The sequence below is a fragment of the Pseudonocardia sp. Ae505_Ps2 genome, from assembly GCF_001932425.1.
GTDB lineage: Bacteria > Actinomycetota > Actinomycetes > Mycobacteriales > Pseudonocardiaceae > Pseudonocardia.
Map to the genome: position 1 here is coordinate 4,924,438 of NZ_MCIP01000001.1, position 56,856 is coordinate 4,981,293.

The following is a 56,856-nucleotide window of genomic DNA, read 5'->3' on the forward strand; positions in this document are numbered from 1 at the left end:
CACGAGGTCGGCAGGTAGAGCTCCCGGTCGATCAACGCCCGCCCCCGCTTCGAGGCGTAGGCCAGGAACACACCGAGCTGACAGTTGTCGATCTTCCCGCTGGTGCCGGTGTACTGGCGCTGCACCCCGGCCGAACGCAGGCCCTTCTTGATGAACCCGGTCTCGTCCACGATGAACACCCCCGACGCGGTGTCGGTGAGATGTTGCAGGACGTAGCCGCGCAGGTCGTCGCGGACCCCGTCGACGTCCCAGTCCGCGGTGCGCAGCAGCCGCTGCATCCCGTCCGGCGACATCGCCCCGGCGTGTTCGGCGAGGGTCCAGCCGTTCTTCCGCTCGAGCCCCGCGAGCAGGCCTCGCAGGTAGGTTCCGACCCGCCGGCGCGGCTCGACCCTGCGGAAACGGCCAGAGATCAGCTCCACCACCGCGTCCAACGAGGCCACCCACCCGGCAAGATCAACCACGCGGTGATCATCACCGCCGAACGGCCGTCAGCCTCTCACCACACGCCGAACTGCCGTTGCAGTACTAGGTCATGACTCTCGTGGTGGCCCGGTCGGGCCACCACCAGGTGCCGGTCGGGCACCCGGGTCCAGTCGGGGAACGCATGGGTCGGTTCGGAGGCGACGGTCACGCAGCCCGGTCCGACCCGGACGGCGAGTGCGTGCCGCCAGGCCGTCGCCCAGATCGTCGTGCCGTCGGTCAGCAGCAGGTTCAGCCGCGAGCCGGGCGCGGTCCGTTCGGTGTCGGCGCAGACCCTGGCCAGCAGGTCGGCCGGGTCGGCGCCGTCGGCGAGACCCCGCCGGACCACCGCCCAGAGCAGTGCCGCGTCGGTGGGGGCGTCGAGGGTCATCAGGTCGGTGACGGGCAGTGCCGCCGCGGCGTCCGCGAGGGACTCTGGCCAGCCGCGGACGACGCCGTTGTGGCTGAACAGCCACCGCCCGTCGGTGAAGGGGGCGGCGGCCGTCGCGGTGACCGGCATGCCGACCGTCGCCGAGCGGACGGCGGCGAGCACCGCACCCGACGTCGTCGTCCCGGCCAGCGCGGCGTAGGACGTGTCGGACCACAGCGGCGACGCCGAGCGGACCCGCACCGGCGTCGTGCTCCCGGGCGGGTACCAGCCGGTGCCGTGGCCGTCGGCGTTGATCGTGCCGCCACCGCGCATGTCGGCCGGGGCGTAGGACTGCGCGAGCAGCCCGTGCTCCGGTTCCAGGACCAGCGACGCCAGTGTGGCCGGTTCCCCCAGGTACGCGAGGTGCCTACACACCGGCGGCGCGGACCAGCCGGAACCCGGCGAAGATCTGTCGGCGGATCGGGTGGTCCCAGTTGCGGAACGTCGCCCGGATCGCCGCCGGATCGGTGCCGAACGACCCGCCGCGCAGGACGGCGTAGTCCCCGCCGAAGAAGACCTCCGAGTACTCGGGGTACGGGAACACGGTGAACCCCGGGTAGGGGTGCCAGCCGGAGTCGCACCACTCCCAGACGTCGCCGACCATCTGCTGCACCCCGAGCGCGGACGCCCCCGCCGGGTAGGCCCCGATCGGGGCCGGCTGCAGGTGCCGCTGACCGAGGTTGGCGTGCTCGGCGCGCGGCTCGTCGTCGCCCCAGGGGAAGCGCCGCGAGCGGCCGGTCGCCGGGTCGAAGCGGGCGGCCTTCTCCCACTCCGCCTCGGTGGGCAGCCGCTTGCCGACCCAGCGGGCGTAGGCCTGGGCCTCGTGGAAGGACACGTGCACGACGGGCTCGTCGTCGGGCACCCGCTCGATGATCCCGAACCGGCGCCGCCACCAGGTGCCGTCGGCGTCGCGGGACCAGAACCGCGGCGCGGCCAACCCTTCCTCCGTGCGGTGCGCCCAGCCGGCGTCGGTCCACAGCCGCGGGTCGTCGTAGCCACCCGCGTCGACGAACGCCGCGAACGCGCCGTTGGTGACCGGGTGCACGTCGATCCGGAACGCGGGCAGGTCGACGACGTGCGCGGGCCGCTCGTTGTCCAGCGCCCACGGCTCGGCCGAGGTGCCCATCTCGAACGGGCCCGCCGGGACGAGGACCTCCGCCGCCGGGTCCACCGCACCGGCCGGGCGGGGCGGCGGGGCGGCGTCGAGCACCGGCGCCCCGGAGCGCAGCTGGTGGGTGGCGAGCATGGTCTCGTCGTGCTGCTGCTCGTGCTGCACGATCATCCCGAACGCGAAGCCCTCCGCCTCCAACCGGCGACCGCGCAGCGGGCTGCGGTGCAGCGCGTCGAGCGCCTTGTCCCGGACCTCGGCGACGTAGCCGCGGGCCTCGGCCGGGGTGAGCAGCGGCAGCGTGACCCGCGAGGAGCGGGAGTGCTGGAACGCGTCGTAGAGGCCGTCGATCTCCGGGCGCAGCGGCTCGCGGCCGCCCACGTCACGGACGAGCCACAGCTCCTCCATCGACCCGATGTGCGCGAGGTCCCAGACCAGCGGTGACATCAGCGGCGAGTGCTGGGCCTGCAGCTCGCCGTCGTCGAGATCGGTCAGCGCGGTGCTGCGGCCCCGCGAGCGCTCCAGCAGCGCCGCGACCCGGGTGCGCATGGTCTCCGGGCGCTCCCCGGGCGTCGCGGGCCCGGTCAGGGGTCCGGTGGGAACGGTGGGGTCGGCGGTCATGCCACGTCCTCCTCGGCGGCTCGGGTGGTCGGACTGGCGGTGTCACCGGGTCTGGCGGGGCCTCGACCGGCCTGGGGCAGGTACAGCCCCGGCGGGAACGGGGCGGTGGTCGGCCCCGCGCCGTGCTCGGCCGGGTCGGCCTCGTCGGCGGGGCAGCGCCCGCGCAGCACACGCTGCTCGGTGACCTCCCGCAGCCGGTCCAGCAGCGGTGCGGGGGCGGTGGTCAGCGGGTGGTCCGCAGCGGCGAGCACGTCGCAGGCCAGCGGGAACAGCGCGGCCGCCGCGGCGGCGAGCCCGGGGTGGTCCAGCCCGTCGCGGGCGGCGGCGACCCACTCGTCGCGGACCGGCTCGCACAGCTCCCGCACCCGGTCGACGACGGTGTCGGTGGTCAGCGCGAGCAGGACCGCGGCGGGCAGCGCCCAGTCCGCGCCGGCCTGGCCGTCGACGTAGCGCACCTCGAGGTAGCCCTGCGGACGGACCGGCGGGAACAGGGTCGAGACGTGGTAGTCGAGGTCGGCCAGTGTCGGCGGCCGGTCGAGGACCCCGCCACGGACGCGGCCGGACACCCAGTCGGCGAAGGTGACCCCGGGTGGCACCGACCAGGTCCCGGTGCCGCGCACGCACAGCAGCGGGGTGGTGACCACCCGGCGCGCCCACGCCGCGGCCGGGTCGGTACCGGACGCCGCGATGGACGGCGGCGCGGTCCGCGAGGGGTCCAGGCTCAGCCAGCACGCCTGGCGGGAGGACTTCCAGCCGGTGCGGCGGCCGTGCTGCACCGGCGAGTTCGCGAACGCCGCGAGCAGCACCGGGCCGAGCTCGTGCAGGACCGCCCAGCGGTCGGCGATCCCGGCGGCCGGGCCGGCGTCCACGCTGACCTGCACCGCGGCCGTGGAGCACATGCCGCTGCGGCCGTGCGGGCCGACGCCGTCGAACACGCACTCCATGGCCGCGTAGCGCGGCAGGTCCAGCAGCCGCCGGGCGGGCCGGACCGGGTCGGCGGCGCGGTCGTGCGGGCGCAGGCCGTACTCGGCGAGCAGTCCGTGGAGGTGGGCGGAGTCGGCGGTGAGGGCGCCGAGGAGGGCCTCGAGCGAGCCGGCGGGAGCGCTGGAGATCTCGATCTGGCCGCCCGGCTCGACGGTCACGGTGCCGCCCGCGGGGAGCGGGGCCGCGTGCGAGGCGGGGTCCAGGGAGGCCGGGCAGTGCGGGCCGAGCGCGGCACGCACGGCGCCGAGGTCGACCGGGTCGGCCGGGTGACCGGGTCGGTGGAGCATCCATTCGATCTCGACACCGGCCAGGGTCGGGGGGCCGTGTTTGAAGCAGACCGACGCCACGTAGGCCTCGGCCTCCCCCACGCTGCGGAGCACACCGTCGGTGCTCTGGTGGTCCAGGGTCACCAGGTCGACGCTACCCCCGACGTGTGACACCCGCACGCGATGCAACCGTGATCCCGCGCGATCGCGGGTGACCGGCGGCACGACCGTCCCCCCATGCAGGACAAGCGTACGGAATACTGGGGCCATGCCCCGTGTCAGCACCGACCAGCTCGCCGCGCGCCGGCAGCAGATCCTCTCCGGTGCCCGGACCTGCTTCGCCGATCACGGCTACGAGGGCGCCACCGTGCGGCGGCTCGAGGAGTACACCGGGCTGTCCCGTGGCGCGATCTTCCACTACTTCCGGGACAAGGAGGCGCTGTTCCTGGCCCTGGCCGAGCAGGACGCCACCCGGATGGCCGACGTCGTCGCCGAGCAGGGCCTGGTGCAGGTCATGCGCGACCTGCTGCGCGACGGATCGGACCGCAGCTGGCTGGGCACCCGCCTGGAGGTTTCGCGACGGCTGCGCACCGAGCCGGAGTTCCGGGCCCGCTGGCAGCAGCACTCCGGTGCGCTGACGGCCGCGACCCGGGCGCGGCTGGAACGCCAGGCCGCGGCCGGCGCCCTGCGCGACGACGTGCCGGTCCCGGTGCTCGCCCAGTACCTGGAGCTGGTGCTGGAGGGGCTCGTGTCGCACCTGGCGATGGGCCTGCCCGCCGACGACCTCGGCCCGGTGCTCGACCTCGTGGAGAACGCCGTCCGCGCGCCGTTGATGCGCTGACCGCCCGCGGCCAGCATGATCGGCGCCATGCCGTTCCCCTTCCACCCCGCGGGCGACGACCCCGTGCCGGCCGCCGTCCGCGGGTTCGCCCGGGCCCACGCCGACCTCGTCGTCCTGCACGAGGACCCGATCCACCTGGTCGCCCGCGATCGGGCACCCGGCAGGCGGGTCGGGCTGGTCTCCGGTGGGGGGTCCGGCCACGAGCCGCTGCACGCCGGGTTCCTCGGCCGCGGGATGCTCGACGCCGTCGCCCCCGGCCCGGTGTTCACCTCCCCGCACAACAAGGCCGTGCTGCACGCCTCCCGGGCTGCCGCCGGCCCGGACGGGGTCCTGCACGTCGTGAAGAACTACACGGGCGACCGGATCAACTTCGGCATCGCCGCGGAGCGGCTGCGGATGGAGGGCGTCGACGTCGCCCGGGTCCTCGTCGACGACGACCTGGCAACCGACGGGCTCGACACCGCGACCGGGCGGCGCGGGACCGGGGCGACCGTCGTCGTCGAGAAGATCCTCGGGGCCGCCGCGGACACCGGCGCCGGGCTCACCGAGCTCGCGACGCTGGGCGCGGACGTCGCCGCCGCCTCGCGCAGCCTCGCCGTCGCCTCCCGCGCGCAGACCTCGGCCCGCACCGGGGAGCCCGCGTTCGCCCTCGACGGGCAGCTCGACTACGGCGTCGGCATCCACGGCGAGCGGGCACGGCGTTCGGTCGACCGGCCGCCCACCGAGGAGCTCGTCGACCGGATGCTCGACGAGATCGTCGCCGGCCTGCCCGCGGGCCCCGACCAGGTCGTCCTGGTCGTGAACGGCATGGGGGGCACGGCGCTGCTGGAGCTGTACGTGCTCGCCGAGCTGGCCGCCGTCGCGCTGGAGGCACGCGGGCTGGAGCGGGTGGGTCTGCTCGTCGGCACCTTCGTGCCCGCCCTGGACATGGCCGGCTTCTCCCTGACCCTGACCCGGATGCGCCCGGAGTGGACGGACCTGTGGTCCGCCCCCGCCCGGACGGCCGCCTTCCCCCGGACGGAGACCTCATGACGGGCCAGCGGATCGACCAGGACGCCGTGCTGGCCCGGTTCGCCCGGGCCGTCGAGGACGGCCACGGCGCGCTCACCGACCTCGACCAGCACTCGGGCGACGGCGACTACGGCGACAACCTGCGTGCCGGGGTCCGGCTGGCCGTCGCGCTCGCGGAGCGCGGTCCGCAGCGCGGTTTCGGCGCGCTCGGCGAGGTCTTCCTCGACGAGGTCGGCGGCACCAGCGGCCCGCTGCTGGGCCTGCTGTTCTCCGAGATCGCCCGCGCGCTGTCCTACGGCTCGGCCGACGCGGCCGCGTTCGCCGCGGGCGCCCGGGCCGGGCTGACCGCGATCCAGCGGGTCGGCGAGGCCGAGGTGGGCGACCGGACGATGGTCGACGCGCTCGCCCCCGCCGTGACCGCGCTGGACCGTGCGGGGTTCGCCGCGGCGGCGGCCGCGGCCCTCGACGGCGCCGAACGGACCGCGGAGCTCGCGGCCCGGCACGGCCGCGCGTCCTACGTCGGGGAGCGCGCGAAGGGCGCACCGGACCCCGGCGCGGTCGGCGTCGCGCTGCTGTTCGCCGCGGTCGCCGCGGTCGCCGAGCCCGACGCCGAGGTGGCGGACCCGCTGGCCGGGCGGACCTGAGTCCCGTCCCCGCGGGCCGTTCAGCTCGCGGTCGCGGCCGGGAGGAACTGGGTGCGGTAGAGGGTGGCGTAGCGGCCGTCGGCGGCCAGCAGCTCGTCGTGGGTGCCGGACTCGACGACCCGACCGCCCTCCAGCACCGCGATCCGGTCCGCCGCCCGCACGGTGGACAGCCGGTGCGCGATGATGATCGCGGTCCGCCCGACCAGCGCCTCGGCCAGTGCCTCCTGCACCGCGGCCTCGGACTCGGAGTCGAGGTGGGCGGTGGCCTCGTCGAGGATCACCACCCGCGGGCGGGCCAGCAGCAGCCGGGCGATGGTCAGGCGCTGGCGCTCGCCGCCGGAGAGCCGGTAGCCGCGCTCCCCCACCACCGTGTCGAGGCCGTCGGGCAGCGTGTCGAGCAGGTCGCCGAGCCGGGCGCGCCGCAACGCGTCGACCATCTCGTCGTCGGTGGCGGCGGGTGCGGCGTAGCGCAGGTTCCCGGCGATGGTGTCGTGGAACAGGTGCCCGTCCTGGGTGACCATGCCGACGGCACCGCGCAGCGTGGCGAACGACAGGTCCCGCACGTCCACCCCGGACAGCTCCACCGAGCCGGAGTCGACGTCGTAGAGCCGGGGGACCAGCGAGGCCAGCGTCGACTTCCCGGCCCCGGACGACCCGACCAGGGCCAGCAGGCCACCACCGTGGACCTGCAGGTCGACGCCGTGCAGCACCTCGGCATTGACCCGCTGGTCGAGCACCGCGACCTCCTCCAGCGAGGCCAGGGAGACGTCCGTGGCGCTGGGGTAGGTGAACCGGACCCCGCGCAGGGCCACGTCGACGGGGCCGTCGGGCAGCGGGGCCGGATCGGGCCGCTCGGTCAGCATCGGGCGCAGGTCCAGCACCTCGAAGACCCGCTCGAAGGCGACCAACGCGGTCATGACGTCGACGCGGGCGTTGGCCAGCGCCGTCATCGGGGTGTAGAGCCTGCTCAGCAGCAGCCCGAGCGCGACGACCGTGCCCGCCGGAATCGACCCGGTCACCGCGAGGTAGCCGCCGAGACCGTAGATCATGGCCTGGGCCAGCGCGGACACCAGCTGGAGCGCGGTGACGAACAGCCGCGACACCATCGCCGACCGGACACCGATGTCGCGCACCCGCGACACCTGGCCGCGGAAGACGGCGGCCTCGGAGTCGGGGTCGCCGAACAGCTTCACCAGCGTGGCGCCGGGTGCGGAGAACCGCTCGGTCATCTGGTTGCCCATGGTGGCGTTGAGCTCGGCGGCCTCGCGGCGCAGCTCGGCGAGCCAGGTCCCCATCCGCCGGGCCGGGAGCACGAACACCGGCAGCAGCAGCATCGCCAGGACGGTGACCTGCCAGGCCAGCCCGATCATGACCGCGACGGCCAGCACGAGCTGGATGCTGTTGGACAGCACGGTGGACAGGGTGCCGGTGATGGCGGTCTGGGCGCCGATCACGTCGTTGTTGAGCCTGCTGACCAGCGCCCCGGTCCGGGTGCGGGAGAAGAACGCCAGCGGCATCGACTGGACGTGGCGGAACACCGCCACCCGCAGGTCCTCGATCAGGCCCTCACCGAGCCGCGCGGAGAACCAGCGTCCGGTGAGCCCGACCACCGCCTCCAGGACGGCCATCCCGGCGATCGCCCCGGCGATCACCATCACGACGCGGGCGGCGTCGGGCAGGTCGTTCGCCGCGACGATCGTGTTGACCACGCGGCCGGCCAGCACCGGCGTGGCGACCCCGATCACCGCGGTGACGGTGGTCAGGGCCAGGTAGGACAACAGCCAGCGGCGGTAGGGCCGGACGAAGCCCCAGATCCGGGGCCAGGTGCCCCGCGCGATGGAGCCACGGCGGATGGACGTCGAGTCCGCCCCCCGGATGACCCCGCGCATCAGGGTGAGCGGGCGATCCAACGGTGTTCCCCTTCGCCGGTGGTGGACGGCGAGGGTTCACGTTACGGCGCGCACGGCGGGCGGGCGCGGCGATCACGCGCCCGGCGGCCCGGGGCCCGGGCACACGACCGACCCCGGACACACGACGACGCCGCCCCGGGCCCGTTCCTCGACCCGGTCGGCGGCGCCGACGAGAGAGCTACTTCTTCTTGGTGCGGGTGGCGCCGCCGCGCCCGCGCAGCGTCACACCCGTCTCGGACAGGACCCGGTGGACGAATCCGTACGACCGCCCGGTCTGCTCGGCCAGCGAACGGATGCTGGCGCCCTTCTCGTACTTCTTCTTCAGGTCGGCGGCGAGTTTGCCCCGCTGCGTCCCGGTGATCCGGGCGCCCTTCTTCAGCTCGGCCATCGGCCCTCCTCATCCCCTCCGCGGATGCCCCCGCGGATCGCCGCATCAGCCGCGACGATCAGGTCATGATGATCCAGTTGACGATTTATGACCAGATCGCGGAAAACGCGATCGGCGAACGGTTACCCCGAACGGCTCAGCACCGCGAGCACCGTTCGACGGCGCCGTCCGTCGGGTGGCGCAACGAACCACCCGTCGGGACCGGCCGAGGAGGTCGCCGCGGCCGCCCGCGACACGTGCCGGACACGTCCGATGATCGTGGTGGTCCGGTCGGGTGATCACCGCGGCGTGCGGTGACCGGTCAGGCGAGCTGGACCAGTTCCAGGTAGTCGGCCGACCAGTGGTCCTCGGTGCCGTCGGGCAGCACGATCACCCGGTCCGGCTCCAGCGCCTCGACCGCGCCCGGGTCGTGGGTGACGAGCACGACGGCCCCCTCGAAGCGGCGCAGCGCGTCGAGCACCTGCTCGCGGCTGGCCGGATCCAGGTTGTTGGTCGGCTCGTCGAGCAGCAGCACGTTCGCCGCCGAGGACACCAGCCCGGCCAGGGCGAGCCGGGTCCGCTCACCGCCGGACAGCGTCCCGGCGGGCTGCTCGAGCTGCTCCCCGGAGAACATGAACGACCCGAGCAGGGTCCGCAGCTGCTGCTCGGGGGCGTCCGGGCTGGCGTGGCGGATGTTGTCCCAGACCGAGGCGTCCATGTCGAGTGTGTCGTGCTCCTGGGCGAAGTAGCCCCGGCGCAGCCCGTGGCCGGGGACGACACCGCCCGAGTCGGACTCCTCGGTGCCGGCCAGGATCCGCAGCAGCGTCGTCTTCCCGGCGCCGTTGAAGCCCAGCACCACGACCTTCGACCCGCGGTCCACCGCGAGATCCACCCCGGTGAAGACCTCCAGCGACCCGTAGGCCTTGGACAGGTTCTCCGCGGTGAGCGGGGTCCGCCCGCAGGGCGCCGGGGTCGGGAACCGGATGTGCGCGACGCGGTCGGCCTGACGCTCGTCGTCCAGGCCGGCGAGCAGTGCGTCGGCGCGGCGGGCCATGTTCTTCGCCGCGACGGCCTTGGTGGCCTTCGCACCCATCTTCGCGGCCTGCACGTGCAGTGCGGACGCCTTCTTCTCGGCGTTGGCCCGCTCGCGGCGACGACGCTTCTCGTCGGTGGCGCGCGCCTCCAGGTACCGCTTCCAGTCCATGTTGTACTGGTCCGCCTCGCCGCGGGTGGCGTCGAGGAACCACACCTTGTTCACGACCGCGGCCAGCAGCTCGGTGTCGTGGCTGATCACGACGAGCCCGCCCTCGTGCGACTGCAGGAACCCGCGCAGCCAGGTGATCGAGTCGGCGTCGAGGTGGTTGGTGGGCTCGTCGAGCAGCAGCGTGGTCGCCGACTGCGACCCGCCGTCGGAGGCCGCGAACAGGATCCGGGCAAGCTCCACGCGCCGACGCTGACCGCCCGACAGCGTCCGCATCGGCTGGGCGAGCACCCGCTCGGGCAGTCCCAGGTGGGTGCAGATCCGCGCGGCCTCGGACTCCGCGGCGTAGCCGCCGAGGGCGGAGAACCGCTCCTCGAGCCGGCCGTACTCGCGGATCGCCTTGTCGTTCGCGGCCGGGTCGGCCAGCTCGGCCATCGCCGTCTGCGCCTTCTCCATCTTCGCGAGCAGCACGTCCAGGCCGCGGGCCGAGAGCACCCGGTCCTTCGCCGTCACCGACAGGTCGCCCTCGCGCGGGTCCTGCGGCAGGTAGCCGACCGGGGAGTTCGCGGTCCGCTGCCCTGAGTACGGCTCGCCCTCACCGGCCAGCACCCGCATCGAGGTGGTCTTGCCCGCGCCGTTGCGCCCGACCAGACCGATCCGGTCGCCGGGCTGCACGCGCAGGGTCGCACCGGAGAGCAGGATGCGGGACCCGGCACGCAGTTCGAGGTCGGTCGTGGTGATCACGTGAAAGGGCTCCAGACGGAGGACGAGGAGTGACGCTGAGAGGACCGGATGCGGGCACACCTGTGCCCGGGAGCCGGTCTACTCGATCAGGATCACGCGGCCAGCCTACCGGCCGGGTCCACGGTGTTTCCCACGTAGGGTCGTTCCCCATGACCGATCTCACCTCCCTGGCCGGTCGGGCGGCACTGGTCACCGGCGCCTCACGGGGCATCGGCCACGGCGTCGCGGCCGCGCTGCTGGCGCGCGGCGCGTCGGTGACGATCACCGGGCGGCACGCCCCCGAGCTCGACGCGGCGGCGGCCGGTCTCGCGGCAGCCGCGGGTGTCGACGCCGGCCGGGTGCTGGCCGTCGCCGGCAACGCCGGGGACGCGGCGCACCGGGCCGCCGCGGCGGAGGCCACGGTGGCGGCGTTCGGCTCGCTGGACGTGCTGGTCAACAACGCCGGGATCAACCCCCAGCACGGGCCGCTGGTCGAGGCCGACCTCGATGCCGTCCGCAAGATCCTCGACGTCAACGTCGTCGCCGCGCTCGGGTTCGTCCAGCAGGCGCACCGGGTCTGGATGGGCGCGCACGGCGGCGCGGTCGTCAACGTCGCCTCGGTCGCGGCGCTGCGCGCCACCGGCGTCATCGGCGCCTACGGGGCGTCGAAGGCGGCGCTGCTCACCCTGACCGAGGAGCTGGCGGGCCAGCTCGGCCCCGACATCCGGGTCAACGCCGTCGCCCCCGCCGTGGTGCGGACGCGGTTCGCCGAGGCGCTCTACGCCCGGGACGAGGCGTCGGTCGTGGCGGGTTACCCGCTGGGGCGCATCGGGGAGCCGGCGGACGTCGCCGAGGCGGTCGCGTTCCTCGTCTCCGACGCCGCGTCCTGGGTCACCGGCGCCACCCTGCGGATCGACGGCGGCAGCCTGTCCGCCGGGCGGCACCGGCAGGACCCGCGGTGACCGGGACGGCCGGCGGGGCCGCGGCGCCGCAGCCCTCGGGCACGACAGCGCAGCCCTCGGGTGCCTCCGGGCCGACGGTGGCCGACGTGCTGGTGCTCGGCGGCGGGCCGGCCGGGCGTGCACTCGCCGCGGCGTGCGCGGAGGCCGGGCTGCGCACCGTGCTCGCCGATCCCGCCCCGGAGCGGGCGTGGACGGCGACCTACTGCGCGTGGCCCGAGGAGCTGCCGCCGCACCTGCCGGCCACGACGGTCGCGGCCCGGCCGGCGGCGGTGGCCGTGCTGCCCGGCGGCGGCAGGCGCGCGCTGGGCCCGTACGCGGTGCTGGACACCGCCGGGCTGCGCGCCCACCTCGACGCCCGGCTCGCCGGGGTCACGGTGCTGCCCGGCCGCGCCGCCGCCGACGACGTCCGGCCCGACGGCCACCGGTACCGGGTGCGGCTGCACGTCCCGGGCGACCGGGGCGGTGACGGCGGGAGCAGCGGCACCGACGCCGACGGCACCAGCGGCGACGGCAGCGGCAGCGGCAGCAGCAGCGGCAGCGGAGGCGGAGGCAGCGACACAGCACCGGGGGACGACGCGACGCAGGTCGTCGACGCGGCACTGGTCGTCGACGCGACGGGGGCGCCGTCGCGGCTGCGCCCCGGCCCGGCGGGCGGGACCGAGCAGACCGCCTGGGGGGTCGTCGTCGACGAGCGGGCGGCCGCACCGGTGGTGCGGCCCGGCGAGGCCGTCTTCATGGACTGGCGCTCCCCCGGCCCGCACCGGCCCGGGTGGACGGACTGGCCGACGTTCCTCTACGCCGTCCCCTACGGCGACGGCACCGTCCTGCTGGAGGAGACCTCCCTCGCGCGACGGCCGGGGCTGCCGCTGCCCGAGCTGCGCGACCGGCTCGCGGCCCGGCTCGCGGGGGCCGGCGTCACCGTGCCCGACGGCGCCCCCGTCGAGCGGGTGCGCTTCCCGGTCGACACCCCGCGCGGTCCGCGGCACCCCGTCGGGTTCGGGGCGGCGACCCCGCTGGTGCACCCGGCCACCGGGTTCAGCGTCGCCCCCGCGCTCGGGCTGGCCCCCCGGCTGGCCGCGGAGCTGGCCCGGCACCTGCCGCACGATCCCGCCGCCGCGACGACGGCGGCCCGGCGGCTGCTCTGGCCCCGGTCGGCCCGCGCGGTGCACCGGCTGCGCCGGCACGGGCTGCGCACCGTGCTGGAGATGCCGCCGCACCTCGTGCCGGACTTCTTCGACGCGTTCTTCGCCGGGCGCAGCGGACGCGCGTTCCTCACCGGCCGCGACGACCTGACCGGCACCCTCGCCGGAATGGCCGGGGTGTTCCGGGCCGCTCCGCCGGCCGTGCGTACGCGCATGCTGCGATCAGCTGCAGCATTCCACCCGAACGGGCGATGACGGGAGGGACTCGGGACAAGTTGATCGGATACAACGTAGTAACGTCGTCGCACGCGGTGACGCCGGCCGCATGCCCGGCGACGCGCGACCGTTCCCCCGGGAGGCACCTGTGTCCGCATACCAGACCATCGTCGTCGGCACCGACGGCTCGGCGACGTCGTTCCTGGCCGTCGAGCGCGCCGCCGGGGTGGCCGCCGACAGCGGCGCGAAGCTGGTCATCGTCTCCGCCTACACCCCGGCCAGCCGCGAGGACACCTCGGCCGCGGAGGACGCGCTGAAGGACGAGGCCTTCCTCGTCACCGGCTGGACCCCCGCCGAGGAGGCGCTGCGCGAGGCCGCCGACCGGGCCGCCGCCGTCGGCGCGAAGGACGTCTCGACCTTCGCCGAGGACGGCGCCCCGGTGGACGTGCTCCGCAAGGCCGTCAAGGAGCACCGCGCCGACCTCCTCGTGGTCGGCAACCGCGGTCTGAACACGTTCTCCGGGCGGCTGCTCGGCTCGGTGCCCGCCGACGCGACCCGCCGTGCCGGCGTGGACGTGCTCGTCGTGCACACCACGTGATCGCGTGAGGTCCGAGCCCGGGTCGTCCCGCCCCCTGCCCGATCCCGCCTCGATCGACTGGAGCGAGGTCGACGACGGGGCGCTGGACGAGCTCATCCTGGGCGTGCCCCGCGAGTTCACCCGCGACGAGCTGGTGGAGGCCGCGGGGCTCGACCCGGAGGAGTCGGGGCGGCTCTGGCGGGCGCTGGGGTTCACCGACTCCGAGCCGGGTGACCGCGTCTACACCCGGGCCGACCTCGAGGCCGCCCGGATGGTCACCCGGCTGAGCCGGGAGTGGCTGCCCGAGACGGTCGCCCGCGAGGCCGTCGCCCGGGCGCTCGCGCAGTCGATGTCCCGGCTCGCCGAGTGGCAGATCGGGATGCTCGCCCAGGTCGCCGCCGCGCACCTCGGGGAGCTGACCCCGCGCGACGCGGCGCGGCTCGCCGCCGAGGTGATCCCCGACCTGGAGGCGCTGCAGTCCTACGTGTGGCGGCGCCACCTCGCGGCGACGGCGTCGCGCTGGGTCGCCGGGGTGCAGCGCCGCGACGTCGCCGACATCGTCGCCGACACCTGGCCGCTGTCGGTCGGGTTCGCCGACATGGTCGGGTTCACCCGCACCACCCGCCGTCGCAGCATGGACGAGCTCAGCGAGATGATCGAACGTTTCGGGGCCGTGACCAACGAGGTCATCGCGAACGGCCGGGGCCGGGTGATCAAGACCGTCGGCGACGAGGTGCTCTTCGTGACCGAGCACCCCGCCGACGCGGCGGCCATCGCGCTCGGCCTGCGGGACCGGGTCCGGACCGAGCCGTCGCTGCCCCTGCTGCGGATCGGGCTCGCGCACGGCATGGTGCTCGCCCGCTACGGCGACGTCTACGGCGAGGTCGTCAACGTCGCGGCCCGGCTCACCTCCGAGGCGCGCCCGGACACGGTGCTCGTCGACAAGGAGATGTACGACGCGCTGCGCGACGACCCGCGCTTCGACCTGCGGCGGATCGCGACCCTGCACACGCGCGGCTACTCCCACCTGCGGGCCTGGGCGCTGCGCGGGGCCCGCGAACGCTGACCGTGTCGACCCGGTCGACCCGGTCGATTCAGTTGACCTGAACCCGGGTCGAGGTGACAGCCTCGATCACCATGACGAGCACGACGGGCAGCACGACGAGCACGGTGACCACCTCGGTCGCCGCCTACCTCGACCTCATCGGGGTCGACCGGGCGACACCGGACCGGGCGCTGCTCGACCGGCTCGTGACCGCGCACGTCGCGACCATCCCGTTCGAGAACCTCGACCCGTTCACCGGGGTCGAACCGCCGACCACCGCCGACGGTGTCGCGGCCAAGCTGGTGCACGGGCGGCGCGGCGGCTGGTGCTTCGAGCACAACCGGCTGCTGCACGACGCCCTGGCCGACCTCGGTCTGCGGGTGACCCCGCTGGTCGGGCGGGTCCGGCTGGGCCTGGCCGCCGAGGACCCGCCGACCGAGCGCACCCACCGGCTGACCCTCGTCGACACCGTGGAGGGCCGCTTCACCGTCGACGCCGGGTTCGGCTCGACGGTGCCGACCACCGCGCTGCGGCTCGTCGCCGGGCTGGAGCAGCCGACCCCGCAGGCTACCTACCGCTACGCCCGCGGCGACCACGGCAGCTGGGTCCTGCAGCGGCGCGGCGGCGACGGTGGCTGGGCCGACCAGTACACCTTCGACCTGGCCCCCGCACCGGACATCGACTTCGCGATGGGCTCCTGGTACCTGACCCACCACCCGGGGTCGCACTTCCGGACCGGGCTCGTCGCCGCGCGCACCACCCCGGAACGCCGGACCACCCTGGACGGGACCCGGCTCACCGTGCGCACCGCCGACCGCGCCGCGCAGCGGCACGACCTCGCCTCCCCCGCCCGGGTCCGGGACGCGCTGGAGACGCACTTCGGCATCGACACCGGCGGCGTCGCCGGGCTCGAGGGCCGGCTGCGGGAGGTCTACTTCCCGTGAGACGACGACGGGCCGGACCCCCGGATGTCGGGGATCCGGCCCGTCGGGTCGGTACGGGTCCTCAGACCCGGAAGCCGAGGGCGCGCAGCTGCTCGCGGCCGTCCTCGGTGATCTTCTCCGGGCCCCACGGCGGCATCCAGACCCAGTTGATCCGGACGTCGTCGACGAGGCCGCCGTCGGGACCGGCGGTGAGCGCGGAGCGGGTCTGCTCCTCGATCACGTCGGTCAGCGGGCAGGCCGCCGAGGTCAGCGTCATGTCGATGACTGCGGTACCGCCGTCCCGGTCGATGCCGTAGACGAGGCCGAGGTCGACGACGTTGATGCCCAGCTCGGGGTCGACGACGTCCTTCATCGCCTCCTCCAGGGCCTCCAGGGTCGCGCCGTCACCGGCGTCGGCCCGGGCGGGCGGCTCGGGCATGCCCGCCGCCCCGCGCACCACGTCCTCGGAGGTGCTCTGTTCGGTGGTCTCGCTCATGCCGGACTCCCCTCGGAGTTCTCGATGCTGGCGTCGGTGCGGCTCACCGCGTCCTTGAATGCCATCCAGCCCAGGAGAGCACACTTGACCCGCGCCGGGTACTTGGCGACGCCGGCGAAGGCCACGCCGTCGCCGATGACGTCCTCGTCGGGCTCGACCTTGCCGCGTCCCTGGGCCATCTCCTGGAACGAGGCCATGATCTTCCACGCCTCGCCGACCGACTTCCCGGCGACCAGGTCGTGCAGCACCGACACCGAGGCCTGGCTGATCGAGCAGCCCAGCGTCTCGTAGGAGACGTCGGTGACCACGGCACCCTCGGGACCGTCGTCGACCTTGACCCGCAGCGTGACCTCGTCCCCGCAGGTGGGGTTCACGTGGTGGGTCTCGGCGTCGTAGGGCTCGCGCAGCCCGGACCCGTGCGGGTCGCGGTAGTGGTCCAGGATGATCTCCTGGTACATCTGCTGCAGCTGCACGTCACACCGTCCCGAAGAACGTCTGGGCGGCGCGCACCCCGTCGGCCAGCGCGGTGACCTCGTCGAGCGTGTTGTACACCGCGGACGACGCGCGGGCGCTGGCCACGATGCCGAAACGCCGGTGCAGCGGCCACGCGCAGTGGTGACCCACGCGGATGGCGACGCCGGCGTCGTCGAGCACCTGGGACAGGTCGTGGGCGTGGATGCCGTCCACGACGAACGACACCGCTCCCCCGCGCTCGCCGGGCGTGGCCGGACCGACGATGCGCAGCCCGTCGATCGCCGACAGCTGCTCGAGGGCGGCCGCGGTCAGCGACGCCTCGTGCGCGGCGACGGCGTCCATCCCGATCGCCTCGAGGTAGTCGACCGCGGCGCCGAGGCCGACGGCCTGCGACGTCATCGGCACCCCGGCCTCGAACCGCTGCGGGGGCGGGGCGTAGGTCGCGCCCTCCATCCGGACGGTCTCGATCATCGAGCCACCCGTGAGGAACGGCGGGAGCGCCTCCAGCAGCTCCCGGCGGCCGTAGAGGACGCCGACCCCGGACGGCCCGAGCATCTTGTGCCCGGAGAAGACCGCGAAGTCCACCCCGAGCCGGTGCAGGTCGACCGGCATGTGCGGCACCGACTGGCAGGCGTCGAGCACGGTGAGTGCCCCGACCGCGGCGGCGCGGGCCACCAGCTGTGCGACCGGCGCGACGGCACCGGTCACGTTCGACTGGTGGGTGAAGGCCACGACCCGCGTCCGGTCGGTCAGCTCGAGCGAGTCGAGGTCGATCCGGCCGTCGTCGGTGACCGAGTACCAGCGCAGGGTCGCGCCGGTCCGCCGGCACAGCTCCTGCCACGGGATGAGGTTCGCGTGGTGCTCCAGCTCGGTCACCACGATCTCGTCACCGGGGCCGAGCGCGAACCGCTCGGAGGCGGCGTCGAGCCCGGTCCGGACCGAGGCGTTGCCGAGGCCGTAGGCGACCAGGTTGACGCCCTCGGTCGCGTTCTTGACGAACACGACCTCGTCGTCGTTCGCACCGACGAACGCCGCGATGCGTGCCCGGGCGGACTCGTAGGCGTCGGTGGCCTCCTCGGCGAGCTGGTGCGCGCCCCGGTGGACAGCAGCGTTGTGCCGCTCCAGGAACGTGCGCTCGGCGTCGAGCACCTGGCGCGGCCGCTGGGAGGTCGCGCCGGAGTCGAGGTAGACCAGCGGCTTCTCCTCGCGCACGGTGCGCGCGAGGATCGGGAAGTCCGCCCGGATCCGGGCCACGGCGTCGGCGTCCAGGCCGGCCGTGGTCCCGGTTCCGTGGGTGAGGGTCATGTCAGACCGCTGCCTTGTCGGCCCGGGTGAACCGGACGTAGCCGTTCTTCTCGAGCTCGTCGGCCAGCTCCGGGCCGCCGGACTCGACGCCGCGGCCGCCGGCGAACACGTGCACGCGGTCCGGCTTGATGTGGTTCAGGATCCGCGTGTAGTGCGTGATCAGCAGGACGCCGGTCTCGCCGCCGGAGCGGTACCGGTTCACGCCCTCGGACACGACGCGCAGGGCGTCGACGTCGAGGCCGGAGTCGGTCTCGTCGAGCACGGCGAACTTCGGCTTCAGCAGCTCGAGCTGGAGCACCTCGTGGCGCTTCTTCTCACCGCCGGAGAAGCCCTCGTTGACCGAGCGGTCGGCGAACTCCGGGGAGATGTCGAGGCCGGCCATGGCCTCCTTGACCTCCTTGACCCAGGTCCGCAGCTTCGGCGCCTCGCCGCGGGTGGCGGTGGCCGCCGAGCGCAGGAAGTTCGCCATCGACACGCCCGGGACCTCGACGGGGTACTGCATCGCCAGGAACAGCCCGGCGCGCGCCCGCTCGTCGACCGACATCTCCAGGACGTTCTCGCCGTCGAGGAGCACCTCGCCGCCGGTGACGGTGTACTTCGGGTGCCCGGCGATGGCGTAGGCCAGCGTGGACTTGCCGGAGCCGTTCGGCCCCATGATCGCGTGCGTCTCGCCCGCGCGGACGGTGAGGTTCACGCCGCGCAGGATCTCCTTGGGACCGTCCTCGGCCGTCTCGACCGAGGCGTGCAGGTCCTTGATCTCCAGAGTGGACATCTGTGGTGGTCGCTCCGTATTCGGGAAGGGTGTGGGATCAGACGCCGGTCAGGGCGAGCTCGGCCTCGACGGCCGCTTCCAGTCGCTCCTTGAGCTCCGGCAGCGTGATCTTGTTGAGGACCTCGCCGAAGAACCCGCGGACGACGAGGCGGCGGGCCTGGTCCTCGGGGATGCCGCGGCTGCGCAGGTAGAACAGCTGCTCGTCGTCGAACCGGCCGGTCGCGCTGGCGTGGCCGGCGCTCACGATCTCGCCGGTCTCGATCTCCAGGTTGGGCACGGAGTCGGCGCGGCAGTGCTCGGTGAGCACCAGGTTCCGGTTGAACTCGAAGGTCTCGGTGTTCTCCGCGGCGGCCCGGATCAGCACGTCGCCGATCCACACCACGTGCGAGGAGTCCTTCGTGAGGCTCTGCAGCGCGTTCTTGTAGAGCACGTTGGACTTGCAGTTCGGCACCGCATGGTCCACCAGCAGCCGCTGCTCCAGGTGCTGGCCGGCGTCGGTGAACCCGAGCCCGAGGAGCTCCGCGTCGCCGCCGGGGCCGGCGTAGCGCACGGTCGAGGAGACCCGGACCAGGTCGCCGCCGAGCTGCACGGTCGTCCCGCGCAGCGTGGCGTCGCGGCCGACCGAGTAGTGCTCGGCGCCCACGTGCACGGCGTCGTCGGCCCACTCCTCGGTGACGACCAGGGTCAGGTGCGAGCCGTCGGCGAGCACGACCTCGGTGTTGTCGGCCAGCACGCCCGAGCCCCGGTGCACGACGACGACCGTCGCCTGCGTGTGCGGGGTGGTGCGGATGTGCAGGTGGCCGGCCGCGGAGACTCCCTCGCCGGGGCCCTCCACGGTGATCGTGACCGGCTCCACCTTCTCGCCGTCCAGGGTCACCACGGTGGCCTCGGCGAAGCCGGACCACGCGGCGGCGGCGACCCGGTCGAAGGGCGTGCCGCCCTCACCGAGACGGGCGTCGTCGCGGCCGACGGTCTCCACCGTGACCCCCGCGGCCTCGGTGACCGTGACCACGGGCGAGCCCTGCAGGTCGGCCGACCCGTCGTGCAGGCCCTTGAGGCGCCGCAGCGGGGTGAACCGCCAGTTCTCCTCGCGGCCCCCGGGGACCTCGAACGCCTCCACGTCGAAGGACTGGAAGCGCTCACCGGCCGAGGCGATCGGGACCTCGCCCTGCCCCTCCTTGGCGCCCTCCAGCTCGGGCGCGAGGCCGGCAACGTCACTCGTCGTCATCCGACGGAACCCTCCATCTGCAGCTCGATCAGCCGGTTCAGCTCCAGCGCGTACTCCATCGGCAGCTCGCGCGCGATGGGCTCGACGAACCCGCGCACGACCATGGCCATGGCCTCGTCCTCGGTCAGACCGCGGCTCATCAGGTAGAAGAGCTGGTCGTCGGAGACCTTGGAGACGGTGGCCTCGTGCCCCATCGACACGTCGTCGTTGCGGATGTCGACGTAGGGGTAGGTGTCGGAGCGGGAGATCGTGTCGACCAGCAGCGCGTCGCACTTCACCGTGGACCGGGAGTTGCGTGCGCGCGGGTTGACCTGGATCAGGCCGCGGTAGGACGTACGGCCGCCGCCACGCGCCACCGACTTCGACACGATCGTCGAGGAGGTGTTGGGCGCGAGGTGGACCATCTTGGCGCCGGCGTCCTGGTGCTGGCCCTCGCCCGCGAACGCGATCGAGAGGACCTCGCCCTTGGCGTGCTCGCCCATCAGCCACACGGCCGGGTACTTCATGGTCACCTTGGAGCCGAGGTTGCCGTCGACCCACTCCATGGTCGCGCCCTCCTCGGCCTTGGCGCGCTTGGTGACCAGGTTGTAGACGTTGTTCGACCAGTTCTGGATCGTGGTGTAGCGGCAGCGGCCGCCCTTCTTGACCACGATCTCGACGACGGCCGAGTGCAGCGAGTCGGTCTTGTAGATCGGCGCGGTACAGCCCTCGACGTAGTGCACGTAGGCACCCTCGTCGACGATGATCAGCGTCCGCTCGAACTGGCCCATGTTCTCGGTGTTGATCCGGAAGTAGGCCTGCAGCGGGATGTCGACGTGCACACCCGGCGGGACGTAGATGAACGAGCCGCCGGACCAGACCGCGGAGTTCAGGGCGGAGAACTTGTTGTCACCGGACGGGATGACCGAGCCGAAGTACTCCCGGAACAGCTCCGGGTGCTCCTTCAGCGCGGTGTCGGTGTCCAGGAAGATGACGCCCTGCTGCTCGAGGTCCTCGCGGATCGAGTGGTAGACGACCTCGGACTCGTACTGCGCGGCGACACCGGAGACCAGGCGGGCCTTCTCAGCCTCGGGGATCCCCAGCTTGTCGTAGGTGTTCTTGATGTCCTCGGGCAGGTCCTCCCAGGTGGCGGCCTGCTTCTCCGAGGAGCGCACGAAGTACTTGATGTTGTCGAAGTCGATCCCGGACAGGTCGGAGCCCCAGCGCGGCATCGGCTTCTTGCCGAAGATGTCGAGCGCCTTCTGCCGGAACTCCAGCATCCACTCGGGCTCGTTCTTCAGGCGGGAGATGTCGGCGACGACCTCGGAGGACAGGCCACGCTTCGCGATGGAGCCCGCCTCGTCGGAGTCGGCCCAGCCGAAGTCGTACCGGCCGAGCGCCGCGATCGTCTCCTCCTGCGTGAGCTCGGTGCGCACATCAGGAGTGGTCGTCATAAGGACTGCCTCCCTTTCGGGGACCGTGGTGGTGGGAGCTGCGCGGTACCCGCGGCTCCCCTGTCCCGTACCCGCGCGAGGAGTTCGGGATCCTCGAGCGGCACGTGTGTGGTGCACGCGGCGTCGCCGCGGGCGATCGTGGCCAACCGCTGCACGTGCGTGCCCAGCAGATCGGCGAAGGCACGCGTCTCGGCCTCGCAGAGCTCCGGGAACTCGGTGGCCACGTGGGCGACCGGGCAGTGGTGCTGGCACAGCTGCACCCCGAACCCGCCGCGCCGGGTCTGTGCGGCGTAGCCGCGGGCGCTGAGCACCCGGGCGAGCGCCTCGACCCGCTCCGCGGGCTCCGCCGGAGCGGTCACCGCGTCGAGGTCGGACCCGAGCAGCTCGCGCACCCGGTGCCGGGCGAAGGCGTCGACCGCCTCCTCCCCCGCCGTGTCGGCGAGGAAGCGCAGAGCCTGGGTGGCCAGGTCGTCGTACCCGTGCCCGAACCGGACCCGGCCCGTGTCGGTGAGCAGGTACTCCCGGGCCGGACGACCCCGGCCCCGCGGCCGGGCGGACCGGGCCGGGGCCCGGGCCTCCGCCTCGCCGTCGACGATCAGCGCGTCGAGGTGCCGGCGCACGGCGGCCTCGGTGAGCTCCAGCTCGGCCGCCACGACGGCGGCCGTGACCGGACCCTGCTCCATGAGCACCCGCGCCACGAGGGCACGGGTACCCGTCCCGGATCCGGCGGGCACCACGGCGTCGCCCGCGACGCCGTGCCCGCAGGCAGGGTCGTCGAGGCGCCGCGGCGCTGTCCGGTCCGTTTTCACAACACCAGTGTTGCGTATATCGGTCGGCACGGCAAAACAGGCCCCCCGCCGCGGTGACCGGGCTCACTCCACCCGCAGGTGAGGGCCGGTACCGGACCCCCCGCGGCGGCACCACTAGCCTCTTCTCCCATGGTGACGCCCGAGGTCGCCCCGCCCGGGCGCGACGACCCCCCGACGCGTGCGGCGCCGTCCGATCCCCCCGCCGCACCGCCGTCGACCGGCCACCGGGCCCGGCGCGGCCTGCGCGAGCAGGCCCGGATCGCGCGGATCCTCGGCCTGATCGGCGCGCTCCTGATGGGGATCAGCGCACTGGGTTCCGGGGCGTTCCCGGTGCCGAACCCGCTGAACGGGCTGCGCGTGATCGGGCTGCCCGCGCGCAACGTCACCCTGGCCATCGCCGTCACCTACGCGGGCCTGCTGATGGTGGTCACCGCCTGGCTGTGGATCGCCCGGATGCTCACCACCCGCGGGGCGCGGCACCCCGCGCCCGAGCGTCGCGAGCTCGGCCGCACCGCGATCCTGTGGGGGGTGCCGCTGGCCCTGGCGCCGCCGATGTTCTCCAAGGACATCTACAGCTACCTCGCCCAGAGCGCGACGCTCGCCCGCGGGATCGACCCGTACTCGATCGGCCCGGCGCAGGCGCTCGGCATCGACGACCCGCTGGTCCGCGGCATCCCCACGGTCTGGCGCGACACCCCGGCGCCCTACGGCCCGCTGTTCCTCGGCCTGGGGCGCGGGATCACCGCGCTGTCCGGGGACAACGTCGTCCTCGGGATCCTCGAACACCGGCTGCTGGCGCTCGCCGGGGTCGCCCTGCTGGTGTGGGTGCTGCCGCGGCTCGCGTCGCGCTTCGACCTCGATGCCGGGCTGGTCCTGTGGCTCGGCGCGGCGAACCCGCTGGTGCTGTTCCACATGGTCAGCGGCATCCACAACGAGTCGATCATGCTGCCGCTGATGCTGCTCGGGCTCTGGGTGATGCTCGGCCGCGACGACACCGTGCAGCCCTGGTGGCGGATCACCGCCGGCGCCGCGCTGATCGTCGCCGCCGCCTCGGTGAAGCTCCCCGCGCTGCTCGCACTGGGGTTCGTCGGCGTGTACCTGGTCCGCAGGCGCGGCGGCAGGCTCGTCGACTGGGCCGTGACGACCGCGTGGCTGTCCGCGATCGCCGCCGCGGTGCTGACCTTCTTCAGCCTCGCCACCGGGCTGGGCTTCAACTGGGTGCGCGGGCTGTCGGCGCCCAGCGCGCTCATCTCCCCCATGTCGATCAGCACCAACCTCGGCCTGCTCGCCGGCCAGGTCGGCAGGCTCGCCGGGCTCGGTGACCACCTCGACACCACGATGGGCCTGATGCGCAGCCTGTTCGTGCTGCCGATCGTGGTCATCGTGGTCGCCCTGCTGCTGGGCTGCCTGCGCGGCACGGTCGACCCGGTCACCGGCACCGGTCTCGGGCTCGGCGCGGTCGTGCTGCTCGGCCCGGTCGTGCACCCGTGGTACCTGTTCTGGGCCCTGCTGCCGCTGGTCGTCACCCGGGCCATGCCGTTCTACCGCCGCGGCCTGCTGCTCCTGTCGGTGGTGCTGGCCCTGGTCGTGCCGCCCACCGGCGCCGACTTCTTCTTCCGCGGATTCCAGCTGCCGCTGGCGATCACCGCGGGCGCGGTCATGTACGCCCTCGCGCTGTACGTGGTCGCGCGGCTGATCCGCGCCCCCGGCGACGCGGCCGCCGACGGCCCCGGCGGCCCCGACGACGCCGACGACGCCGACGGCGCAGCCACCCCGGGCGACGCCCCCGCCGGGACCCGCGCGGCCTCGGACACGGAGCCCGCCCGGTGAGCGCCGCCCTGGAGATCCGCGGCCTCGTCGTGCGCTACGGCACCACGACCGCCGTCGACGGGATCGACCTCGACCTGGCCCGCGGCGAGGTCCTCGCCCTGCTCGGCCCGAACGGCGCCGGCAAGTCCTCGACCGTCGAGGTGTGCACCGGCTTCCGGGCGCCCTCGGCCGGGCGGGTGCGGGTACTCGGCCACGACCCGGCCGACGAGACCGTCCGCCCCCGCGTGGGCGTCATGCCGCAGGGCGGCGGCGCGTACCCGGCCGTGCGGACCGGGGAGATGCTGCACCTGGTCGCCGACTGCGCCGCGCACCCGCTCGACGTGGACATGCTCCTCGACGTGCTCGGGCTTCGACCGCGGGCGGGCACGCCGTACAAGCGGCTCTCCGGCGGGGAGCAGCAGCGCCTGGCGCTGGCCTGCGCCGTCGTCGGGCGCCCGGAGCTGGTGTTCCTCGACGAGCCGACCGCCGGTCTCGACCCGCAGGCCCGCCACCTGGTGTGGGACCTGGTGCGGGCGCTGCGCCGCGACGGCGTCGGGGTGCTGCTCACCACCCACCTGATGGACGAGGCCGAACAGCTCGCCGACGACGTCGTGATCATCGACCACGGCCGGGTCGTGGCGCACGGCTCGCCGGCGCAGCTGACCGCGGGCGACCAGACCGAGCTGCGCTTCCGGGCCCGGCCGGGGATGGACGTCGACGGTCTCGACGCCCGGCTGCCCGCCGGCTACGCCAGCTGCGAGACCTCCCCCGGCCGCTACCGGGTCCGCGGCCGGATCGACCCGGCCGCGCTCGCCGCCATCACCTCGTGGTGTGCCGACCAGGGCGTGCTCGCCGACGACGTCCAGGTCGTGCGCCGCAGCCTGGAGGACGTCTTCCTCGACCTCACCGGACGGGAGCTGCGCTCGTGAGGACCCCGCCGACGGCCCCGCCGTTCCCCGACGGCATGTTCACCCCCGCGCCCGGCCGCGGACGTGCGCTGACGATGCTGCGGGCCCAGGGCGGCCTGGAGACCCGGCTCGCACTGCGCAACGCCGAACAGGTGCTGCTGACCCTGCTTATCCCGGCGGCCCTGCTGGCCGGGCTCACGCTCGTCCCGGCGGTGCCCGCCCCGGAGCCGCGGGTGGCGTGGCTGTTCGCCGCCATGCTGGCGCTGGCCGTGATGAGCTCGGCATTCACCAGCCAGGCCATCGCGCTCGGCTTCGACCGCCGCTACGGCGCGCTGCGCAGGCTCGCCGCTACGGCGCTGCCCCGCTGGCTGCTGGTGTGCGGGCGGCTGACCGCGGTCGCCGCCGTCGTCGTGATCCAGGTGGTGCTGCTCGGCGTACTCGCCGCACTGCTGGGCTGGTCCCCGGCCGGGGCCCGGCTCGACGGCGCCGCGCTGGCCGTGCTGCTCGGCGCTGCCGCGTTCGGGGCGCTGGGCATCCTGCTGGGCGGGACGCTGCGGGCGGAGATCGTGCTCGCCGTCGCCAACCTGGTGTGGTTCGCGCTGCTGCTGGCGGGCGGGATCGTGGTGCCGGTCGCGGACCTGCCGGGACCGCTGGCGGCGATCGCCCCGTGGCTCCCGTCCGGGGCGCTGGCCGAGGCGCTGCGGTCGGCGCTCGGCGCGGGCGAGTTCCCGTCGGCCGGGCCCCTGCTGGTGCTCACCGGGTGGGCCGTCGTCGCCGGGGTGGCGGCGTCGCGGCTGGTGCGCTGGACCTGAGACCCATCTTCTACGATGCGTAGTGTGCTGTCGTCGCGCGTGCCCTCCACCCCGCCGGTGCTGATGCGCCGGCTCACGATCGCGAACCTCGTCGCCCAGATCGGGATCGGGGTGACCGGATCGGTCGTGCGGGTCACCGGCTCGGGGCTCGGCTGCTCGACCTGGCCGCAGTGCGAGCCGGGCAGCATGATCCCGGTCGACCACGCCGAGATCGCGCCGCTGCACATGTGGATCGAGTTCTCCAACCGGCTGCTCGGGATCCTGGTCGTGCTGTTCGCCGGCGCCGCGCTGCTCGGGGCCCTGTTCACCCGGCCCCGCAGGCGCCGCCTCACCGCGCTCGCGCTGGCCATGCCGCTCGGCGTCGTCGCGCAGGCCGTCATCGGCGGCATCACGGTGCTCCTCGGTCTGGCCTGGTGGACGGTGATGCTGCACTTCCTCGCCTCGATGGTGCTGGTCTGGTTCTCGGTGCTGTTCGTCGGCGCGGCGACCGAGGCCGACGGCCCGGCGACCCGCACCGTGCCCGCCGCCGGGCGCGGGCTGGTGCTGTTCTCCACCGCGGTGCTCGCGGTGCTGCTCGTCGCCGGGACGCTGGTCACCGCGGCGGGTCCGCACGGCGGCGACCCGGAGACCCCGCGCCTGGACGTGCCGATCCCCGCGCTCGCGCAGCTGCACGTCGACACCCTGTTCCTCTACCTCGGGACCCTGGTCGGGCTCGGGTTCCTGCTGCGCGCGGTGTCCGCCCCGCAGGCGCTGCAGCGCCGCTTCCGGGTGCTCGTCGTGGTCGTCCTCGCCCAGGGCGCGCTCGGCGGGGTCCAGTACGCCCTCGGGGTCCCGGAGCTGCTGGTGTCACTGCACGTGCTCGGCGCCGGGCTGACCGCCGCCGCGGCCGCCTGGGTGTGTGCCGGGACCGCGACCCGGCCGGCCGCCGTCGACCCCCGCGCCACCCCGACCGGTGACCCGGCGGACACCGCCCCGGAACCCGCCGCCGCGTCGGCCTGAGCCGGCACGGGTCCGTCCGGACGACGTGCTGCGCGACCCGCTGCCGACCGACGGTCTCGTCGCGCGCACCGGGCTCGCGGCGGGCCGTCTCCCGGATGCCGCGCCGCGACGCGTGCGGGCATGATCGGGACCGGCAGCAGCGGCGAGCGACGAGGAGGACACATGCGTGCGGTACGGGTGCGGGAGCCCGGCGGGTCCGAGGTGCTGGAGGTCGTCGACACCGACGCCCCGGTCCCGGGTCCGGGCGAGGTGCTGGTGGAGGTCGCCGCGGCCGGCGTGAACTTCATCGACACCTACCAGCGCGAGGGCATCTACCCGATGCCGACGCCCTACGTCGCGGGGCTGGAGGGCGCGGGCCGGGTCACCGCGCTGGGCCCGGACGTCGACGGCGTCGCGGTCGGGGACCGGATCGCCTGGGCCAACACCCTGGGCAGCTACGCCGAGCAGGTCGCCGTGCCGTGGGCGAAGGCCGTCCCGGTGCCCGACGGCGTCGCCGACGACGTCGCGGTCGGCGCGGCGCTGCAGGGCATGACCGCGCACTTCCTGGTCACCGACTGCTTCCCGCTGCGCGGCGGGGAGACGATCCTGCTGCACGCCGCGGCCGGGGGCGTCGGGCTGCTGCTCACCCAGCTGGCCGTCGCCAAGGGCGCCCGGGTGATCGCCACGACGTCGACGCCGGAGAAGGCCGAGCTGGCCCGCGGGGCCGGCGCCGACGAGGTGATCGACTACACCGCGGTCGACGACCTGGCCGCCGCCGTCCGCGACCTCACCGGCGGCGAGGGCGTGCACGCGGCGTTCGACTCGGTCGGGCGCAGCACGTTCGACGCGAGCCTGGCCTCGGTGCGCCGTCGCGGCACGCTGGTGCTCTACGGCGCCGCGTCCGGCCCGGTCGAGCCGTTCGACCCGCAGCGGCTCAACGCGGCGGGGTCGCTGTACCTGACCCGCCCGAAGCTGTTCGACTACATCGCCACCACCGACGAGCTGCGCGCTCGCGCGGCGGCCGTGTACGGCGAGGTCGCCGCGGGCCGCCTCGACGTACGGATCGGACACCGCTACGGCCTGGCGGACGCCCGCACCGCCCACGACGACCTGCAGGGCCGCCGCACCACCGGCAAGGTGCTGCTCGTCCCCTGACGAGGCGCCACGGGGGTCGGTCCGCCGCGCGGCGTGCGGTAGAACCGACGGCGTGACCGACACCCCGTTCCACGACCTCGACGCCTACGTCGCGCTCCCCCGCCTCGGCGGGCTCACCCTGTCCCCCGACGGGCAGCGCCTGGTCACCGGCGTCGCCGAGCTCGACGCCGACGGCACCCGCTACCGGACCGCCCTGTGGGAGATCGACCCCGCGGGGGACGCCCCGGCGCGGCGGCTGACCCGGGGCGCGGCCGGCGAGTCCGGGCCGGTCTTCACCCCCGACGGCGACCTGCTGTTCCGGTCCGCCCGCCCCGACCCCGATGCCACCGGGGAGACCGAGCCGCCGACCTCGCTGTGGCGCCTCCCGGCGGCCGGGGGCGAGGCCGCCGGGGCGCGGCCCGGCGGGATCTCCGCGGTCGCTGTCGCCGCCGACGCGGGGACGGTCGTCGTGTCCTCCCCCACGCTGCCCGGTGCCACCACGACCGAGGAGGACGAGCAGCGCCGCAGCGCGCGCACCGAGGGCAAGGTCACCGCGATGCTGCACACCGGCTACCCGGTGCGGCACTGGGACCACGACCTCGGCCCGGCCGAGGAACGGCTGCTCCTGGCCACCCCCGGGGAGACGGACCCGTGGCGGGACCTCACCCCGGCGCCGGGCCGTGCGCTGGACGAGACCGCGTTCGACGTGTCCCCCGACGGCGGCTCGGTGGTGACCGGTTGGTACCGCGCGCACGGCCACGGCACCTGGCGGCCGGGTCTGGTCGTGGTCGACACCGCGACCGGGGAGCACCGCGGCCTCACCGACGACGACGGGCACGAGTACGCCGCGCCCCGGATCAGCCCGGACGGGCGGACCGTCGTCGCGCTGCGCGAACGCGTCTCCACCCCGGAGGTCGCGCCGCGGATCGAGCTGGTCCTGGTCCCGCTCGCCGGTGGCGCACCGCGCCCGGTGGCACCGGGCTGGGACCGGTGGCCCACCGCGGCGCGGTGGACCCGGGACGGGTCCGCGCTGGTGGTCACCGCCGACGAGAACGGCCGCGGCCCGCTGTTCCGGATCGAGCTGGGCGCGACCGGGGAGGACGACGCCGTCACCCGGCTGACCGGCGACCACGGCACCTACTCCGACCCGTGCCCGTCGCCGGACGGGCGGTGGGTCTACGCACTGCGCCACGCCTACGACGCGCCGCCCGCCCCGGTCCGGATCCCCGCCGACGGCCACGACGCCGTCCCGGAGCACCTGCCCGCACCCGCCGCGGCGCCCGCACTGCCCGGTTCGCTCACCGAACTGGAGACCACCGCCGCCGACGGCACCCGGGTCCGCGCCTGGCTGGTCCTGCCCGAAGGCGCCGACGCCGAGCACCCGGTACCGCTGCTGCTGTGGATCCACGGCGGCCCGCTGGCCAGCTGGAACGCCTGGTCGTGGCGGTGGAACCCGTGGCTGATGGCCGCACGCGGCTGGGCCGTGCTGCTCCCCGACCCGGCCCTGTCGACCGGCTACGGCCAGGACTTCGTCCAGCGCGGCTGGGGTGCCTGGGGCGGCGCGCCGTTCACCGACCTGATGGCCGCCACCGACGCCGCGACCGCCCGGCCCGACATCGACGACACCCGCACCGCGGCGATGGGCGGCTCCTTCGGCGGCTACATGGCCAACTGGGTCGCCGGGCACACCGACCGGTTCGCCGCGATCGTCACCCACGCCAGCCTGTGGGCGCTCGACCAGTTCGGGCCGACGACCGACCACGCCGAGTACTGGCTGACCGAGATGACCCCGGCGATGGCCCAGGCCAACAGCCCGCACCGGCACGCCGACGCGATCGCCACCCCGATGCTGGTGATCCACGGCGACCGCGACTACCGGGTGCCGATCGGCGAGGGGCTGCGGCTGTGGTGGGACCTGGTGTCCCGGCAGGCCGACCCGGAGGCCAACCCGCACCGGTTCCTGTATTTCCCCGACGAGAACCACTGGGTCCTCGCCCCGAACCACGCGAAGGTCTGGTACCGCACGGTGTGGGCGTTCCTGGACCACCACGTGCTGGGCACCGAGTGGGAGACCCCGGACCTGTTGCGCTGACCGGCCACCGCCCCGGCGGCTGCCGGTCCGGGCTCAGAACAGGACCGGCAGCCCCAGCGCGGCGTCGACGGCGATCGCCGCGAACAGCACGCACAGGTAGATGTTCGACAGGTGGAACAGCGGCATCGGGGAGATCTCGCCGCCCTCTTTCACCTGGTGGTGCAGCCGGTGCGCCCGGAACACGAAGTAGGCCCCGCCGAGCAGCGCCACCGCGAGGTACACCCACGACGTCACCGGCAGCAGGAGCAGGCTCCAGGCCACCATCACCCAGCTGTAGACCACGATCCGCACCGACACCGCGGGCGCGGGCGCGACGACCGGGAGCATCGGCACCCCGGCGGCGGCGTAGTCCTCGCGGTAGCGCATCGCCAGTGCCCAGAAGTGCGGCGGCGTCCAGAAGAAGATCACACCGAACATGACCAGCGCGGGCCACTCGACGGTGCCGGTCACCGCGGCCCAGCCGATCACCACCGGCATGCAGCCCGCGGCACCGCCCCACACGATGTTCTGCGAGGTCCGCCGCTTGAGCAGCATCGTGTAGACGAGCACGTAGAACGCGATCGCGGCCAGCGACAGCACGGCGGCGAGCCAGTTCGTGGTCAGGCCGAGCCACACCGAGCTCAGCGCGGCCAGGACGAGGCCGAACACCAGCGCGTTGCGGGTGGGGACCTGTCCCCGTGCCAGCGGACGGCGGGCGGTGCGCGCCATCTTCTGGTCGATGTCGGCGTCGACGACGCAGTTCAGCGCGTGCGCCGCGGCGGCGGCCATCGCGCCGCCGACCAGGGTGGCCGCGATCAGCAGCAGCGACGGCACGCCGCGCTGGGCCAGGAACATGGCGGGCACGGTGACGACGAGCAGCTGCTCGATGATCCGCGTCTTGGTGAGGCCCAGATAGGCCGCCACCGTGGCGCGGACACGGGCGAGGCGCCCGGTCGGTGCCGCCGGGACCACCACGGTCGTGGCGGGGGGCGTCGCCGCCGGCGCGGCGTCCGGTCCGGCCGGGACGTGCTCGGCCGGCACTCCGGCCTCGTCGGCCCGGCTCCGCCCTGACGCGGGTGCGCTCACCTGTTCGTACCTCGCTCGGTTCGACGTAGTGATCCCGTGCCGCGCCGCCCGAGGGGCCGCACCGGCTCGGTGCCGTGGACACCGGGTGGGTAGCCGCGGTGGCGACCTCCCTAGTTCTACAGCGCGTCGATGCTAACCGGTGGCATGCGTCGCGGGCCCGCCGGGTACACCGACCTCGGCGCCCCGGTCCGCCGAACGCCACGAGGCGCAAAGCCGCTGGCCGCGGGCGTGAGCAGTAGGGTGTTCCGGGTCGGGGCGGCGAGGATGCCGCCAGGTGGTCCGGGTCACCACGACACCCGCCGACGTCGCCGCCACCGCAGTGGCCGCGACCACCGGGCGGACCTCCGGATCCACCACCGGCAGACCGACGATCGTCGACGCGAGTACAGGAGCCATCGCCTTGTCCGAGACCGCTACGTCCCCCCACGCCGGGGACAGCGCCGTCGCCGCGCTCACCCGCGCGCACGTCCCCGACGACTGGACCGACCTCGACCGCAGGGCCGTGGACACCATCCGTGTACTGGCCGCGGACGCGGTCCAGAAGTGCGGCAGCGGACACCCCGGCACCGCGATGAGCCTGGCCCCGCTGGCGTACACGCTGTTCCAGCGCGTCATGCGCCACGACCCGGCCGACCCGGACTGGATGGGCCGCGACCGGTTCGTGCTCTCCGCGGGCCACTCCAGCCTCACCCTCTACATCCAGCTCTACCTGGCCGGATACGGCCTGGAGCGCGAGGACCTCGAGAGCCTCCGCACGTGGGGCTCGCTCACCCCGGGCCACCCGGAGTGGGGCCACACCCGCGGCGTCGAGATGACCACCGGCCCGCTGGGCCAGGGGCTGTCCTCGGCCGTCGGGATGGCGATCGCCGCCCGTCGCGAGCGCGGTCTGTTCGACCCGGACGCCCCCGAGGGGTCCTCGCCGTTCGACCACCAGATCTACGTGATCGCCTCCGACGGCGACATCGAGGAGGGCGTCACCTCCGAGGCGTCGTCGCTGGCCGGCCGCCAGGAGCTCGGCAACCTCACGGTGATCTACGACGCGAACGAGATCTCCATCGAGGACGACACCAACATCGCGTTCAACGAGGACACCGCGAAGCGGTACGAGGCCTACGGCTGGCACGTGCAGGTCGTCGAGGGCGGCGAGAACGTCACCGGCATCCTCGCCGCGCTCGAGGCCGCGAAGGCCGAGACCGGCCGTCCGTCGATCATCGTGCTCAAGACCGTGATCGGCTACCCGTCGCCGAACAAGATGAACACCGGTGCCGCGCACGGCTCGGCGCTCGGTGACGACGAGGTCCGCGAGGTCAAGAAGGTCCTCGGGTTCGACCCGGACCAGGACTTCGAGGTCGACGCCGACGTCCTCGCCCACACCCGGGCCGTCGGCGAGCGCTCCCGCGACGCGCACGACACCTGGCAGGGCACCTTCGACGAGTGGGCGCAGCGCGAGCCGCAGCGCAAGCAGCTGCTCGACCGGCTGCTCGCGAAGGAGCTCCCCGAGGGCTGGGCGGACGCGCTGCCGCACTTCGACACCGACGAGAAGGGCCTGGCGACCCGCAAGGCCTCCGGCACCGTGCTCGGCGCGCTGGCCGAGGTGCTGCCGGAGCTGTGGGGCGGCTCGGCCGACCTCGCGGAGTCGAACAACACCACGATGAAGGGCGTCGACTCGTTCGGCCCGAAGTCGGCCTCGACCGGCATGTGGACGACCTCCCCGTACGGCCGCACGCTGCACTTCGGTGTCCGCGAGCACGCGATGGGCGCGGTCCTCAACGGCATCGCCCTGCACGGCCCGACCCGCGCCTACGGCGGCACCTTCCTGGTGTTCTCCGACTACATGCGCCCGGCGGTCCGCCTCGCCGCCCTGATGAAGACCAACCCGATCTACGTGTGGACGCACGACTCGATCGGTCTGGGCGAGGACGGCCCGACCCACCAGCCGATCGAGCACCTGGCCGCGCTGCGCGCGATCCCGGGCCTGTCGGTGGTCCGCCCCGGTGACGCCAACGAGACCGTCTACGCCTGGAAGGCGGCGCTGGAGCGCCCGTCGGACGGGCCGATCGGGTTCGCGCTGACCCGCCAGAACGTGCCGACCCTGCCGGGCACCTCCGCCGAGGGTGTCGCGCGCGGCGGCTACGTGCTGTCCGACGCCTCGACCGGCGTCCCGCAGGTCGTGATCGTCGCCACCGGCTCCGAGCTGCACCTCGCGGTCGAGGCGCGGAAGAAGCTGGAGGCCGACGGCGTCGGTACCCGTGTGGTGTCCATGCCGTGCGTCGAGTGGTTCGACGCCCAGGACGAGGCCTACCGCGAGTCGGTCCTGCCGTCCGCGGTGCGGGCCAGGGTCTCGGTCGAGGCCGGGATCGCGATGCCGTGGCGCGCCGTCGTCGGCGACGCTGGGCGATCGGTGTCCATCGAGCACTTCGGCGCCAGCGCCGATGCCGCCACCCTGTTCGAGAAGTTCGGCTTCACCGCCGACACCGTCGCCGACGCCGCGCGGGAGACCCTCGCCGCGACGACGGCGTGAAGGGAGCGAACGTGAGCAACGACCGACTGGCCGCACTCTCCGCGGCCGGAGTCTCCATCTGGCTCGACGACCTGTCCCGCGAACGGCTGACCTCGGGCAACCTGGCCGAGCTCATCGAGGACAAGCACGTCGTCGGGGTCACCACCAACCCGACGATCTTCGCGGGCGCGCTGTCCGACGGCGCCGCCTACGACGCGCAGGTCCGCGAGCTCGCCGCCCGGGGCGCCGACGTCGACACCGCGATCCGCGAGATCACCGTCGCCGACGTGCAGCAGGCCTGCGACGTGTTCTCCGGCGTCTTCGAGCGCACCGGCGGCGTCGACGGCCGGGTCTCCCTGGAGGTGGACCCGCGGCTGGCGCACGACACCGAGGGCACCGCCGCCCAGGCGAGCGAGCTGTCCAAGGCCGTCGACCGGCCGAACCTGCTGGTGAAGATCCCGGCGACCGAGGAGGGCCTGCCGGCCATCACCCGGGCGACCGCCGAGGGCATCAGCGTGAACGTGACGCTGATCTTCTCCGTCGAGCGCTACAAGCTCGTGATGGACGCCTACCTGACCGGCCTGGAGCAGGCCCTGGAGAACGGCCAGGACCTGTCCCGGATCCACTCGGTCGGCTCGTTCTTCGTGTCCCGTGTGGACTCCGAGATCGACAAGCGGCTCGAGGCGATCGGCGGCGAGCAGGCGCTCGGTCTGCGCGGGAAGGCGGCCGTCGCGAACTCGCGGCTGGCCTACGCCGCCTACCGCGACGCGTTCTCCGGCGCCCGCTGGGACGCCCTCGCCGCGAAGGGTGCGCACGCCCAGCGCCCGCTGTGGGCCTCGACCGGGGTGAAGAACCCCGACTACCCGGACACGCTGTACGTGTCCGAGCTGGTCGTGGACAACACCGTCAACACGATGCCGGAGAAGACCCTGCTGGCCTTCGCCGACCACGGCGAGGTGAACGGGGACAAGGTCACCGACACCGCCGGGGCGTCCCAGCAGGTCTTCACCGACCTGGAGGGCCAGGGCATCGACCTCGACGACGTGTTCCTCACCCTGGAGAACGAGGGCGTCGAGAAGTTCGAGAAGTCCTGGACCGAGCTGCAGGACACCGTCCGCGGCCAGCTCGACTCCGCGAAGTAGTTGGACGAGGTCACTCCTGGTGGCGACGGGGCCGACCTCGGCTCCGCCGCCACCGGCGGCCCGGCCGTACCCGCACCCTCCCCGGTGCGGGTGCGGCTCGCCGGTGAGCCGTTCGCCGGGGCGGCCCGGCGGATCGCCGCCGAGCTGGCCGGCGACACCGTCGCCTCCCGGCTCGCCGACGGCGACCCCAGCGTCTGGGGGCCCCGCGCGGCGGGTGCCCCGCCCCGCACCGGCTGGGCCGGGCTCGCCACCCGCAGCCGGCCACTCGTCGGCCAGGTCGCCGCGCTGCGCGAGCGGTTCGCCGTCGCCGGTGCGCACCGGGTGCTGCTCGTCGGCACGCCCGACGCGGTCGCCGCGGCCCGGGTGGTCGCCGGGACCGCCCCGGACGGGACCCGGCTGACCGCGCTGGACTCCGCGGACCCCGTGCAGGTCGCGGAGGCGCTGTCCGGGGAGCTCGCCGAGACCGTCCTCGTCGTCGCCGACGCGGCGGGCACCGACCCGGTGGTCGCGGCCGTCACCCGGGTGGTCGCCGCCGCGATCGCCGAGGAGGTCGGCGCACAGGCACTCGCCGCGCGCACCGTGCACCTGACCGAGCCCGGCTCGCCGCTGGACGTCCCCGCCGACCCCGGTCCGGTCGTGGTCACCCTCGACGCCGACGTGCCCGGCCGTTTCGGCGTACTGGGACCGCTCGGGCTGGTCCCCGCGGGGCTCGCCGGAGCGGACGTGCCCGCCGTCCTGGGCGACGCCGTCGCCGCCGAGCGCGCACTGGCCGCCGACGACCCGGACAACCCGGCGCTGCTGCTGGCCGGTGCGCTCGTCGCGGGCCGCGGCTCGCTGCTCGCCCTGCGCGACGTCGAGCGCTCCCCCGCCCTGACCGGCTGGCTGGCCCCGCTGCTCACCGCCGCCGGGCTCACCGTCGTGCCGGTGCCGCCCGACGAGCCGGTCGGCGCGGGCCCCGGCCCCCGCGAGCCCACCGCTCCCGCGGGCGTCGTGGACGTGCACGCCGACGGCACCGGGCCGCGGCCAGGGCCGGGCCACGGCGCGGTGCGGCTCGACGCCGGACCGGGGGCCGCGGTCGTGCTGTGGCAGGCCGCCGCGGCGCTGGCCGGGCGGGTGCTCGACACCGACCCGTTCGCGCCCGCCCCACCCGCGCCCGCCGACGGCACCGACCCCGCGCCGTCGTTCGTCGACGGCGGGATCGCGGTGCACGCCGGGGACTGGCTGCCGGCCGGCACCCGCACCGTCGCCGGTGCGCTCGACGCGCTGGCCGCCGTCGCCGACGGGGCCCCGGCGGTCGTCTCGGCCTGGCTGGACCCGGAGTCCGACGCCTCGGTCTCGGTGCTGCGCGGGCCACTGGTGGCCCGGCTCGGGCTGCCCGTCGCGTTCGGCTGGGCCCCGGCCTGCCGCAGCGGCGACACCGGTGCACCCGACGTCGCGGTGCACTGTCACCTGACCGGGGACGGACCCGGCGGTGATCTTCCGGGATCCGTCGGCGCGGGCGCCTCGCCGCCCGGCCCGGGACTGGATAGCCTGCACGCGGCACAGGCCCGGGCGGTCATCGACGACCAGCGACGCCGGGGACGTCCGGTGCTGCGGCTGCACCTGACCGACCGGCTCGCCGGGCTGGTCACCCTGGCCAGGGCCGTCACATCGACAGAGCCGTGACCCGGTGTCCCGATCACGAGAACACCAGTACTAGGAGGGGCGATGCCCACCGCGAACGGCGGACGGACCAACCCGCTGCGCGACCCCCGTGACAAGCGGCTCCCCCGGATCGCCGGCCCCTGCGGACTGGTGATCTTCGGAGTGACGGGGGACCTGTCACGCAAGAAGCTCATGCCCGCGATCTACGACCTCGCCAACCGGGGGCTGCTGCCGCCGGGCTTCGCCCTGACCGGTTTCGCCCGGCGCGACTGGGACAACGAGGACTTCGGCCAGGTCGTCTACGAGGCCGTGCGCGAGCACGCCCGCACCCCGTTCCGGCAGGAGGTGTGGGACCACCTCGCCGAGGGGCTGCGGTTCGTCCAGGGCTCCTTCGACGACGACGCCGCCTTCGACGAGCTGGAGCGCACCGTGCGCGAGCTCGACGAGAAGCGCGGCACCGGCGGCAACCACGCGTTCTACCTGTCGATCCCGCCGGGCGCGTTCCCGGTGGTCTGCAAGCAGCTCGCCCGCTCCGGACTGTCCGCCCAGGAGGACCCGGACGTCTGGCGGCGGGTCGTCATCGAGAAGCCGTTCGGCCACGACCTGACCTCGGCCATCGAGCTCAACGCCATCGTCAACGACGTCTTCCCCGAGGACTCGGTGTTCCGCATCGACCACTACCTCGGCAAGGAGACCGTCCAGAACGTGCTGGCGCTGCGGTTCGCCAACCAGCTGTTCGAGCCGATCTGGAACGCCAACTACGTCGACCACGTCCAGATCACCATGGCCGAGGACATCGGCCTGGGCGGTCGCGCCGGCTACTACGACGGCATCGGCGCGGCCCGCGACGTCATCCAGAACCACCTGCTGCAGCTGCTCGCGTTCACCGCGATGGAGGAGCCGACGTCGTTCTCCTCCGACGAGCTGCGCGCGGAGAAGATCAAGGTCCTCAAGGCGGTCAAGCTCGCGCACCCGCTCGACGCCACCACCGCCCGCGGCCAGTACGAGGGCGGCTGGCAGGGCGGCGAGCAGGTGCCGGGGCTGAAGGAGGAGGAGGGCTTCAACCCGGAGTCCACCACGGAGACCTTCGCCGCGATCACCTGCGAGGTCGAGAACCGCCGCTGGGCCGGGGTGCCGTTCTACCTGCGCACCGGCAAGCGCCTGGGCCGGCGCGTCACCGAGATCGCGGTGGTGTTCAAGCGTGCGCCGCACCTGCCGTTCGACGCGACGATGACCGAGGAGCTGGGGCAGAACGCCCTGGTCATCCGGGTGCAGCCGGACGAGGGCGTCACCATGCGGTTCGGGTCGAAGGTGCCGGGCAGCCAGATGGAGGTCCGCGACGTCACGATGGACTTCGGCTACGGCAACGCGTTCACCGAGGCGTCCCCGGAGGCCTACGAGCGCCTCATCCTCGACGTGCTGCTCGGCGAGCCGTCGCTGTTCCCGGTGAACGAGGAGGTCGAGCGGTCGTGGGAGATCCTGGACCCGGTGCTGGAGCACTGGGCCGCCGACGAGCGCGGCCCGGACTCCTACCCCGCGGGGTCCTGGGGTCCGACCTCGGCCGAGGAGATGCTCGCCCGCACCGGACGCCACTGGAGGCGGCCGTGAGCGGACCGACGGCAGTCGCGGAGAAGACGGAGACCCCATCGTGATCATCGATCTCCCGTCGAGCACCACCTCGGCGGTCAACCGCAAGCTCGTCGAGCTCCGCGAGTCCGGCGGCGTGTTCGCGCTGGGCCGGGTGCTGACCCTGGTCGTGCTGACCGAGGACGGCCCGGAGCTGGAGCGGGCCGTGGACGCCGCGAACACGGCCAGCCGCGAGCACCCCTGCCGGGTGATCGTGCTGGCCCGCGGGCAGCGCCGGGCCTCGCCGCGGCTCGACGCCCAGATCCGGGTCGGCGGCGACGCCGGCGCCAGCGAGGTCATCGTGCTCCGCGGCTACGGCCCCCTGGCCGACGCGGACGCCGGCGCCGGGATGGTCATGCCGCTGCTGCTGCCCGACGCGCCGGTCGTCGCGTGGTGGCCGAACGAGGCACCGGCCTCGCCGTCGGAGGACGCGGTGGGCCGCCTCGCGCAGCGCCGCATCACCGACGCGCTCTCGGCGAAGAACCCGGTGAAGGCCTTCGAGGCACGCCGCAAGGACTACGCCCCGGGCGACACCGACCTGACCTGGACCCGCCTCACCCAGTGGCGGGCCCAGCTGGCCGCGGCGCTGGACGTGCCGCCGTTCGAGGGCATCACGTCGGCGGTCGTCGCCGGGGAGGCGGTGTCGCCGTCCACCGAGCTGATCGCGGGCTGGCTCGCCGCGTGCCTGGGCGTGAAGGTGAAGCGTTCGCCGTCGGAGAAGGACAACGGGCTCGCCCTGGTCCGGCTGACGCGCCCCTCCGGTGACGTCGAGCTGGCCCGCCCGGACGGCAAGACCGCCCGGCTGAGCCAGCCCGGGCAGCCGGAGCGCCTCATCGCGCTGGCGCGCCGGCAGGTGTCGGACTGCCTCGCCGAGGAGCTGCGCAGGCTCGACCCGGACGAGGTGTACGCCGAGGCCCTCGCCGGGGTGTCGAAGGTGACCCGCGGCCGCACCCCGCTGAAGGTGCGCGCGTGAGCGCCACGTCGCAGGTCCGGGTCGCGGTGCACCCGGACAAGGACACCCTCGCCGCGGCGACCGCGGCCCGGCTGGTCACCGCGCTGGTGGATCTGCAGGCCGCGGGCACCGTGCCACGGCTGGTGCTCACCGGCGGCGGGGTCGGGATCGCGCTGTTGCGCGACGTCGCCGCCTCCCCGGCGCGCGACGCCGTCGACTGGGACCGGGTGGAGCTGTTCTGGGGCGACGAGCGCTTCGTCCCCGCCGACGACCCCGAGCGCAACGACCGCCAGGCCCGCGAGGCGCTGCTCGACGCGCTCCCGCTGGACCCGGCCCGGGTGCACCCGATGCCCGCGGCCCCGCCCGGCGGCGGCACCCGGGAGGACGCGCTGGCCGCCGCGGCCGACTACGCGCGGCTGCTCGACGACCTGGCGGGCCCCGACGACGACGGCATCCCGGCGTTCGACGTGACCCTGGTCGGGATGGGCGAGGAGGGCCACACCCTGTCGGTGTTCCCCGACTCCCCCGCCGTGCACGAGCAGGCGGCGACGGTCGTCGCGGTGTTCGACTGCCCGAAGCCGCCGCCGACCCGGATCTCGCTGACCCTGGCCGCGGCGCGCCGCTCCCGCGAGGTGTGGGTGGTCGCCGCCGGGTCGGGCAAGGCACCGGCCGTCGCGGGTGCGCTCACCGGCACACCGGAGACCGAGCTGCCGGTCGGCGGGGCCCGCGGCACCGTCACGACCCGCTGGCTGCTCGACACCGAGGCGGCCGCGGAGCTGCCCGACGGGTTCGTCGCCCGGGTGTCCTGACCACCGCCCGGGCGCGGATGTGAGATGCCGCGCCCGGGCGGGGTGCCGCAGGTGGACCTGCGGTTAGGGTCCCCGTCATGCGTATCGGCACCCCGCTCGGCCCGGACCCCACCCGCGTGCTGCTGCTCGGCTCGGGTGAGCTGGGCAAGGAGGTCGCGATCGCGTTCCAGCGCCTGGGTGTGGAGGTCGTCGCCGTCGACCGCTACCCGCACGCACCCGCGCACCAGGTGGCGCACCGCTGGCACGCGATCGACATGACCGACCCGGTGACGCTGGCGACGCTCATCGAGCAGGAGGCGCCCGATCTCGTCATCCCCGAGATCGAGGCCATCGCCACCGGTGCGCTGCTGGAGATCGAGGCGGCCGGGACGACCGTGGTGCCGACGGCACGGGCCGCGAAGCTGACCATGGACCGCGAGGGCATCCGGCGCCTCGCCGCCGAGGAGCTGGGGCTGCCCACCTCCCCCTACGTCTTCGCCGACACTCTCGACGAGGTCCGCGACGCCGTCGCCACGGTCGGGCTGCCGTGCGTGCTCAAGCCGGTGATGTCGTCGTCGGGCAAGGGGCAGTCGGTCCTGAAGAGCGCCGACGACGCCGAGGCCGCCTGGGAGCAGGCCCGCACCGGCGCCCGGGTGTCGAACCCGCGGGTGATCGTCGAGGGCTTCGTCGAGTTCGACTACGAAATCACCCAGCTCACCGTCCGGCACGCCGGCGGCACCGCGTTCTGCGAGCCGATCGGGCACCGCCAGGAGTCCGGCGACTACGTCGAGTCCTGGCAGCCCCAGCCCATGTCCGACGCCGCGCTGGCCGCCGCCCGCGACGTCTCCGCCCGGATCACCGAGGCACTCGGTGGGTGGGGGCTGTTCGGGGTGGAGCTGTTCGTCCGGGAGGGCCGCGACGGGAGCGGGGACACCGTGCTGTTCTCCGAGGTCAGCCCGCGCCCGCACGACACCGGCCTGGTCACCCTGGCGACCCAGCGGCTCTCGGAGTTCGAGCTGCACGCCCGCGCCGTGCTGGGCCTGCCGGTGGACACCGCACTGCGCTCCCCGGGTGCGTCGGCGGTGGTCTACGGCGGCAAGGACATGGACGCCCCCGCCTACGAGGGCGTCGCCGAGGCGCTCGCGGTCGAGGGGGCGGACCTGCGGCTGTTCGGCAAGCCCACCGCGACCGAGCGGCGCCGGATGGGCGTCGCGGTCGCCCACGCCGACGACGTCGACACCGCCCGGGAGCGCGCGACCCGCGCCGCCGGTCACGTCCGGCCGGTGCCGCGGGGCTGACGGCGGGTCCCCGCCGTCGCCCTGGGGAGGGGCCACCGCGGGTAGCCTGGCGGGGTGGCTCGGACCGGACTCGTCGTGGCCGGCGCCGGGGCGCGCGGGGCCTACGAGGCGGGTGCGCTGACCGAGCTCCTTCCGCGGATGGCAAGGACGTGGTCGGCGCCGTCGGTGCTGGTCGGCACGAGCGCGGGTGCGCTGAACGTGGCCGCGCTCGCCGGGCTGGCCGATGTCGCCCCGGACGCCGCGGCCGCCGAGCTCGTCGCCCGCTGGTCCTCGGTGCGCACCGACGAGGTGGTGGCGCTGCCGTCGTCGGCGGTGGAGGCGACCGCGGCCTACCTCGGTGACCTCGCCGGGGTCCCGTCGTGGCTGCGCAGGCTGCTGCTGGTGCCGGACCGAGTGACCCGGCTCCTGGACGCCGACCGGCTGCGCCCGGTGGTGGACCGGGTCGTCGACTGGGACCGGCTGCACGACGCCGTCGCCCGCGGCCGGGTCGACGCCGTCGGCGTGGCGTGCACCGCGGCCGGGACCGGCGGGACCACGGTGTTCGTCGAACGTGGGCCGGACGTGGCGCTGCCGCCATACGACCCGGGGCGCGACATCCGCTACGTCGACGCCCGGCTGGGCCCCGACCACCTGCTCGCCTCGGCCGCGGTGCCGGTGCTGTTCGCCCCGCGCCGCATCGAGGGGGAGGCGGCCGGCTGGTACCTCGACGGCGGGGTCCGGCTCAACACCCCGCTGAAGCCCGCGCTGCGCCTGGGCGCCGACCGGGTCGGGGTCGTCGCGACGACACCCGACGTGCCGTTCGGCGCGTCCGCCGCAGCGCTGTCCCCCCGCCGACCGGGTGCCCGACGTGTACGCGGTCGCCGCGCTGGCGCTGCGCATCGTGCTGGGCGCCGGGGTGACCGAGGACCTGCGGACCCTGCGCGCGGTCAACGCGCTGGTCGAGCGCGGCGAGGACCGGCGGCACCGCCGGATCGCGACCTGGTTCGCCGGGCCGCCCGCCGACCGGGCCACCGAGCTGGCGGAGCTGGCCGACGCGGTGCGCCGCCGCGAGTACGGCGGGCTGCGCGCGCTGCGGAACCCGTCGCTGGCCGTGCTGGAACGGCTGGTCGGCGGCGCGGTGCCGGACGCCGACACCACCCACGGCGCGGAGCTGCTCAGCTTCCTGTTCTTCGACCCGGCGTTCGCCGCCGCGGCGGCGGAGCTGGGTGCGGCGCACGCGGCGGGCACCGCACCCGCGGGCGGGGTCGCGCGTCGCCGGACGGCCCGCCCGGCGACGCGCTGACCGGCTCAGACGGCGTCGCTGCCGCGTTCGCCCGTGCGGACCCGCACGATGGTCTCGACCGGCTGCACCCAGATCTTCCCGTCGCCGATCTTGCCCGTGCGCGCCGCCTCGGCGACGGCGTCGACGACCTTGTCGACGAGGTCGTCGTCGACGACGGTCTCGATGCGCACCTTGGGCACGTAGTCCACCGAGTACTCCGCGCCGCGGTAGATCTCGGTGTGCCCCTTCTGCCTGCCGTGCCCGCGGACCTCCCCGACGGTCAGCCCGAGCACGCCGAGGCGTTCGAGCGTGGCGCGGACGTCCTCCAGCGCGAACGGCTTGACGATGGCGGTCACGAGCTTCATCGGGTCTCCCCCACGGGTTCGCGGGTGGCCGGCGTCGCGGGGCGCGAGGCCCCGGCGAGCGCGCGGGTGCCCAGCGACGAGAAGTCGTAGGCGGTCTCGGCGTGCTCGGTCTCGTCGATGCCGGTGGCCTCGTTCTCCTCGTCGATGCGGAACCCGATGGTCACCTTGATCAGGTAACCGAGGACCAGCGCGACGACGAAAGAGTACAGCAGCACGGCGCCCGCGGCGAGTGCCTGACGGCCCAGCTGGACCAATCCACCGCCGTAGAACAGGCCGTTGTCGCCGGCGGCGGCGGAGTTGACGCTGTTGTCGCCGAAGAAGCCGATGAGCAGGGTGCCCACGATGCCGCCGACGAGGTGGACGCCGACGACGTCGAGGGAGTCGTCGAGGCCGAACCGGAACTTCAGCCCGACGGCCAGCGCGCACACCGCACCGGCAATGAGCCCGATGGCCAGCGCCCCGACCGGCCGCACGAACCCGCAGGCCGGGGTGATCGCGACCAGCCCGGCGACGGCCCCCGAGGCCGCACCGAGGGTGGTGGGACGCCCGTCGCGGAACTGCTCCACGAGCAGCCACCCGATCAGCGCGGTGGCGGTGGCGAGCATGGTGTTGGTGAACGCCGTCGCGGCGAGGTCACCGGCGGCGAGCGCGGAACCGGCGTTGAAGCCGAACCACCCGAACCACAGCAGCGCCATGCCCAGCAGCACGAAGGGCAGGTTGTGCGGGCGCATCGGCTCGCGCGGCCAGCCGCGCCGCTTGCCGAGCACGATCGCCAGCGCGAGCGCCGCGGCACCGGCGTTGATGTGCACCGCGGTGCCGCCGGCGAAGTCCTCGGCCTTGAGGGTGTTGGCGATCCAGCCGCCGACGTTGTCCGGGCCGGTGAACCCGTCGAAGGCGAACACCCAGTGCGCGACCGGGAAGTACACGATGGTCACCCAGAGCACGACGAAGGCGGTCCAGCCCCAGAACTTCGTGCGGTCCGCGACGGCGCCGGAGATCAGGGCCGGGGTGATGACCGCGAACATGAGCTGGAACATCACGAACGCCAGCGCGGGCAGAGCGTCGGGCCCCGGCCACGGGGCCGAGTCGCTGCCGACGCCGACCATCGCGCCGACGGTGTTCGCCAGCCCGGCGAACTCGCCGCCGCCGAGGAGGCCGCCGCCCACGTCGTTGCCGAAGGCCCAGCTGTAGCCGTACAGCGCCCACAGGACGCTGACCACGGCCAGACAGATGGTGCTCATCATCAGCATGTTGAGCACGGACTTGCTGCGGGTCATCCCGCCGTAGAAGAACGCCAGTCCCGGCGTCATCAACATCACCAGCGCGGCGCTGACCAGCACCCACGCGGTGTCTCCCGCATTCACGCCCACGCGTCCTCCGTCGTCGCAGTTCCCCGACCCCGGCAGGGATCGTTCGCCCGCGGTGTTTCGTGGAGCAACCATGCGTGGTTTCCGATGGGTGTCGGGTCCGGGCACCCGGCGCGGGGCACGCAGACGCCGCCCATGCGACACACGGCACCGACGGCACGGACCGGACCGGGGGCAGGACCGGACCGATGAGTTCCGGCGCGGGGTGCGGTCTCCCCCTTACGGCGGCGGCCCCGGCCCGGGGCCGCACCATCGAGGGAGACCGTCATGACCGCCATCCGCACCGAGTCCGCGTCCACCACCGCCCGTCCCCGCCGGCCGCGCGCCGTCACCGTGGGCCTGTGGGTGCTGCAGGTGCTGCTCGCCGGGATCTTCGTCATGGCCGCCGTGCCGAAGATCGGAGCCGATCCGGTCGCGGTCGCCGGCTTCGACCTGCTGGGGCTGGGGACGGCCGGGATGGTCGTCGTCGGGTGGCTGGAGCTGGCGGGCGCGGTGGCGCTGCTCGTCCCGCGGCTGTGCGGGCTCGCCGCGGCCTGCCAGGTGGTGCTGATGGTGGGGGCCACCGCGGTCACCGTGGTGCTGATGCCCGCGATGGTCGCCTTCCCGGCGCTGACCCTGGTGGCGGTGTGCGTGGTCGCGTGGGCCCGCCGCCACGACACCGCGGCCCTGGTCGGTGGCCTGCGCCGCTGACCGCCCGCACGGTGACGGCCCGGCACTCCCGCCACGGGGGTGCCGGGCCGTCGTCACGTGCCCGGGGGCTCAGCCCATCTCGTCGAGCCGGCCGTGGGTGTAGTCGTCGTAGGCGGCGAGGTCGAGGAAGCCGTGGCCGCAGTAGTTGAAGAGGATCACCTTCTCCTCCCCGGTCTCCTTCGCGGCGAGCGCCTCGTCGACGGTGGCGGCGATGGCGTGCCCGCACTCCGGCGCCGGGATCTTGCCCTCGGCGCGCGCGAACTGGATGGCGGCCTCGAACACCTTGCCCTGCGGGTAGGCGACGGCCTCCATCCGCTCGTCCTTGACCAGCGACGACACCAGCGGCGAGTCACCGTGGTAGCGCAGACCGCCGGCGTGGATCGACGGCGGCACGAAGTCGTGGCCCAGGGTGTACATCGGCATGAGCGGGGTGAGACCCGCGGTGTCGCCGAAGTCGTAGTCGTAGCGGCCCTGGGTCAGCGTCGGGCAGGACAGCGGCTCGACGGCGAGCAGCCGCACGCCGGGGCCCGGCACGAACGGGAAGGAGATGCCGCCCAGGTTGGACCCGCCGCCGCAGGGCGCGATGACGACGTCGGGCAGCCGCTCCCCCGCCAGCGCCAGCTGTTCCTTGGCCTCCAGACCGATCACGGTCTGGTGGAGCAGCACGTGGTTGAGCACCGAGCCGAGTGCGTAGTGGGTGTCGGAGCGGCCGACGCAGTCGCGGACCGCGTCGGAGATGGCCGAGCCCAGTGAGCCGGGCTGGTCGGGCTCGTCGACCGGGGACGGCACGACCTCCCCGCCCCAGGTCTCGATCGCGATCCGCCGGTAGGGCTTCTGCCCGTAGGACGCTCGCACCATGTAGACCTTCAGGTCCAGGTCGAACTGGGCGGACGCGAACGCCAGCGCGGTCCCCCACTGGCCGGCGCCGGTCTCGGTGGTGAGCCGGGTGGTGCCCTCCCGGGCGTTGTAGAACGCCTGGGCCACCGCCGTGTTCGTCTTGTGGCTGCCCGAGGGCGAGATCGACTCGTCCTTGAAGTAGATGCGCGCCGGGGTGCCCAGCGCCTTCTCCAGGCGGGTCGCGCGGACCAGCGGCGTGGGCCGCCAGAGCCTCAGGATGTCGAGGACCTCACCGGGGACGTCGATCCACGGCTCCGCGCTGGCCTCCTGCTCGATCAGGGCGGCCGGGAACAGCGGAGCCAGGTCGTCCGGGACCACCGGCTCTCGGGTCCCGGGGTGCAGGGGCGGCTGCGGCGGCGTCGGCAGGTGCGGCACGACGTTGAACCACGCCGAGGGGATCCGGTCCGGGGGCAGCGTCCAGCGGCTCATGACCACCGAATCTAACCGGAACGTGTGCCCGGTCATGACCCGGGCGGGCCGCGGGTTCGGGGTCAGAGCTCCCGGGACGCCCGCAGCCGGCCGAGGGCCTCCTCGAGGATGGCCTCCCCGTCGGCGTCGCTGCGCCGCTCCTTCACGTACGCCAGGTGCGTCTTGTACGGCTCGGTGCGGGGCGCGGCGGGCGGGTTCTCCGCGTCGCGCCCGCCCGGCAGCCCGCAGCGCGGGCAGTCCCAGGTCTCGGGGACCTCGGCCTCCGCGGCGAACCAGGTGTTGTTGACGTGCCCGTTCGCGCAGTAGAAGGGGATGCGCTCGCGCGGGGCGGTCTCGCCCCGCTCGTTCTCGCCCATCGGGCCCGCACCGACCCGGGTACCGCGGATCGCGTTGCCGCCTGCCATGTCCCGCTCCCTCTCGTCCGTCCGACCGTCAGCCGGTGGCCAGCAGCAGGCCGTTGCCGACCACCGCGATGAGCCAGATGAGGCCGACGAAGACCGTGTAGCGAGCGATGTTGCGGTCCGCCGCCGCCGAGCCGGACAGGCTCGACTGCACGCCGCCACCGAAGAGGCTGGTCAGACCACCACCCTTGCTGCGCTGCAGCAGGACCATCGCGATCAGCAGGAGGCTGGTCACGATCAGGATGATCTGGAGGGTCAGGATCACGTGCGCTTCCCCATCAGTGGTCGCTCGCCGGAGTGGCCGAGAATACTCCAGCGGCCCCGGCCCCCTCACGAGGGGACCGGGGCCGCGGTGGTCGTGCCGGTGCTAGTGGTTGCCGGTCACGGGAGCGGGCCGCCCGCGGCGATCGCCGAGAGCTTCGCGAACTCCTCGGCGTCCAGGCTGGCCCCGCCGACGAGGGCGCCGTCGACATCGGGCCGGGCCACGATCTCGCCCACGTTCGACGACTTCACCGAGCCGCCGTAGAGGATGCGGACGCCGCCGGCCACCTCGTCGGAGTACAGCTCGGCCAGCGTCGCGCGCAGCGCGGCGCAGACCTCCTGCGCGTCGGCCGGACCCGCCACCTTGCCGGTGCCGATCGCCCAGACCGGCTCGTAGGCGAGCACGATCCCGGCGGCCTGCTCCGCGGTGACGCCCTTCAGCGCCGCGCGCAGCTGCTCGGTGCAGTGCTGCACGTGGGTGCCGGCCTCGCGGACGTCCAGGCCCTCGCCGACGCACAGGATCGGGGTGAGCCCGTGCTTGAGCGCGGCGTGCACCTTGGCGTTGACGACGGCGTCGTCCTCGCCGTGGATCTCGCGGCGCTCGGAGTGCCCGACGACGACGTAGGTGCAGCCCAGCTTGGCCAGCATGACCCCCGACACGTCACCGGTGTAGGCACCGGAGTCGTGCGGGGACAGGTCCTGGGCCCCGTGCACGAGGCGCAGCTTGTCCCCGTCGATCAGCGTCTGCACGCTGCGGATGTCGGTGAACGGCGGCAGGACGGCGACCTCGACCTTTTCGAGGTAGCGGTCGGGCAGGGCGAAGGCGAGCTTCTGCACCACCGCGATGGCCTCGAGGTGGTGGAGGTTCATCTTCCAGTTGCCGGCGATCAGCGGCTTGCGGGTGGCCATCAGGCGTTCTCCTCCAGCACGGCGACACCCGGCAGGGTCGCGCCCTCCAGGAACTCCAGGGACGCGCCGCCCCCGGTGGAGATGTGGGAGAAGGCGTCCTCGGCGATGCCGAGCGCCCGGACCGCGGCGGCGGAGTCCCCGCCACCGACGACGGAGAAGGCGTCGCCGCCCGCGATCGCCTGCGCCACGCCGCGGGTGCCCTCGACGAACGGCGCCAGCTCGAACACGCCCATCGGGCCGTTCCAGAAGATCGTCTTCGCGTCGGCGATGCGGGCCGCGAACTCCCGCACCGAGTCGGGCCCGATGTCCAGGCCCATCCAGCCGTCGGCGATCTCCTCGACCGACACCGTCTTCGTGTTCGCGTCCGCGGAGAACGCGTCGGCGACGACGACGTCGGTCGGCAGGACGATCTTGCCGGACTCCAGCAGCGTCCGGCAGACCTCGACCTGGTCGGCCTCCAGCAGCGAGGACCCGACGCCGTGGCCCCGGGCGGCCAGGAACGTGAAGCACATCCCGCCGCCCACGAGCAGGGTGTCGACCTTGGGCAGCAGCGCCTCGATCACGGCGAGCTTGTCCGAGACCTTCGAGCCGCCGAGCACGACCGCGTACGGTCGCTCCGGGTTCCCGGTCAGGGTGCGGAGCACCTCGACCTCGGACAGGACGAGCCCGCCGGCGTAGGGGTCGAGCCGCTGGGCGACGTCGTAGACCGACGCCTGCTTGCGGTGCACCACGCCGAACCCGTCGGACACGAACGCCGCGTCCTCGCCGACCAGGGCGACGAGCTCGTCGGCGAACGCGCCGCGCTCGGCGTCGTCCTTGCTGGTCTCTCGGGCGTCGAACCGGATGTTCTCCAGCAGTACGACGTCACCGGCGGCCATCGACGGTAGCGGCGTGCCGAGCTGCACCAGGCGCACCGGGGCGCCGAGCAGCTCGCCGAGCCGCTGCGCGACCGGGGCCAGCGAGAGCTTCTCGTCCGGCCCGTTCTTCGGACGGCCGAGGTGCGCGGTGACGACGACCCGGGCGCCGCCCTCGTAGAGGGCGTTGATCGTCGGCACGGACGCGCGGATGCGGCCGTCGTCGGTGATGTTCCGGTCGTCGTCGAGGGGAACGTTCAGATCGCTGCGGACCAGGACGGTCCGGCCCTGCACGCCCTCGGCGACGAGGTCGTCGAGGGTCCTCACAGCTTCGACGCCACCAGACCGGTGATGTCGACGAGCCGGTTGGAGTAGCCCCACTCGTTGTCGTACCAGCCGACGACCTTGACCTGGTTGCCGATGACCTTGGTCAGACCGGCGTCGAAGATCGTCGAGTGCGGGTCGGTCACGATGTCGGAGGAGACGATCGGGTCCTCGGTGTACTTGAGGATGCCCTTGAGCGGGCCCTCGGCGGCCGCCTTGAACGCCGCGTTGATCTCCTCGACCGACGCCTCCTTGCGGACGTCGACGGTCAGGTCGGTGGCCGAGCCGGTGGGGATCGGCACCCGCAGCGCGTAGCCGTCGAGCTTGCCCTTGAGGTGCGGCATGACCAGCGAGATCGCCTTCGCCGCACCGGTGGAGGTGGGGACGACGTTGAGGGCGGCGGCGCGGGCGCGGCGCAGGTCCTTGTGCGGGCCGTCCTGCAGGTTCTGGTCCTGGGTGTAGGCGTGGATCGTGGTCATCAGACCCTTCTCGATCCCGAGCAGGTCGTCGAGGACCTTCGCCAGCGGGGCGAGGCAGTTCGTGGTGCAGGACGCGTTGGAGATGATCGTCTGCGAACCGTCGTAGTCGCCGTCGTTGACGCCCTTGACGATGGTGATGTCCTCGGCGGTCGCCGGGGCGGAGATGACGACCTTCTTGGCGCCGCCGTCGAGGTGCTTGGCCGCGGCCTCGCGCTTGGTGAAGATGCCGGTCGACTCGACGACGACGTCGACGCCCAGGTCCTTCCAGGGCAGCTCGGCGGGGTCGCGGACGGCCAGGCCCTTGAAGCCCTTGCCGTCGACGACGATCTCGTCGCCGGAGGTGCTGACCTCGTAGGGCAGGCGCCCGAGGATCGAGTCGTACTTCAGCAGGTGCGCGAGGGTCGCGTTGTCGGTGATGTCGTTCACCGCGACGATCTCGATGTCCGTGGTGCCGGCGGCGCGCTGGGCGTCCACCGCCCGCCAGAAGTTCCGGCCGATGCGGCCGAAGCCGTTGACTCCTACGCGGACCGTCACAGATGCCTCCAGGGCTCGTCGTGCCTGTCGTCTTCTCCCCCGGCCCGCCGGGTCCCGGCGGTGGGGTGTGGCAGGTCGATCGCGGGTCGACACCCGTGCGGGCGCCGGCGCGTGCCGTGCTCGGCAGCCACCCTATCGGCGCATCGGCCGTCGCGACGCCCGTAGGGCCCGTGACCTGCGCCGCGCTCCGCGGTCGGGCACGGTCGGAGCGCTCCGGACGGTCCCCGGTGTGGGGACGGACCGGTACCGGCCGGTATCCGGACACCCGGCGGCCCCGTGCCCGGGCGGGTCACGGGGCCGTCGGGTGGGTGCTCAGGCCAGGCGGAGCAGGCGGCGCCAGCCCGGACGGGTGTCGGGGACCTCGGCGGCGGCGCGCTCGTCGTCGGAGAAGCCCTCGACCGGCTCGTGCGGGCGCCCGGCACGGGCCCGGGTCACGAACGCCGACGCCGCGGACAGCGCGGCGGTCACGCCGGCGGCCCCCGGGCCTGCGGTGATGGTCGCGGTGGCCGGCACGCCGAACCGCTCGGCACCGTCGCCCGCGGGGCGCTCGGCGACGGCGACGGCGGCGTCCCCGCCCTCGCCCCGGTTCTCCTCGGACGCGGCCGCCCGGGCACCGGCGGTGGCCGGGATCGTGCCGGTGGTCACGTCGACCAGCACGAACTCCCAGGCGTAGGTGTTCTGCTGGTGGACGATGCGCTCGCGGACCGCGGAGGTGTCGCCCACGGCGCCCTCCCCGACGAGCAGGACGACGACCCGCTCGGGGCGGTCGGCCTCGTCGCGGGCGGCGAGCTCGTCGCCGACGGCGCCGAGCAGCCGGGCCGCGCCGCCGCGCAGGTCCGGGCCGCCCAGCGGGCGGAGCTTCGCGGGCAGTGCGGTCCGGGCCTCACCGGCGCCGACCGGGACGGCGGGCGGGTGCGTGCCGTCGGGCAGCGAGCGGGTGAGGTCGTCCCCGGTGGCGACGACGACCTGCAGGTCACCGTCGTGGGCGTCCTGCTCGGCGAGCAGGTCGGCGAGACCGGAGCGCAGTGCGGGCAGGAGCGGCCGCAGCGTGCTGGATCGATCGAGATGGACGGCGAGGAGGGTGGAGCCCGGGATCGTCACGAGGGCATCATGCCCGACGCTGCGCAACCTCTCGTGACGGGGTGTGACCGGGGTCAGCGCCCGCCGCCGTCCTCCTCGAGCATCTCGGCGGTGACGGCGGACTCGGTGTCGGGGATGCCGAGCTCGGCGGCCTTCTTGTCCGCGGTCTGCAGCAGCCGCCGGATCCGGCCGGCCACCGCGTCCTTGGTCATCGGCGGCTCGGCCAGCTGGCCCAGCTCCTCCAGCGACGCCTGGGTGTGCTCGGCCCGCAGCCGGCCGGCGGCCTGCAGGTGCTCGGGCACCTCGTCGCCGAGGATCTCCAGGGCGCGGCTGACCCGGGCCGCCGCGGCGACCGCGGCCCGTGCCGAACGGCGCAGGTTCGCGTCGTCGAAGTTCGCCAGCCGGTTCGCCGTCGCCCGGACCTCGCGGCGCATCCGCCGCTCCTCCCAGGACAGCACGCTCTGGTGGGCGCCCATCCTGGTCAGCAGCGCGCCGATCGCGTCGCCGTCGCGGACGACGACCCGGTCGGCGCCGCGGACCTCGCGGGCCTTCGCCGTGACACCCAGCCTGCGTGCCGCGCCGACCAGCGCCAGCGCGGCCTCCGGGCCGGGGCAGGTGGCCTCCAGGGCGGAGCTGCGGCCCGGCTCGGTCAGCGAGCCGTGCGCGAGGAACGCGCCGCGCCAGGCGGCCTCGGCGTCGGACAGGTCACCGGAGACCACGGGCGGCGGCAGCCCGCGCACCGGGCGGCCCCGGTTGTCGAGCAGCCCGGTCTGGCGGGCGAGCCCCTCGCCGTCGCGGATCACCCGGATCACGTAGCGGGCGCTGCGGCGCAGCCCGCCCGCGGTGATCACGTGCGCGTCGGCGGTGTGGCCGTAGAGCTCGTGGATCTCGCGGCGCAGCCGGCGGGCGACCGAGCCGGTGTCGACCTCGGCCTCGATCACCACCCGGCCGCCCACGATGTGCAGGCCGCCCGCGAAGCGGAGCAACGAGGCGACCTCCGCACGCCGCGACGACTGCTTGGTGACGGTGAGCCGGCTCAGCTCGTCCTTCACCGTGGCGGTCATGGCCATCGGGAGCTCCTTCCACGCTGCGGGCTGTCGTGCTGCGGGCTGTCGTGGGTGCCGTTCTCCGCCGGGATCCGGCCGGGGGCCAGAGCACCGAACACGTCGACGAGTGCCCCGGCCAGTGCGTCCGGGTCGTGACGTGGGGTCGACGCCCGGGCGTCGGCGACGGCGGCCGACCACACCCGCCCGCCGGGGACCAGCAGGTCGGCGGCGGCCGCGTCCAGCCGGTCCGGCAGGCTCACCGACCCGGCGTCGGCCAGGACGGCGTGCACCCGCAGCCCGGGAGCGTGCCCGGACAGTACTTCAAGGTGCTGTTCGGGGGAGAAGCCGGCGGTCTCCCCCGGCTCGGGGGCCAGGTTGAGCAGCACGACCCGGGCCGCCACGGTCTCCAGCAGTGCCGCACGCAGCTCCGGCACCAGCAGGTGCGGGAGCACGCTGGTGAACCACGAGCCGGGTCCGAGCAGCACGACGTCGGCGTCGCGCACCGCACGCACGGCCTCGTCGCAGGCCGGCGGGCTCTCGGGCCGCAGCCAGACCCGGCGCACCCGGCCGGGGGTGGCGGCGACGGCGACCTGGCCCCGGATCAGGTGGGCACCGTCCACGCCGTCCAGCGCGACCTCCGCCTCGATGTCCAGCGGCACCCGGGCCATCGGCAGCACCCGCCCGGCACAGCCCATCAGCTCGCCGACGGTCGCCAGCGCCCGCACCGGGTCGCCGTCGCGCTCCAGCAGCCCGGCGAGGAGCAGGTTGCCCACCGCGTGCCCGGCCAGGGCGCCGGTCCCGCCGAAGCGGTGCTGGACCAGCCCGGACCAGAAGCGGCCCCGCTCGTCGTCACCGGCGAGGGCGGCCAGCGCCATCCGCAGGTCGCCGGGCGGGAGCAGACCGAGCTCGCGGCGCAGCCGCCCGGAGGAACCGCCGTCGTCGGCGACGGTGACCACGGCGGTGATGTCGGTGACCGGCGGGCACCGACGCAGCGCGGTCAGCGTGGCGTGCAGGCCGTGCCCGCCGCCGAGCGCGACCACCCGCAGTCCCCCGCCGTGCTCGGGCGGGCGTGGGCTCACTCGCCCCCCATGTCGCGGTGCTCGACGTTGACCTGGATGCCCTCGCGGTCGGCGAGCCGTCGGCCGATCTCCTCCGAGATCGCGACCGAGCGGTGCTTGCCGCCGGTGCAGCCGACGGCCACGGTCAGGTAGCGCTTGCCCTCGCGCCGGTACCCGGCCCCGACCAGGTCGAGCAGCTCCAGGTAGCGGTCGACGAACTCCTCCGCGCCCTCCTGGGACAGCACGTAGTCGCTGACCTCCCGGTCGCGGCCGGTGAACGGGCGCAGCTCGGGGATCCAGTGCGGGTTGGGCAGGAACCGCACGTCGACGACGAGGTCGGAGTCCAGCGGCAGGCCGTACTTGTAGCCGAACGACAGCACCGTCACCCGGGTCGCGGCGTGCGCGCTCTCCTGGGCGAACGAGCCCTCGATCCGGGTGCGCAGGTCGTGCACCGACAGGTTCGAGGTGTCGACGACGAGGTCGGCGTCCTCGCGCAGCGGGCGCAGCACCTCGCGCTCGGCGTTGAGCCCGTCGGTGATGCGTCCGGCGCCCTGCAGGGGATGCGAGCGGCGGTTCTGCTCGAAGCGGCGCACCAGCACCGCGTCGGAGGCCTCCAGGAACAGCAGCTTCGGCCGGTAGCCGCGGCCGTCGAGGTCCTTGATCACGGCGCCGAGGTCGTCGGTGAACGCACGCGAGCGCACGTCCATCACCACCGCGATCCGGGCCACCTCGCCCCGGGCCCGCGACCCGAGCTCGACCATCGTGGCGATCAGCTCGGGCGGCAGGTTGTCCACCACGAACCAGCCCAGGTCCTCCAGGACCTTCGCCGCGGTGCTGCGCCCGGCCCCCGACAGGCCGCTGACCACCGCGACCTCGATCCCCGGGCCCGCGGCCGCCTCGCCGTTGTCCTCGGTCATGCCTTCTCCCCCTCGGTTCCGGCGTGCAGGGCCGCGACCACGGACTCAGCGGTCCGGCGACCGAAGCCGGGCACGCCGGCGATCTCGTCGACGTCGGCGGCGCGCAGCTTGCGCACCGACCCGAAGTGCTTGAGCAGCGCCTGTCTGCGGGCCGGGCCGAGCCCGGGGACCCCGTCGAGCGCGGACGCCGTCATGCCCTGCGAACGACGCTGGCGGTGATAGGTGATGGCGAACCGGTGCGCCTCGTCCCGGATGCGCTGCAGCAGGTAGAGCCCCTCGCTGGTCCGGGACAGGATCACCGGGTCGGTGTCGTCGGGCAGCCAGACCTCCTCGAGGCGCTTGGCGAGCCCGCACACCGCGACGTCGGTGATGCCCAGCGCGGCGAGCTCCGCCGCGGCCGCGTCGACCTGCGGCTTCGCCCCGTCGACGACGAGCAGGTTCGGCGGGTAGGCGAACTTCTTGGGCCGGCCGGTCTCGGGGTCGATCCCGGTGCGGACGGTGTCGCCCGGCGCGACCTCGCCGGAGCCCTCGGTGGGCGCGGGCTCGTCGGCCGTCTCGGCCAGGTAGCGGCGGAACCGGCGCCGCACCACCTCGGTGATCGAGGCGACGTCGCCCTCCGCCGCGGCGTCGCGGATCTCGAAGCGGCGGTACTCGGACTTGCGGGGCAGCCCGTCCTCGAAGACCACCAGCGAGGCGACGACGTTCGTGCCCTGCACGTGGCTGATGTCGATGCACTCGATGCGCAGCGGGGCCTGGTCGAGCTCCAGGTTCTCCTGGATCTCCTGCAGGGCGGCCGAGCGGGCGGTGAGGTCCCCCGCGCGGCGCAGCTTGTGCTGGGCGAACGCCTCCTTCGCGTTGCGTGCGACGGTCGCGGCGAGGTCCCGCTTGTCGCCGCGCTGCGGCACCCGGATCTGCACCCTGGACCCGCGCAGCCCGGTCAGCCAGCGCTCCAGCGCGGGCGTCTCGGCGGGCAGCACCGGGACCAGGATCTCCTTGGGCACCGGCTGGGCGGCGTCGTCGGCGGCGCCGGCGAGTGCGTGCTGCTCGCCGTAGAACTGGGAGACGAACCGCTCCACGAGCTGCTCGGTGTCGGTGGGCTCGACCTTGTCGACGACCCAGCCGCGCTGGCCGCGGACCCGACCGCCGCGGACGTGGAAGACCTGGACCGCGGCCTCCAGCTCGTCCTCGGCGAAGGCGACGACGTCGGCGTCGGTGCCGTCACCCAGCACCACGGCCTGCTTCTCCAGGGCGCGGCGCAGGGCGCCGAGGTCGTCGCGCAGCCGGGCGGCGCGCTCGAACTCGAGGTTCTCCGAGGCCTCGGCCATGTCGCGTTCGAGCCGGCGCACCATCCGGTCGGTGCGCCCGGACAGGAACTCGGAGAAGTTCTCGACGATCTCCCGGTGCTCGTCCGCGCTGACCTTGCCCACGCACGGGGCGGAGCACTTGTCGATGTAGCCGAGCAGGCAGGGCCGCCCGATCTGGCCGTGCCGCTTGAACACCCCCGTCGAGCAGGTGCGCGCGGGGAAGACCCGCAGCAGCAGGTCGAGGGTCTCGCGGATGGCCCAGGCGTGGGCGTACGGGCCGAAGTAGCGCACGCCCTTGCGACGCGGGCCGCGGTAGACGTGCAGCCGCGGGTACTCCTCGTGCATCGTCACGGCGAGCACGGGATAGCTCTTGTCGTCGCGGTAGCGGACGTTGAACCGCGGGTCGTATTCCTTGATCCAGTTGTACTCGAGTTGGAGGGCCTCGACCTCGGTCCCGACGACCGTCCACTCCACCTTCGACGCGGTGGTGACCATCTGCCGGGTGCGCGGGTGCAGACCGGACAGGTCGGCGAAGTAGGAGTTCAGCCGCTGCCGCAGGCTCTTGGCCTTGCCGACGTAGATCACCCGGCCGCGCGGGTCGGAGAAGCGGTACACCCCGGGCGACTCCGGGATCGTCCCGGTCGCCGGACGGTAGGTGCTGGGGTCGGCCATGGTGACTCCCAGGGTAGTTGCGGGCACCGACAGTCCCGGTCCGGCCCCGGTCTCGGCGCGGGCCCCGGACGAGGTGTAGGGACGCGTGTCGACCGGGGACCTCGCGCGGCGCCGCCGGAACTGTCGGTAGGGTCCGGTACACCTCGCCCTCGAACACGAGTTCGACCCTACCGAGCCCGAGGAGACCGCCGTGGCCACCGCGCAGGAGACCGGCCCCCGCACCGACACCGGCACCGAGATCGGCACCGCACCGGGTGAGCAGGTGCCCGGGGCCCGGCTGGACCGGATCCGGAAGCTGCTGGCGAAAGCGGAGCGGGCCGGCACGCCGGACGAGGCCGAGATCTACACCGACAAGGCGTTCGCGCTCATGGCGCGGCACGGGATCGACGAGGCGCTGCTGGCCGCGGCACCCGGCGCCGGGGCGCGGGCCGATCCGATCGGCCGGAGCCGGATCACCGTCGACAACCCCTACAGCGGGGCGAAGGCCCGGCTGCTGGGGTGGACGGCGGCGGCGCTGCGGTGCCGCTGGGTGATGCACGACCAGCGGGGCGGCTCGGTCGCCGCGGTCACCGTGTTCGGGTTCGCCTCGGACCGGGAGCGGGTGGAGCTGCTGTACACGTCGCTGCTGCTGCAGGCCACGGCCGCGCTGGCCGCGGTCCGCCCGCCGGACCCCGGCGAGTCGGTGGCGGCCTACCGGCGGTCCTGGATCTACGGCTTCGCGGGCCGGGTGTACGAGCGGCTGTGCGCGGCCGAGCGCTCGGCACTGGGCGAGACCGAGGCGGAGACCGGGCCGGCGGCGGCGTCGACCGAGCTGGTGCTGGCCGACCGGGGCGCCGAGGTGGACCGCGCCTACGACGCCGAGTTCGGCAGGCTGCGTCGCGCCCGCCGCCCGCAGGTGTCGGGCAGCGGGTTCCGGCACGGGGCCGCCGCGGCCGACCGGGCCGACCTGGGCGGCCCGGTCCTGGACCACCGGGCCGCGGCGCCGGGCATCGGCGCCTGAGCCGTCACTCGCCCAGGACGGCGGCGCGGTGCAGCGTGCGGAGCGTGCGGACGTGGCGCACGGCCAGACCACGGTCGACGGCCTGCACGGCCAGGACCGACTGGTACTCGTCGTCGGGCAGCTCCAGGCGGGCCGAGGCGGCGCCGTCGGGGAACGAGACGCCGTGCACGTCGGCCCAGTCGTACCACCGGGCGGTGATGACGTTGCGGACCTCGATGCCGTGGGAGTCGGCGCGCACCCGGGGCCGGGCCATGAGCAGCAGCCCGCCGGCGACGAACGCCCCGATGACCATCATCGCGACCTGGTCGGCCGG

At 74.2% G+C, this 56,856-nt stretch carries 54 protein-coding genes (1 of these 54 only partly in view); 24 read left to right on the forward strand and 30 right to left on the reverse strand.

The window, feature by feature from the left end; all coding sequences use genetic code 11:
* The 4 genes from Ae505Ps2_RS23080 to egtA form a co-directional block, all read right to left on the reverse strand.
* A partial coding sequence (locus tag Ae505Ps2_RS23080) for a transposase (RefSeq protein WP_249265399.1) occupies nt 1–440 on the reverse strand: 440 nt, incomplete at its 3' end.
* 56 nt (nt 441–496) lie between these two features.
* Nucleotides 497–1,264: an ergothioneine biosynthesis protein EgtC gene (gene egtC, locus Ae505Ps2_RS23085; protein WP_075553980.1), complete on the reverse strand. Its 768-nt coding sequence runs from the start codon at nt 1,262–1,264 to the stop codon at nt 497–499.
* Nucleotides 1,257–2,618, reverse strand: a complete 1,362-nt coding sequence (egtB, locus tag Ae505Ps2_RS23090) for an ergothioneine biosynthesis protein EgtB (RefSeq protein WP_075553981.1) — start codon at nt 2,616–2,618, stop codon at nt 1,257–1,259. The genes egtC and egtB overlap by 8 nt, the downstream gene beginning before the upstream one ends.
* A complete protein-coding gene (gene egtA, locus Ae505Ps2_RS23095) occupies nt 2,615–4,012 on the reverse strand; it encodes an ergothioneine biosynthesis glutamate--cysteine ligase EgtA (RefSeq protein WP_249265330.1) in 1,398 nt (465 codons plus the stop codon). The genes egtB and egtA overlap by 4 nt, the downstream gene beginning before the upstream one ends.
* Nucleotides 4,013–4,136: 124 nt before the next feature.
* On the opposite strand from egtA, the gene Ae505Ps2_RS23100 reads away from it, so the two are divergent.
* From Ae505Ps2_RS23100 to Ae505Ps2_RS23110, 3 genes are read left to right on the forward strand one after another with little or no spacing between them, the layout of a single operon-like run.
* A complete protein-coding gene (locus tag Ae505Ps2_RS23100; RefSeq protein WP_020625434.1) occupies nt 4,137–4,709 on the forward strand; it encodes a TetR/AcrR family transcriptional regulator in 573 nt (190 codons plus the stop codon).
* A gap of 27 nt (nt 4,710–4,736) precedes the next feature.
* Nucleotides 4,737–5,741, forward strand: coding sequence for a dihydroxyacetone kinase subunit DhaK (locus Ae505Ps2_RS23105; protein ID WP_075311735.1), 1,005 nt, complete (start codon nt 4,737–4,739; stop codon nt 5,739–5,741).
* Nucleotides 5,738–6,364 carry a DAK2 domain-containing protein gene (locus tag Ae505Ps2_RS23110; protein WP_075311737.1) on the forward strand — a complete coding sequence of 209 codons (627 nt, stop codon included), beginning with the start codon at nt 5,738–5,740 and terminating at the stop codon, nt 6,362–6,364. Before Ae505Ps2_RS23105 ends, Ae505Ps2_RS23110 begins: the two co-directional genes overlap by 4 nt.
* Nucleotides 6,365–6,384: 20 nt before the next feature.
* Here Ae505Ps2_RS23110 and Ae505Ps2_RS23115 read toward each other — a convergent pair whose 3' ends face one another.
* The 3 genes from Ae505Ps2_RS23115 to Ae505Ps2_RS23125 form a co-directional block, all read right to left on the reverse strand.
* The gene (locus Ae505Ps2_RS23115) at nt 6,385–8,253 is read right to left on the reverse strand and encodes an ABC transporter ATP-binding protein (protein ID WP_249265400.1); all 1,869 of its coding nucleotides are present in this window, start codon (nt 8,251–8,253) and stop codon (nt 6,385–6,387) included.
* Between the two features lie 199 nt (nt 8,254–8,452).
* Complete coding sequence (locus Ae505Ps2_RS23120; protein WP_010240451.1) at nt 8,453–8,662, reverse strand: helix-turn-helix domain-containing protein; 210 nt, start codon at nt 8,660–8,662, stop codon at nt 8,453–8,455.
* Between the two features lie 301 nt (nt 8,663–8,963).
* Nucleotides 8,964–10,586, reverse strand: coding sequence for an ABC-F family ATP-binding cassette domain-containing protein (locus tag Ae505Ps2_RS23125; RefSeq protein WP_020625428.1), 1,623 nt, complete (start codon nt 10,584–10,586; stop codon nt 8,964–8,966).
* A gap of 149 nt (nt 10,587–10,735) precedes the next feature.
* Between Ae505Ps2_RS23125 and Ae505Ps2_RS23130 the strand changes: the two genes are divergently transcribed.
* The 5 genes from Ae505Ps2_RS23130 (at nt 10,736) to Ae505Ps2_RS23150 (ending at nt 15,451) form a co-directional block, all read left to right on the forward strand.
* Nucleotides 10,736–11,527, forward strand: coding sequence for an SDR family oxidoreductase (locus Ae505Ps2_RS23130; protein ID WP_075306153.1), 792 nt, complete (start codon nt 10,736–10,738; stop codon nt 11,525–11,527).
* On the forward strand, nt 11,524–12,924 hold the full coding sequence (locus tag Ae505Ps2_RS23135) for a lycopene cyclase family protein (RefSeq protein WP_075553983.1): 1,401 nt from the start codon (nt 11,524–11,526) through the stop codon (nt 12,922–12,924). Before Ae505Ps2_RS23130 ends, Ae505Ps2_RS23135 begins: the two co-directional genes overlap by 4 nt.
* Before the next feature lie 109 nt (nt 12,925–13,033).
* Nucleotides 13,034–13,483 (forward strand): universal stress protein, encoded by a 450-nt coding sequence (locus tag Ae505Ps2_RS23140; RefSeq protein WP_020624268.1) that lies wholly within the window; start codon nt 13,034–13,036, stop codon nt 13,481–13,483.
* A gap of 4 nt (nt 13,484–13,487) precedes the next feature.
* Nucleotides 13,488–14,528: an adenylate/guanylate cyclase domain-containing protein gene (locus Ae505Ps2_RS23145; RefSeq protein ID WP_198932182.1), complete on the forward strand. Its 1,041-nt coding sequence runs from the start codon at nt 13,488–13,490 to the stop codon at nt 14,526–14,528.
* Nucleotides 14,529–14,599: 71 nt separating this feature from the next.
* Nucleotides 14,600–15,451 (forward strand): arylamine N-acetyltransferase, encoded by an 852-nt coding sequence (locus Ae505Ps2_RS23150; RefSeq protein ID WP_075306149.1) that lies wholly within the window; start codon nt 14,600–14,602, stop codon nt 15,449–15,451.
* Nucleotides 15,452–15,512: 61 nt separating this feature from the next.
* Here the strand turns inward: Ae505Ps2_RS23150 and Ae505Ps2_RS23155 are convergent, their stop codons facing one another.
* From Ae505Ps2_RS23155 to Ae505Ps2_RS23185, 7 genes are read right to left on the reverse strand one after another with little or no spacing between them, the layout of a single operon-like run.
* Nucleotides 15,513–15,926, reverse strand: a complete 414-nt coding sequence (locus Ae505Ps2_RS23155; RefSeq protein ID WP_020624271.1) for a metal-sulfur cluster assembly factor — start codon at nt 15,924–15,926, stop codon at nt 15,513–15,515.
* Nucleotides 15,923–16,399 carry a Fe-S cluster assembly sulfur transfer protein SufU gene (sufU, locus tag Ae505Ps2_RS23160; protein WP_020624272.1) on the reverse strand — a complete coding sequence of 159 codons (477 nt, stop codon included), beginning with the start codon at nt 16,397–16,399 and terminating at the stop codon, nt 15,923–15,925. Before sufU ends, Ae505Ps2_RS23155 begins: the two co-directional genes overlap by 4 nt.
* 1 nt (nt 16,400) lies before the next feature.
* Nucleotides 16,401–17,705: a cysteine desulfurase gene (locus Ae505Ps2_RS23165; protein ID WP_075553984.1), complete on the reverse strand. Its 1,305-nt coding sequence runs from the start codon at nt 17,703–17,705 to the stop codon at nt 16,401–16,403.
* A gap of 1 nt (nt 17,706) precedes the next feature.
* Nucleotides 17,707–18,477 (reverse strand): Fe-S cluster assembly ATPase SufC, encoded by a 771-nt coding sequence (gene sufC, locus Ae505Ps2_RS23170; protein WP_075553985.1) that lies wholly within the window; start codon nt 18,475–18,477, stop codon nt 17,707–17,709.
* A 37-nt stretch (nt 18,478–18,514) separates the two neighbouring features.
* Entirely contained in the window at nt 18,515–19,705 is a 1,191-nt protein-coding gene (gene sufD, locus Ae505Ps2_RS23175) for a Fe-S cluster assembly protein SufD (protein WP_075333475.1), read from the reverse strand.
* A complete protein-coding gene (gene sufB / locus Ae505Ps2_RS23180) occupies nt 19,702–21,138 on the reverse strand; it encodes a Fe-S cluster assembly protein SufB (RefSeq protein ID WP_075306139.1) in 1,437 nt (478 codons plus the stop codon). The genes sufD and sufB overlap by 4 nt, the downstream gene beginning before the upstream one ends.
* The gene (locus Ae505Ps2_RS23185) at nt 21,135–21,821 is read right to left on the reverse strand and encodes a transcriptional regulator (protein WP_226353297.1); all 687 of its coding nucleotides are present in this window, start codon (nt 21,819–21,821) and stop codon (nt 21,135–21,137) included. Before Ae505Ps2_RS23185 ends, sufB begins: the two co-directional genes overlap by 4 nt.
* A 255-nt stretch (nt 21,822–22,076) precedes the next feature.
* Between Ae505Ps2_RS23185 and mptB the strand changes: the two genes are divergently transcribed.
* The 6 genes from mptB to Ae505Ps2_RS23215 all read left to right on the forward strand — a co-directional run bounded on the left by mptB (nt 22,077) and on the right by Ae505Ps2_RS23215 (nt 29,680).
* Nucleotides 22,077–23,777: a polyprenol phosphomannose-dependent alpha 1,6 mannosyltransferase MptB gene (mptB, locus tag Ae505Ps2_RS23190; RefSeq protein WP_084786405.1), complete on the forward strand. Its 1,701-nt coding sequence runs from the start codon at nt 22,077–22,079 to the stop codon at nt 23,775–23,777.
* Nucleotides 23,774–24,685 (forward strand): ABC transporter ATP-binding protein, encoded by a 912-nt coding sequence (locus Ae505Ps2_RS23195; protein ID WP_075333476.1) that lies wholly within the window; start codon nt 23,774–23,776, stop codon nt 24,683–24,685. Before mptB ends, Ae505Ps2_RS23195 begins: the two co-directional genes overlap by 4 nt.
* 35 nt (nt 24,686–24,720) lie before the next feature.
* Nucleotides 24,721–25,476 (forward strand): ABC transporter permease, encoded by a 756-nt coding sequence (locus Ae505Ps2_RS23200; RefSeq protein ID WP_051050365.1) that lies wholly within the window; start codon nt 24,721–24,723, stop codon nt 25,474–25,476.
* Nucleotides 25,477–25,500: 24 nt separating this feature from the next.
* Nucleotides 25,501–26,475: a COX15/CtaA family protein gene (locus tag Ae505Ps2_RS23205; RefSeq protein WP_075553986.1), complete on the forward strand. Its 975-nt coding sequence runs from the start codon at nt 25,501–25,503 to the stop codon at nt 26,473–26,475.
* Between the two features lie 162 nt (nt 26,476–26,637).
* Nucleotides 26,638–27,609 (forward strand): quinone oxidoreductase, encoded by a 972-nt coding sequence (locus tag Ae505Ps2_RS23210; protein WP_075306131.1) that lies wholly within the window; start codon nt 26,638–26,640, stop codon nt 27,607–27,609.
* Nucleotides 27,610–27,661: 52 nt separating this feature from the next.
* The gene (locus Ae505Ps2_RS23215; RefSeq protein ID WP_075553987.1) at nt 27,662–29,680 is read left to right on the forward strand and encodes a prolyl oligopeptidase family serine peptidase; all 2,019 of its coding nucleotides are present in this window, start codon (nt 27,662–27,664) and stop codon (nt 29,678–29,680) included.
* Between the two features lie 33 nt (nt 29,681–29,713).
* Here the strand turns inward: Ae505Ps2_RS23215 and Ae505Ps2_RS23220 are convergent, their stop codons facing one another.
* Nucleotides 29,714–30,634 carry a heme o synthase gene (locus tag Ae505Ps2_RS23220; RefSeq protein ID WP_233147767.1) on the reverse strand — a complete coding sequence of 307 codons (921 nt, stop codon included), beginning with the start codon at nt 30,632–30,634 and terminating at the stop codon, nt 29,714–29,716.
* 511 nt (nt 30,635–31,145) lie between these two features.
* Between Ae505Ps2_RS23220 and tkt the strand changes: the two genes are divergently transcribed.
* From tkt to purT, 7 genes are all read left to right on the forward strand, one after another.
* Nucleotides 31,146–33,266 (forward strand): transketolase, encoded by a 2,121-nt coding sequence (gene tkt, locus Ae505Ps2_RS23225; RefSeq protein WP_075554304.1) that lies wholly within the window; start codon nt 31,146–31,148, stop codon nt 33,264–33,266.
* A gap of 11 nt (nt 33,267–33,277) precedes the next feature.
* Nucleotides 33,278–34,387, forward strand: coding sequence for a transaldolase (gene tal / locus Ae505Ps2_RS23230; RefSeq protein WP_043280211.1), 1,110 nt, complete (start codon nt 33,278–33,280; stop codon nt 34,385–34,387).
* Nucleotides 34,388–36,052 (forward strand): hypothetical protein, encoded by a 1,665-nt coding sequence (locus Ae505Ps2_RS23235; protein WP_075306127.1) that lies wholly within the window; start codon nt 34,388–34,390, stop codon nt 36,050–36,052.
* 42 nt (nt 36,053–36,094) lie between these two features.
* Nucleotides 36,095–37,639 (forward strand): glucose-6-phosphate dehydrogenase, encoded by a 1,545-nt coding sequence (gene zwf, locus Ae505Ps2_RS23240; RefSeq protein ID WP_020626160.1) that lies wholly within the window; start codon nt 36,095–36,097, stop codon nt 37,637–37,639.
* 40 nt (nt 37,640–37,679) lie between these two features.
* Nucleotides 37,680–38,630 (forward strand): glucose-6-phosphate dehydrogenase assembly protein OpcA, encoded by a 951-nt coding sequence (opcA, locus tag Ae505Ps2_RS23245; RefSeq protein ID WP_075306125.1) that lies wholly within the window; start codon nt 37,680–37,682, stop codon nt 38,628–38,630.
* A complete protein-coding gene (gene pgl, locus Ae505Ps2_RS23250) occupies nt 38,627–39,418 on the forward strand; it encodes a 6-phosphogluconolactonase (RefSeq protein ID WP_075306123.1) in 792 nt (263 codons plus the stop codon). Before opcA ends, pgl begins: the two co-directional genes overlap by 4 nt.
* Before the next feature lie 77 nt (nt 39,419–39,495).
* Entirely contained in the window at nt 39,496–40,695 is a 1,200-nt protein-coding gene (gene purT / locus Ae505Ps2_RS23255; RefSeq protein ID WP_075306121.1) for a formate-dependent phosphoribosylglycinamide formyltransferase, read from the forward strand.
* Between the two features lie 101 nt (nt 40,696–40,796).
* Here purT and Ae505Ps2_RS33670 read toward each other — a convergent pair whose 3' ends face one another.
* Nucleotides 40,797–40,976 (reverse strand): hypothetical protein, encoded by a 180-nt coding sequence (locus tag Ae505Ps2_RS33670; RefSeq protein WP_233147554.1) that lies wholly within the window; start codon nt 40,974–40,976, stop codon nt 40,797–40,799.
* Nucleotides 40,977–41,542: 566 nt separating this feature from the next.
* Here Ae505Ps2_RS33670 and Ae505Ps2_RS32755 point away from each other — a divergent pair.
* Nucleotides 41,543–41,977, forward strand: coding sequence for a hypothetical protein (locus Ae505Ps2_RS32755; RefSeq protein WP_198932183.1), 435 nt, complete (start codon nt 41,543–41,545; stop codon nt 41,975–41,977).
* A gap of 5 nt (nt 41,978–41,982) precedes the next feature.
* On the opposite strand, the gene Ae505Ps2_RS23265 is transcribed toward Ae505Ps2_RS32755, so the two are convergent.
* The gene (locus Ae505Ps2_RS23265; protein ID WP_075306119.1) at nt 41,983–42,321 is read right to left on the reverse strand and encodes a P-II family nitrogen regulator; all 339 of its coding nucleotides are present in this window, start codon (nt 42,319–42,321) and stop codon (nt 41,983–41,985) included.
* The gene (locus tag Ae505Ps2_RS23270) at nt 42,318–43,685 is read right to left on the reverse strand and encodes an ammonium transporter (protein WP_212567663.1); all 1,368 of its coding nucleotides are present in this window, start codon (nt 43,683–43,685) and stop codon (nt 42,318–42,320) included. The genes Ae505Ps2_RS23265 and Ae505Ps2_RS23270 overlap by 4 nt, the downstream gene beginning before the upstream one ends.
* A 270-nt stretch (nt 43,686–43,955) precedes the next feature.
* Here Ae505Ps2_RS23270 and Ae505Ps2_RS23275 point away from each other — a divergent pair, with 270 nt between their 5' ends.
* Nucleotides 43,956–44,378: a DoxX family protein gene (locus Ae505Ps2_RS23275; RefSeq protein ID WP_075306117.1), complete on the forward strand. Its 423-nt coding sequence runs from the start codon at nt 43,956–43,958 to the stop codon at nt 44,376–44,378.
* A gap of 69 nt (nt 44,379–44,447) precedes the next feature.
* Here Ae505Ps2_RS23275 and Ae505Ps2_RS23280 read toward each other — a convergent pair whose 3' ends face one another.
* From Ae505Ps2_RS23280 to uvrC, 11 genes are all read right to left on the reverse strand, one after another.
* Nucleotides 44,448–45,704 carry a TrpB-like pyridoxal phosphate-dependent enzyme gene (locus Ae505Ps2_RS23280; RefSeq protein WP_075554305.1) on the reverse strand — a complete coding sequence of 419 codons (1,257 nt, stop codon included), beginning with the start codon at nt 45,702–45,704 and terminating at the stop codon, nt 44,448–44,450.
* A 62-nt stretch (nt 45,705–45,766) separates the two neighbouring features.
* Entirely contained in the window at nt 45,767–46,108 is a 342-nt protein-coding gene (locus tag Ae505Ps2_RS23285; RefSeq protein ID WP_020627702.1) for an RNA polymerase-binding protein RbpA, read from the reverse strand.
* A gap of 28 nt (nt 46,109–46,136) precedes the next feature.
* The gene (secG, locus tag Ae505Ps2_RS23290) at nt 46,137–46,370 is read right to left on the reverse strand and encodes a preprotein translocase subunit SecG (protein WP_020627703.1); all 234 of its coding nucleotides are present in this window, start codon (nt 46,368–46,370) and stop codon (nt 46,137–46,139) included.
* Nucleotides 46,371–46,486: 116 nt separating this feature from the next.
* Nucleotides 46,487–47,275 carry a triose-phosphate isomerase gene (gene tpiA, locus Ae505Ps2_RS23295; protein ID WP_075553988.1) on the reverse strand — a complete coding sequence of 263 codons (789 nt, stop codon included), beginning with the start codon at nt 47,273–47,275 and terminating at the stop codon, nt 46,487–46,489.
* Nucleotides 47,275–48,456 carry a phosphoglycerate kinase gene (locus Ae505Ps2_RS23300; protein ID WP_075553989.1) on the reverse strand — a complete coding sequence of 394 codons (1,182 nt, stop codon included), beginning with the start codon at nt 48,454–48,456 and terminating at the stop codon, nt 47,275–47,277. Before Ae505Ps2_RS23300 ends, tpiA begins: the two co-directional genes overlap by 1 nt.
* Entirely contained in the window at nt 48,453–49,466 is a 1,014-nt protein-coding gene (gene gap / locus Ae505Ps2_RS23305) for a type I glyceraldehyde-3-phosphate dehydrogenase (RefSeq protein WP_075306111.1), read from the reverse strand. Before gap ends, Ae505Ps2_RS23300 begins: the two co-directional genes overlap by 4 nt.
* A 312-nt stretch (nt 49,467–49,778) precedes the next feature.
* Complete coding sequence (locus Ae505Ps2_RS23310) at nt 49,779–50,567, reverse strand: hypothetical protein (RefSeq protein WP_075306109.1); 789 nt, start codon at nt 50,565–50,567, stop codon at nt 49,779–49,781.
* Nucleotides 50,568–50,620: 53 nt separating this feature from the next.
* On the reverse strand, nt 50,621–51,616 hold the full coding sequence (gene whiA / locus Ae505Ps2_RS23315; protein ID WP_075553990.1) for a DNA-binding protein WhiA: 996 nt from the start codon (nt 51,614–51,616) through the stop codon (nt 50,621–50,623).
* Nucleotides 51,607–52,638, reverse strand: a complete 1,032-nt coding sequence (yvcK, locus tag Ae505Ps2_RS23320; RefSeq protein WP_083696365.1) for a uridine diphosphate-N-acetylglucosamine-binding protein YvcK — start codon at nt 52,636–52,638, stop codon at nt 51,607–51,609. Before yvcK ends, whiA begins: the two co-directional genes overlap by 10 nt.
* A 29-nt stretch (nt 52,639–52,667) precedes the next feature.
* The gene (rapZ, locus tag Ae505Ps2_RS23325; protein ID WP_075553991.1) at nt 52,668–53,567 is read right to left on the reverse strand and encodes an RNase adapter RapZ; all 900 of its coding nucleotides are present in this window, start codon (nt 53,565–53,567) and stop codon (nt 52,668–52,670) included.
* Nucleotides 53,564–55,543: an excinuclease ABC subunit UvrC gene (gene uvrC / locus Ae505Ps2_RS23330; protein ID WP_075553992.1), complete on the reverse strand. Its 1,980-nt coding sequence runs from the start codon at nt 55,541–55,543 to the stop codon at nt 53,564–53,566. Before uvrC ends, rapZ begins: the two co-directional genes overlap by 4 nt.
* 190 nt (nt 55,544–55,733) lie before the next feature.
* Between uvrC and Ae505Ps2_RS23335 the strand changes: the two genes are divergently transcribed.
* Nucleotides 55,734–56,543, forward strand: a complete 810-nt coding sequence (locus Ae505Ps2_RS23335; RefSeq protein WP_349289838.1) for a DUF2786 domain-containing protein — start codon at nt 55,734–55,736, stop codon at nt 56,541–56,543.
* A 4-nt stretch (nt 56,544–56,547) separates the two neighbouring features.
* On the opposite strand, the gene Ae505Ps2_RS23340 is transcribed toward Ae505Ps2_RS23335, so the two are convergent.
* Nucleotides 56,548–56,856, reverse strand: the 3' portion of a protein-coding gene (locus Ae505Ps2_RS23340) for a PH domain-containing protein (protein WP_233147556.1). Its footprint extends 219 nt past the window's final position; 309 of the gene's 528 nt are visible here — the last part of the coding sequence; its start codon lies off the right edge, out of view; it ends in the stop codon at nt 56,548–56,550.

Coding starts and splice junctions, on each gene's coding strand:
- zwf (WP_020626160.1), top strand. CDS start 36,095: ATGCCCACCGCGAACGGCGGACGGACCAACCCGCTGCGCGACCCCCGT.
- egtB (WP_075553981.1), bottom strand. CDS start 2,618: ATGACCGCCGACCCCACCGTTCCCACCGGACCCCTGACCGGGCCCGCG.
- Ae505Ps2_RS23185 (WP_226353297.1), bottom strand. CDS start 21,821: ATGGAGCAGGGTCCGGTCACGGCCGCCGTCGTGGCGGCCGAGCTGGAG.
- rapZ (WP_075553991.1), bottom strand. CDS start 53,567: ATGACCGAGGACAACGGCGAGGCGGCCGCGGGCCCGGGGATCGAGGTC.
- Ae505Ps2_RS23120 (WP_010240451.1), bottom strand. CDS start 8,662: ATGGCCGAGCTGAAGAAGGGCGCCCGGATCACCGGGACGCAGCGGGGC.
- Ae505Ps2_RS23285 (WP_020627702.1), bottom strand. CDS start 46,108: ATGGCAGGCGGCAACGCGATCCGCGGTACCCGGGTCGGTGCGGGCCCG.
- uvrC (WP_075553992.1), bottom strand. CDS start 55,543: ATGGCCGACCCCAGCACCTACCGTCCGGCGACCGGGACGATCCCGGAG.
- Ae505Ps2_RS23100 (WP_020625434.1), top strand. CDS start 4,137: ATGCCCCGTGTCAGCACCGACCAGCTCGCCGCGCGCCGGCAGCAGATC.
- Ae505Ps2_RS23200 (WP_051050365.1), top strand. CDS start 24,721: ATGTTCACCCCCGCGCCCGGCCGCGGACGTGCGCTGACGATGCTGCGG.
- Ae505Ps2_RS23155 (WP_020624271.1), bottom strand. CDS start 15,926: ATGAGCGAGACCACCGAACAGAGCACCTCCGAGGACGTGGTGCGCGGG.
- Ae505Ps2_RS23165 (WP_075553984.1), bottom strand. CDS start 17,705: ATGACCCTCACCCACGGAACCGGGACCACGGCCGGCCTGGACGCCGAC.
- sufC (WP_075553985.1), bottom strand. CDS start 18,477: ATGTCCACTCTGGAGATCAAGGACCTGCACGCCTCGGTCGAGACGGCC.
- Ae505Ps2_RS23150 (WP_075306149.1), top strand. CDS start 14,600: ATGACGAGCACGACGGGCAGCACGACGAGCACGGTGACCACCTCGGTC.
- Ae505Ps2_RS23265 (WP_075306119.1), bottom strand. CDS start 42,321: ATGAAGCTCGTGACCGCCATCGTCAAGCCGTTCGCGCTGGAGGACGTC.
- Ae505Ps2_RS23280 (WP_075554305.1), bottom strand. CDS start 45,704: ATGAGCCGCTGGACGCTGCCCCCGGACCGGATCCCCTCGGCGTGGTTC.
- Ae505Ps2_RS23275 (WP_075306117.1), top strand. CDS start 43,956: ATGACCGCCATCCGCACCGAGTCCGCGTCCACCACCGCCCGTCCCCGC.
- sufD (WP_075333475.1), bottom strand. CDS start 19,705: ATGACGACGAGTGACGTTGCCGGCCTCGCGCCCGAGCTGGAGGGCGCC.
- Ae505Ps2_RS23110 (WP_075311737.1), top strand. CDS start 5,738: ATGACGGGCCAGCGGATCGACCAGGACGCCGTGCTGGCCCGGTTCGCC.
- purT (WP_075306121.1), top strand. CDS start 39,496: ATGCGTATCGGCACCCCGCTCGGCCCGGACCCCACCCGCGTGCTGCTG.
- whiA (WP_075553990.1), bottom strand. CDS start 51,616: ATGGCCATGACCGCCACGGTGAAGGACGAGCTGAGCCGGCTCACCGTC.
- Ae505Ps2_RS23115 (WP_249265400.1), bottom strand. CDS start 8,253: ATGCGCGGGGTCATCCGGGGGGCGGACTCGACGTCCATCCGCCGTGGC.
- Ae505Ps2_RS23210 (WP_075306131.1), top strand. CDS start 26,638: ATGCGTGCGGTACGGGTGCGGGAGCCCGGCGGGTCCGAGGTGCTGGAG.
- tpiA (WP_075553988.1), bottom strand. CDS start 47,275: ATGGCCACCCGCAAGCCGCTGATCGCCGGCAACTGGAAGATGAACCTC.
- Ae505Ps2_RS23105 (WP_075311735.1), top strand. CDS start 4,737: ATGCCGTTCCCCTTCCACCCCGCGGGCGACGACCCCGTGCCGGCCGCC.
- sufB (WP_075306139.1), bottom strand. CDS start 21,138: ATGACGACCACTCCTGATGTGCGCACCGAGCTCACGCAGGAGGAGACG.
- mptB (WP_084786405.1), top strand. CDS start 22,077: ATGGTGACGCCCGAGGTCGCCCCGCCCGGGCGCGACGACCCCCCGACG.
- Ae505Ps2_RS23130 (WP_075306153.1), top strand. CDS start 10,736: ATGACCGATCTCACCTCCCTGGCCGGTCGGGCGGCACTGGTCACCGGC.